Below are 44,477 nucleotides of genomic sequence, written 5' to 3' on the forward strand. Positions count from 1 at the left end.
GGCGGCACCGCGGTGATCCCGGGCCTGGCCGAGAAATGGGACATCTCCCCCGACGGCCTCGGCTACACCTTCCACCTGCGCAAGGGCGTGAAGTTCCACAGCACCGACTACTTCAAGCCGACCCGCGAGTTCAACGCCGACGACGTGCTCTTCACCTTCCAGCGCATGCTCGACAAGGACCACCCCTTCCGCAAGGCCTACCCCACCGAATTCCCCTACTTCACCGACATGGGCATGGACGCCAACATCGCCAAGGTGGAGAAACTCGACGACAGCACCGTCAAGTTCACCCTCAACAGCGTCGACGCGGCCTTCATCCAGAACCTGGCCATGAGCTTCGCCTCGATCCAGTCCGCCGAATACGCCGACCAGCTGCTCAAGGCCGGCAAGGCCGCCGACATCAACCAGAAGCCCATCGGCACCGGCCCCTTCGTCTTCAAGCGCTACCAGAAGGACGCGCAGATCCGCTTCGCCGGCAACAAGGACTACTGGGTGCCCGGGGACGTGAAGATCGACAACCTGATCTTCGCCATCAATACCGACGCCTCGGTGCGCATGCAGAAGCTCAAGGCCGGCGAATGCCAGGTCACCCTCTTCCCGCGCCCGGCCGACCTGGACGCGCTGAAGAAGGACCCGAACCTGAACATGCCGTCGCAGCCGGGCTTCAACCTCGGCTACATCGCCTACAACGTCACCCACAAGCCCTTCGACAAGCTCGAGGTGCGCCAGGCGCTGGACATGGCGGTGAACAAGAAGGCCATCATCGACGCCGTCTACCAGGGCGCCGGCCAGTTGGCGGTCAACGGCATGCCGCCGACCCAGTGGTCCTACGACGAGACCATCAAGGACGCCCCCTACAACCCGGAGAAGGCCAAGGAGCTGCTCAAGGCCGCCGGCGTTGCCGAAGGCACCGAGATCACCCTCTGGGCCATGCCGGTGCAACGCCCGTACAACCCCAACGCCAAGCTGATGGCCGAAATGCTCCAGGCCGACTGGGCCAAGGTAGGCATCAAGGCGAAGATCGTCAGCTACGAATGGGGCGAGTACATCAAGCGTTCCAAGGGCGGCGAGCACGACGCCATGCTGATCGGCTGGAGCGGCGACAACGGCGACCCGGACAACTGGCTGGGCACCCTCTACGGCTGCGACGCGGTCAACGGCAACAACTTCTCCAAGTGGTGCGACGCCGGCTACGACAAGCTGATCAAGCAGGCCAAGGCCACCCCGGACCAGGCCAAGCGCACCGAGCTGTACAAGCAGGCCCAGCACCTCCTGAAAGACGCCGTGCCGATCACCCCGATCGCCCACTCCACCGTCTACCAGCCGATGCGCAAGAACGTGCAGGATTACAAGATCAGCCCGTTCGGCCTCAACTCCTTCTACGGCGTGAGCGTCGGCAAGTAAGCTGGCTAACCGGGGCCTTCGGGCCCCGTTTCTTATTGGGTACAAACTCAACCGGAAATCGCCGTTTCAAGGAAGCCCGATGCGTCGAAGCCTGCTGTCCCTCGCTCTCTGCCTTCCTCTCTACGCCACCGCCAGCCAGTCCCTGGTGGTCTGCACCGAAGCCAGCCCCGAAGGCTTCGATATCGTCCAGTACACCGCCGCCACCACCGCCGACGCCTCGGCCGAAACCCTCTTCGACCGCCTGGTGCGCTTCGCCCCCGGCAGCACCCGGCTGCAACCGGGCCTCGCCGAAAGCTGGAGCATCAGCCCGGACGGCCTGGTCTACGAGTTCCAGCTGCGCAAGGGCGTGAAATTCCACACCAGCGACTACTTCAAGCCGACCCGCGACTTCAATGCCGACGACGTGCTCTGGAGCTTCCAGCGCCAGCTGGACAGCAACCACCCCTGGCACAAGCTGTCACCGCGTGGTTTTCCCTATGCCGAATCCATGGCCTTCGCACAGTTGATCGAGCGTATCGAGAAGCTCGACCCGCACCGCGTGCGCTTCACCCTGAAACACCCCGAAGCGCCCTTCCTCGCCGACATGGCCATGGGCTTCACCTCCATCTACTCGGCCGAGTACGCCGACCAGTTGCTCAAGGCCGGCACGCCGGAACGCATCAACCGCGACCCCATAGGCACCGGCCCCTTCGTCTTCGAGCGCTACCGCAAGGACGCGCAGATCCGCTTCCGTGCCAACCCGGATCACTGGGCGGGCAAACCGGCGATCGACCGCCTGCTGTTCGCCATCACCCCGGATCCCAATGTGCGCGTGCAGCAGCTCAAGGCGGGCGCCTGCCAGGTGGCGGTCTACCCTCGCCCCACCGATATCGCCGCGCTGCGCCAGGACCCGGCACTGGAGATACTCGAACTGGATTCCCTGCTGGTCGCCTATATCGGCATCAACACCCGCCACCCGCCGCTGGACGACGTGCGGGTGCGCCAGGCCATCAACCTCGCCTTCGACAAGCGCGCCTACCTGCGTGCCCAATACGGCGAAGGTAACGCCAGCATGGCCGTGGCGCCCTACCCGGCTACCCTGCCGGGTTTCAACGACAAGCTCGATCCCTGGCCCTTCGATCCCGAGAAAGCCCGCCGCCTGCTGGCCGAAGCGGGACACCAGGACGGTTTCAAGCTGAGCATCTGGACCCGCCCCGGCGGCGGCCCGACCAACCCCAACCCCGGCATCGGCGCACAGATGCTCCAGGCCGACCTGGCCGCCATCGGCATCAAGGCAGAGATTCGCGTCTATGAATGGGGCGAGCTGATCAAGCGCGCCAAGCAGGGCGAACACGACCTGGTGTTCATGGGCTGGGCCGGGGACAACGGCGACCCGGACAACTTCCTCACCCCCAACCTGTCCTGCGCCGCGGCGAAATCAGGCGAGAACCAGGCCGGCTGGTGCAACCGGGCCTTCGACGAGCTGATCCGCCAGGCCCGCGCCATTACCGACCCGGCCCGCCGCGCCGAGCTCTACCGCCAGGCCCTGGCGATCTTCCACGAACAGGCGCCCTGGATTCCCCTGGCGCACCCCAAGCAGTTCGCCGCCCTGCGCAAGGGGGTCGAGGGGTTCCAGCTGAGTCCGCTGGGGTCGAACAACTTCGCGCGGGTGAGGCTGAAGCTGTAGGGGCGAATTCATTCGCCAAGCGGGCCGCAGGTCCGCCCCTCAGGCCTCCAACCCGAACGGATCGTCGATGGAATGGCTCGGCCGGGTAAACCAGCGCGGGCCTTCGGCGGTCATGTAGAAATGATCCTCCAGGCGAATGCCGAACTCTCCCGGCACACAGATCATCGGCTCGTTGGAGAAGCACATGCCTTCGGCCAGCGGCGTCTCGTCACCGCGTACCAGGTACGGCCCTTCGTGGATATCCAGGCCGATGCCGTGGCCGGTGCGGTGCGGCAGGCCCGGCAGCTGGTAGTCCGGGCCCAGGCCGGCGGCCTCCAGGCAACGGCGGGCGGCGGCGTCCACCGAGCCGCAGGGTGCGCCAAGACGGGCCGCCTCGAAAGCCGCCTGCTGCGCCGCCTTTTCGATCTTCCAGAAGGCGCGCTGGCGCTCGCTCGGGGTGCCGAACACATAGCTGCGGGTGATATCCGCCTGGTAGCCATGGAGCTGGCAACCGGTGTCGATCAGCACCATGTCGCCGTCCTTCAGCACCTGCGCGTGCTTCACCCCGTGGGGGAAGGCGCTGGCCTCGCCGAACAGCACGATGCAGAAGGTCGATCCCGGCGCGCCTACCCGGCGGTGCGCCTGGTGGATGAATTCGGCCACCTCCGTGGTGCTGATGCCTTCGCGCAGGATGCTGGCGGCGGCCTTGTGCACCTCCAGGGTCATGTCCTTGGCCCGCTGCATCAGCGAAAGCTCGGTGGCGGACTTGTGGAAACGGCAGGAATCGATCACGCAGGCGGCGCTGACGAAGTCGTAACCCGAAGCTAAGCGGCGGATGCCGTCGAACATGAAGAAAGCCAGGGATGGGCACAGGCCCACCACCGCGTCCGGCGCGATACCCATTGCGCCGAGCATCTCCAGCAGCAGGCGATAAGGGCTCTCGTGTTCCTGCCAGGTGTGGATAACCCCTTCCACCTCACGGAAGTCGCGGATGGTGCCTTCCTCGAAGGCCGGGGCGATATAGGCCAGCGGGCCGTCGGCGGGCAGCACGGCGCCGACCATGCGTTCGCTCGGGCTCCACTTCACCCCGGTGAAGTAGCGCAGGTTGCTCCCGGCATTGACGTAAATGGCCGCGATCCCCTGCTCGCGCATCAGGCCCTGGGCCCTGGCGATACGCGCCTGGTATTCGTCGAGGCCGATGGGCTCGACGCCCGCGGTCATGTTGCCCAGGCCGGCGAGGGCCTGTTCCGGGGTCTTGCCACCCACTCCCACTGTCATCTTGTTCTCCTGAGGGATGTTGCAGTGCGCCAAATTTAAGCACTACTTAAATGCTCGTCCAAGCAATTTTTCAGTGCCACTTAAATTTCAACAATGCGACAAGCCTTTTCTACGATGCGTCGCCCGTTATACTGGCGCCCTTCAGAACAAGAGCCACGCCAATGACCGTAGAACAGATCGGCGAACGGCTGCGCCGCTTTCGCCGCGCCGCCAACAAGACCCTGAACCAGGTAGCCGCCGAATCGGGCCTCACGGCCAGCTTCCTGTCCCAGGCCGAACGCAACCTCACCGGCGTGTCGATCTCGTCCCTGGCCAATATCGCCAAGTCCTTGGGGATTCCCCTCAACGCCCTGTTCGACCAACCCACCCAGCCCCAGCCCGATTCCCACCAGGGCCAGCGCGTGCGCTACACCATCGGCGGCCAGCCGCTGGCCTACGAACGCCTGTCCAGCAACTTCCCGGGCAACCTGATCAACGCGGTGAAGATGAGCATGCCGGTGGGCTACCAGTCCGAACTCATTTCCCACGACGGCGCCGAATTCGCCTACGTGCTGTCCGGGCAGATCGTCTACACCATCGAAGGCCGCAACTACCCCCTGGGTCCGGGGGATTCGGTGCATTTCGACGCCGCCAAGCCGCACTTCCTCGCCAATACCGGCGACGAGGTGGCAGAGGTGCTGACGGTCACCACCATGGGCCTGTTCGACGACCACCCCACGACCTGACCGGCCGGTTTCCGCAAGTAAGCACCACTGAATTTAAGTTGACCTTAATTTCAGCATCACTTAAGTTCGGCCTCGGCCGGCAGCGGTGTAAACATCCCCTTCTCCCCTGCCGCCTTCGCCCGCCCGGGAGCGCCGGCATCCGGCCCCCGGACATGCGATCGACGGGCAACCCGCGGCTCACCAGGCCGCGAGGTCAGGTGTAACGGACAGCAAGCGCCGAGCACCTGGTACGCCGCCCTCAGAACAACAACAACGAGGTTCGCATGCGTCAGAAAACCAAGCTCAAGACCATGATCGCCGCCGGCCTGCTGCTCGGCTCCGGCCTCTCCCACGCCGCCAGCAACCTGGTGTTCTGCTCCGAAGGCAGCCCCGCCGGCTTCGACCCGGGCCAATACACCACCGGCACCGACTTCGATGCCACCGCGGAAACCATCTTCAACCGCCTGACCCAGTTCGAACGGGGCGGCACCGCGGTGATCCCGGGCCTGGCCGAGAAATGGGACATCTCCCCCGACGGCCTCGGCTACACCTTCCACCTGCGCAAGGGCGTGAAGTTCCACAGCACCGACTACTTCAAGCCGACCCGCGAGTTCAACGCCGACGACGTGCTCTTCACCTTCCAGCGCATGCTCGACAAGGACCACCCCTTCCGCAAGGCCTACCCCACCGAATTCCCCTACTTCACCGACATGGGCATGGACGCCAACATCGCCAAGGTGGAGAAACTCGACGACAGCACCGTCAAGTTCACCCTCAACAGCGTCGACGCGGCCTTCATCCAGAACCTGGCCATGAGCTTCGCCTCGATCCAGTCCGCCGAGTACGCCGACCAGCTGCTCAAGGCCGGCAAGGCCGCCGACATCAACCAGAAGCCCATCGGCACCGGCCCCTTCGTCTTCAAGCGCTACCAGAAGGACGCGCAGATCCGCTTCGCCGGCAACAAGGACTACTGGGTGCCCGGGGACGTGAAGATCGACAACCTGATCTTCGCCATCAATACCGACGCCTCGGTGCGCATGCAGAAGCTCAAGGCCGGCGAATGCCAGGTCACCCTCTTCCCGCGCCCGGCCGACCTGGACGCGCTGAAGAAGGACCCGAACCTGAACATGCCGTCGCAGCCGGGCTTCAACCTCGGCTACATCGCCTACAACGTCACCCACAAGCCCTTCGACAAGCTCGAGGTGCGCCAGGCGCTGGACATGGCGGTGAACAAGAAGGCCATCATCGACGCCGTCTACCAGGGCGCCGGCCAACTAGCGGTCAACGGCATGCCGCCGACCCAGTGGTCCTACGACGAGACCATCAAGGACGCCCCCTACAACCCGGAGAAGGCCAAGGAGCTGCTCAAGGCCGCCGGCGTTGCCGAAGGCACCGAGATCACGCTCTGGGCCATGCCGGTGCAACGCCCGTACAACCCCAACGCCAAGCTGATGGCCGAAATGCTCCAGGCCGACTGGGCCAAGGTAGGCATCAAGGCGAAGATCGTCAGCTACGAATGGGGCGAGTACATCAAGCGTTCCAAGGGCGGCGAGCACGACGCCATGCTGATCGGCTGGAGCGGCGACAACGGCGACCCGGACAACTGGCTGGGCACCCTCTACGGCTGCGACGCGGTCAACGGCAACAACTTCTCCAAGTGGTGCGACGCCGGCTACGACAAGCTGATCAAGCAGGCCAAGGCCACCCCGGACCAGGCCAAGCGCACCGAGCTGTACAAGCAGGCCCAGCACCTCCTGAAAGACGCCGTGCCGATCACCCCGATCGCCCACTCCACCGTCTACCAGCCGATGCGCAAGAACGTGCAGGATTACAAGATCAGCCCGTTCGGCCTCAACTCCTTCTACGGCGTCTCCAGCCAGCGCTGAGCCAAAGGGGCCGGGCAACCGGCCTCCTTGCATTCCTCATGACGGCACCAGACCGGACGAGGCTTATCCCGACTGCCACAACGAACGCCAGGCGCCGCGCCCGACACACTCGGGCCGGTGCCTCCGCCCACGCGGCCTAAACTGCTGGGAACGGCCAGCTTCACTGGCCGGTATCAAAAGATGAGGAGTGATTCGCCCAAATGCTGAGTTTCATCGCACGCCGACTGGGGCTGCTGATCCCCACCTTCTTCGGCGTCACCCTGCTCACCTTCGCCCTGATCCGCCTGATCCCCGGCGACCCGGTGGAAGTGATGATGGGTGAGCGCAGGGTCGACCCGGAAATGCATGCCCAGGCCATGGAGCGCCTCGGCCTCAATAAACCGCTGCCGGAACAGTACCTGGACTACATCGGCAAGCTGGCCCAGGGCGACCTGGGCGAATCCCTGCGCACCCGCGACGGTGTCTGGAACGAGTTTCTCACCCTCTTCCCCGCCACTCTGGAACTGGCGCTCGCCGCGCTGATCTTCGCCGGCACCCTCGGCGTGCTGGCCGGTGTGATCGCCGCGCTCAAGCGTGGCTCGCTGTTCGACCACGGGGTGATGGGCATCTCCCTGGCCGGCTACTCCATGCCGATCTTCTGGTGGGGCCTGCTGCTGATCATGTTCTTCTCCGTGGGCCTGGGCTGGACCCCGGTATCCGGGCGCATCGACCTGCTCTACGACATCGAGCCGGTCACCGGCTTCATGCTCATCGACACCCTGCTCAGCGAGGAGGAAGGCGCCTTCGTCGACGCCCTGCGCCACCTGATCCTGCCGGCCATAGTGCTGGGCACCATCCCCCTGGCGGTGATCGCCCGCATGACCCGCTCGGCCATGCTCGAAGTGCTGCGCGAGGACTATGTGCGCACCGCCCGCGCCAAGGGCCTGTCGCCGGCCCGCGTGGTCTTCGTCCACGGCCTGCGCAACGCCCTGATCCCGGTGCTCACCGTATTCGGCCTGCAGGTGGGCACCCTGCTCGCAGGCGCGGTGCTGACCGAAACCATCTTCTCCTGGCCGGGCATCGGCAAATGGCTGATCGAAGCCATAGGCGCCCGTGACTACCCGGTGGTGCAGAACGGCATCCTGCTGATCGCCTGCCTGGTGATCCTGGTGAACTTCGTCGTGGACATCCTCTACGGCCTGGTGAATCCACGCATCCGCCACCAACGCTAAGGAGACCTGAACGTGAACGCCATGCAACCCCAGGTCGACCCGAGCATCCTCTATCCCTCTCCCCTCAAGGAGTTCTGGAAGGCCTTCGCCCATAACAAGGGCGCCGTCGGCGGCCTTGCCTTCATGATCCTGATCGTGATCTGCGCCCTGTTCGCCCCCTGGGTCGCCCCCCACGACCCCAGCGAGCAGTTCCGCGACTTCCTGCTGACCCCGCCGGCCTGGCTGGAAGGCGGCCAGGCGCAGTTCCTGCTCGGTACCGACGAACTCGGCCGCGACGTACTCTCGCGCCTGATCCACGGCGCCCGCCTGTCCCTGCTGATCGGCCTGTCTTCGGTGGTGATGTCGCTGATCCCCGGCATCCTTCTCGGCCTGGTGGCGGGTTTCTTCCCGCGCCTCTTGGGCCCGTCGATCATGCGCCTGATGGATATCATGCTGGCCCTGCCCTCGCTGCTGCTGGCGGTGGCCATCGTCGCCATCCTCGGCCCGGGCCTGATCAACACCGTGATCGCCATCGCCATCGTCTCCCTGCCCTCCTACGTGCGCCTGACCCGCGCCTCGGTGATGGGCGAGCTGAACCGCGACTACGTCACCGCCTCGCGCCTGGCCGGCGCCGGCCTGCTGCGCCTGATGTTCGTCACCGTGCTGCCCAACTGCATGGCGCCCTTGATCGTCCAGGCCACCCTGAGCTTCTCCTCGGCCATCCTCGACGCCGCCGCCCTGGGCTTCCTCGGCCTCGGCGTGCAACCGCCCACTCCCGAGTGGGGCACCATGCTGGCCTCTGCACGCGACTACATCGAACGCGCCTGGTGGGTGGTCTCGCTGCCCGGCCTGACCATCCTGCTCAGCGTGCTGGCGATCAACCTGATGGGCGACGGCCTGCGCGACGCGCTGGACCCGAAACTCAAGAACGCAGTCTGAGGAGCCCGCCATGAACGCCTCCGAATCCATGCCCATCATCGGCGCGGTGCGCACGGCGCACCCTACGGCCGACCTCTGTAGGGTGCGCTGCGCGCACCGCAGCTTCGTAGGATGGGTTGAGCGCAGCGATACCCATCATTTCCGGCCGACCTCTTCGATGGGTATCGCTCTGCTCCACCCATCCTACGACCGCCCTTGCGCCCGCCTGGAGACCGCCGCATGAGCCTCCTTGAAATCAAGAACCTGTCCGTGCGCTTCGGCGACGCCAATGCCGTCCCGGTGGTGGACGGCCTCGATATCTCGGTGAACAAGGGCGAAGTGCTGGCCATAGTCGGCGAGTCCGGCTCCGGCAAGTCGGTGACCATGATGGCGCTGATGGGCCTGATCGACGCCCCCGGCCGCATCACTGCCGACAGCCTGCGCTTCGACGGCCATGACATGCTCAAGCTCAAGGGCAGGCAGCGTCGCCACATCGTCGGCAAGGACCTGGCGATGGTCTTCCAGGACCCGATGACCGCCCTCAACCCCAGCTACACCGTGGGCTTCCAGATCGAGGAAGTGCTGCACCAGCACATGGGCCTCAAGGGCAAGGCCGCGCGCCAGCGTGCCCTGGAGCTGCTGGAACGGGTGGAAATCCCCGGCGCCGCCAGCCGCCTCGACGCCTACCCGCACCAGCTCTCCGGGGGCATGAGCCAGCGCGTCGCCATCGCCATGGCCATCGCCGCCGAACCCAAGCTGCTGATCGCCGACGAACCCACCACCGCCCTGGACGTGACCATCCAGGCGCAGATCATGGACCTGTTGCTGGACCTGCAGCGCGACCAGGGCATGGCCCTGGTGCTGATCACCCACGACCTCGCCGTGGTAGCCGAAACCGCCGACCGCGTCTGCGTGATGTACGCCGGCCAGGCGGTGGAGATCGGTGAAGTGCCGCGCCTGTTCGACGCCCCCACCCACCCCTATACCGAAGCCCTGCTCAAGGCCATTCCCGAGCACAGCCTGGGCGCCCATCGCCTGTCCACCCTGCCCGGCATAGTGCCCGGCCGCTACGACCGGCCCCACGGCTGCCTGCTGTCGCCGCGCTGCCCCTACGGCCAGTCCAATTGCGTGGCCCAGCGCCCGACACTGGACCCGCACGCCCATGGTGCCGTGCGCTGCTTCTACCCCCTGAACCTGATCGAGGTGGCGCGATGAGTGCCGTATTGACCGCCCGCGACCTGCATCGCCATTACGAAATCTCCCGAGGCCTGTTCAAGCCCCATGCCCTGGTGCGTGCGCTCAATGGCGTGTCCTTCGAGCTGGAAGCCGGCCGCACCCTGGCCGTGGTCGGCGAATCCGGCTGCGGCAAGTCCACCCTGGCCCGCGCCCTGACCCTGATCGAGGAACCCTCCTCCGGCTCCCTGCAGATCGCCGGCCGCGAAGTGGCGGGCGCCAGCAAGGAAGAGCGCAAGCAGTTGCGCCGCGATGTGCAGATGGTCTTCCAGAACCCCTACGCCTCGCTCAATCCGCGGCAGAAGGTGGGCGACCAGTTGGCCGAGCCGCTGCTGATCAACACCGGCCTGTCCCGCGCCGAACGCCGCGAGCAGGTGCAGGCGATGATGCAGCAGGTGGGCTTGCGCCCCGAGCACTACCAGCGCTATCCGCACATGTTCTCCGGCGGCCAGCGCCAGCGCATCGCCCTGGCCCGCGCCATGATGCTCAACCCCAAGGTGCTGGTGGCGGACGAGCCCACCTCGGCCCTGGACGTGTCGATCCAGGCCCAGGTGCTCAACCTCTTCATGGACCTGCAGGAGCGCTACAACACCGGCTACGTGTTCATCTCCCACAACCTCGCGGTGGTGCGCCACGTCTCCAACGACGTGCTGGTGATGTACCTCGGCCGCCCGGCGGAAATGGGCCCCAGCGAGCTGATCTACAGCCGTCCGCTGCACCCCTATACCAAGGCCCTGCTCTCGGCCACGCCGGCCATCCACCCGGACCCGAGCAAGCCGAAGATCAAGATCGCCGGCGAACTGCCCAACCCGCTCGACCCGCCGACCGGCTGCGCCTTCCACAAGCGCTGCCCTTACGCCACCGAGCGCTGCAGGGTGGAAGTCCCGGAACTGCGCCTGCTGGATGCCCGCCAGGTGGCCTGCCACCATGCGGAGACCATCAACGCCTGATTCGCCACCGGAGAACCTCTTCCTGTAGGGGCGAATTCATTCGCCCCTACAAGTAATTGGCCAGCCCCTACAGGTCCCGCAACACTGCCAGCCTCACCCCGAACCCCACCAGCACCCCGCCGAACAGCCACTGCTGCACCCGCTGCACCAGCGGCCGCTTGCCCAGCCAATGACCCAGGCCCTCGCCCACCAGGGCATAGCCGGTGTCGAACAACAACCCCACCGCCACCAGCACCGCTCCCAGCAAGGCGAACTGCAGTCCCAGAGGTCCAGCCTCGGGGCTGACGAACTGCGGCAGCAGCACCGAACAGAACACCAGCGCCTTGGGATTCAGCAGGTTGGTCAGCAGCCCCCGGCGCAGCGCCTGCCAATAGGCCCGCGACGGTGTCCGCTCGCCCTCCACCACCAGTGCCGAGCCCTCCGCCTGGAGCAGCTTCAAGCCCAGCCAGAGCAGGTAGGCGGCGCCGGCCAGGCGCACCAGGTCGAAGGTCCAGGGCGCGGTGCGGAACAGCACCGCCAGGCCAAGGCCGGCCAGCGCCACGTGGCAGCTGCGCGCCAGGGCCAGCCCCAGCGCGGTGGCCAGGGCCATGGCGCGGCCCTGGCGGGCGCCGGTCTGCAGCAGGAGGATCATGTCGGGCCCGGGCAGCAGGTAGACCACCGCCAGGGCGATCAGGAAAGCGGTCATCGTCTTCGCTCCAGATCAGCGCTTGGAGAAAAGATTCTAGGGCCGAAGGTCGGGGCAGGTGCTTGCGTATCTGGCTGATAAAGCCATGCTTTCCAGCATTTCCTGCCAATCCAAGCGATCTACACAAGCCATTTATGCCAAACCTTAGACTCGACGCCCTGGACCACCGGATTCTCGTCGCCCTGCAACGCGACGGTCGCCTGTCCAACGTGCAACTGGCCGAGGAAATCGGCCTGTCCGCATCCCCCTGCCTGCGCCGGGTCCGCCTGCTGGAGGAAGCCGGGGTTATCCGTGGCTACCACGCCAGCCTCGATCGCGACGAAGTGGGCCTGGGCCTGACGGTATTCGTCGGGATCAAGGTGGAACGCCACCACCAGGAACAGGCCGATGCCTTCCGCGAGGCGGTGATCAGCCTGCCGGAAGTCATCTCGGTGCACCTGGTGTCGGGGGAGTCGGATTTCCTGCTGCAAGTGGTGGTGCCGGACCTGCGCGCCTACGAACACTTCCTCACCGGCACCCTGCTCAGGCTTCCGGGAGTCAGCGACATCCGCAGCAACTTCGCCATCCAGACGGTGAAGGCGCCGGCGCCGCTGCCGTTGAATCATTTGCCGAAATAAGCAGGGCTCGAACCGCTCTTCTGTAGGGGCGAATTCATTCGCCAAGCAGTCCGAAGGGCTGCCCTCCATGAGCCAAAGGGGGGGCCGCTACGCGGCCCTTGGCGAATGAATTCGCCCCTACATCCCCCAAAACCAGCCCTGCAGGGTGGGGAAATCCTACCGCCCGAAGAAGGCGTAGAACTCCCGCAGCTCATCCTGGGAATCCTCCAGGCTCATGGCGGTGAAGCGCAGCACCTGGTTCGCCGGGCACTGCGCCAGGCGGCCCAGGTCCAGGGGGTGGACCCAGCCGAGGGTGGGATAGCCGCCCATGGTCTGGCGGTCGGCCATGAGGATGATGGGCTGGCCATCCGGCGGCACCTGGATGGTGCCGCTGACCACGCCCTGGGACCATTGCCGCTGCGGCGCGAGCAGGGGCTCGCCCTCCAGGCGGGCGCCCATGCGATCGGACTGCGGGCTGAGCTGCCAGGGCCGATCGAAGAAGGCGCGGGCCTGGGCTTCGTCGAAGCTCGCGGCATCGCCACCGATCACTACCCGCAGCAGCAAGGCCGCCTTGTAGTCGGGCTGCCAGGGCCAGGGCACGTTGGCGCCGCGAGGGAAATCGGCGTTGCCGCCGACGAGCAGATCGCCCGCGGCCAGCCGCGAGCCATTGCCATCCAACCCGCCAAGGCCTTCGCGCAGTTGGCAGGCGACGCTGCCCAGCACCGGTTCGGCGCGGATACCGTCGACCATGGCCAGGTAGGCACGCTGGCCGCTGCGGGCAAAACCTATCTGCAGGCGCTGCCCGGCCTCAAGGCGAAAGCGCGACCAGTTGTTCCGCAACTCGGCGTCCACGTTCAGCGGCATATCAGCGCCGGTCAGCGCCACCCAGAGGCTGCCTTCCGCCTCCAGCTCCACACCGCCCAGGGCGATTTCCAGCACGGCGCTGCCACGGGGATTGCCCAGCAGCCGGTTGGCCCATGCCGCCGCCAGCGGGTCCATCGGGCCGGCCGGCGAAACGCCCAGGTGCTGCCAGCCGAAACGGCCGGCGTCCTGCAGCAGACTCAGGGGGCCGGGCCTGATCACCCGCAGGCCGCTCATGCCTCGCCCCCTTCGGCGCGGTAGCGGGCTTCGTCTATGGCGAAGAAGCGCACCCGATCGCCCAGCGCCAGCGGACAAGGCGGTTCGCGCCGGGCATCGAACAAGGTCCAGGGGCAGAGCCCGAGCAAGTGCCAGCCGCCCGGGGAGGCCTGTGGATAAACGGCTGTCTGCCGCTCGGCGATGGCCAGGCTGCCGGCCGGTACGCGCAGCCGCGGGCGGCTGCGGCGCGGCAGTGCCAGGCGCGGGTCCAGGCCGCCGAGGTAGGCGAAGCCGGGCGAAAAGCCTATGGCGCCGACCCGGTATTCGGCGCTGCTGTGGACATCCACCACCTCGGCCACCGAAAGACCGCAGGATTCCGCGACCCAGGCCAGATCCTCGCCGCAGTACCACACGGGGATTTCGTGCAGCCGACCGGCGTCCATCCGCACCGGTTCCGCCAACCAGGCTTCCAGCACGGGCTGGATGTCCCGGGCCAGGGACTGGTGGTCGGTGCAGGTCAGGTCGTAGTGCAGCAACAGCGTGGTCCAGCCCGGCACCAGGTCCAGCAACTGGTGCCCGAAGCGCTGGCGCAGGGTCTCGGAGAGAGCGGCGATGCGCTGTGGCAGCCGGGCGTCCGGCTCGTCGGCCAGCACCAGCAGCAGGGCTTCGGCGCCGACGGGCTCAAGGCGGATCATAGGGCGTCCAGCTTGCCTCGCAGGCGGCGCAGCACCGCCAGGGATTCAGGATTGTCGCCGTGCACGCAGAGGCTGTCGGCGACCAGCCGCAAGGGCTTGCCGTCGATATCCGGGAAGGGCTCGCCGGCGGCAATGGCCAGGGCCTGGTCGATGATGCGCCCGGCGTCGTGGTGCACGGCACCGGCCATGCGCCGAGGCGCCAGCTGGCCGTCGGAGAGGTAGGCGCGGTCGGCGAAGGCCTCGAATATCAGCGGCACATCGGCGGCGTCGGCCAGTTGCAGTTCGCGGCGGTTGTCCGCCAGGGCCAGCACCATCAGCGGCAGGCCCTTGCGGTAGCTGGCGCAGGCGTCGAGCACGGCGGCGAGCAGGGCGTCGTCCCGCACCAGGTCGTTGTACAGGGCGCCATGGGGCTTCACATAGGCCACCTGGGTACCGACGGCGCGGCAGAAGGCCTCCAGGGCGCCGATCTGGTAGAGCACCTGGGCGCGCACCTCTTCCGGCGTGCAGGCCATGTGACGGCGGCCAAAACCGGCGAGGTCCGGGTAGGCCGGATGGGCGCCGATGCGCACATCGTGGCGCAGCGCCAGTTCGACGGTGCGCTGCATGGTGAGGGGGTCGGCGGCGTGGAATCCGCAGGCGAGGTTCGCCTGGTCCACCAGCGGCATGGCGTGTTCGTCGGCGCCCATGTGCCAGGCGCCGAAGCTTTCGCCCATATCGCAGTTCAGCAGGATTCGTCTGTTCATGGAGGGGATTATGGCTAAAAGCCGCCGCTATTGTAGGAGCGAATGCTTTCGCGATGGCCGCACAGCGGCCCGTAGGGTGGACCACGCTTCACCGGTCCACCTTTCGTGGTTCGCCCGGGCTCCGCTGGTGGATGTGAAAAGCGACATCCACCCTACGCACAGGGACAATTCGTTCAGCCTTCAGCCTCCAGCCCCGTAGGCGCGGCGCCTTCAATACACGTCGCGGCGGTAGCGGCCTTCATCGCTCAGCTGTTGCAGGGCCTCGTCGCCCAGGAGGTCGCGCAGGGTGCGGTCGACGCCTTCGGCCATGCCCTGCAGGCTGCCGCAGACATAGATCACCGCGCCCTCGGCCAGCCAGGCGCGCAACTCGTCGGCGGCTTCGCGCAGGCGGTCCTGCACATAGACCTTTCCGGCCTGGTCGCGGGAGAAGGCGAGGTCCAGGCGCTGCAGATCGCCCCCGGCCAGCCAGCCTTGCAGTTCATCGCGACAGTAGAAGTCGTGGGCCTGGTTGCGCTCGCCGAACAGCAGCCAGTTGCGCTTGCGGCCGGCGGCGATGGCCGCCTTGAGCAGGCTGCGCAGGCCGGCGAGGCCGGTGCCGTTGCCGATGAAGATCAGCGGGCGCTCTTCATCGATCAGGTGGAAGCGGCTGTTGCGGCGCAGGCGCACGGGCACCAGCGCGCCTTGCGGCAGGTAATGGGTCAGCCAGCCCGAGGCGATGCCCAGGCTGCCATCGGCATGCTGTTCCTGGCGCACGATCAGTTCCAGCGCACCGTCGCTGGCCAGCGAAGCGATGGAGTACTGGCGCACCGCGAGGCCGATCAGCGCCTGCACCAGGGCCTGCGGCTGCAGCCCCACCAGATGCTCGAAGGAGCTCGGCAGCAGGCGCCCGGCCAGGGCCTGGCGCAGCGGCTGGCGCACGCCGTCCAGCTCCACCGGGGCGTCGCCATCCAGCTTGTGCTGGTCGAGCCAGGCCTGGATACGCGGCTCGGCCTGGCGCGGGAGGATCTCCACCAGGTCGCCGGCCTGCCAGAGCAGTTGGCTGCCCGCCGGGGCACGCAGGCGCAGCAGCCAGGTGGATTCGCCCTGGCTGCCCGGATTGAGGTGTTCACGGCCTTCCAGGGTCCAGCTCTCGAAGGCCGGGCCACTCCAGGGCGTCAGCGCGGCGCTGCCGGAAACCTCGGCCAGTTGCTGCTGCCAGTGCTGCAGGGCGCCGCTGTCGCCGTTGTCCACTTCCACCGGGTCGAACAGCTGGCTGGCGCCCTGCCCTTTCAACCAGGTCTGGAGGCGGCGGCCGAAACCGCAGAACTGCTCGTACTGGCGGTCGCCCAGGGCCAGCACGGCGAAGCGCAGGCCGGCGAGCTGGGAGGCCTGGCCGAGTACCTTGCGCTCGAAGCCGCGGGCATTGTCCGGGGCCTCGCCGTCACCGAAGGTGCTGACCACGAAGAGTGCGTTGCGCGCCTGGGCCAGGCTGCCGCTGTCCAGCGTCGCCAGGGGCTCGACCCGGACCGGCAGGCCGGCGGCCCGAAGCTGGCCGGCGCTCTGCCAGGCCAGTTGCTCGGCGAAGCCGCTCTGGCTGGCGAAACCGATCAGCCAGGAATCCTTGCCGCCGCTCTCGGCCAAGCCGCTACGGGCGGCCTTGACCGCGCGCTTCTTGCGCCGGCGATCGAGGTAGAGCAGCCAGCCGGTGACGAAGAACAGCGGCATGGTCAGGCTGGCCAGCATCATCAGGATGCGGCCCGGCAGGCCGAAGTATTCGCCCACGTGCAGGGCGTAGACGCTGGTGAGCAACTGGGCCTTGAAGCTCTTGTCGCTGTAGCGTTCGCTGCGCATCACCTTGCCGCTGGCCGGATCGAGGATGATCTGGTTCAGGGCGCGCGGGTGGGCGGCGTCTTCCAGCACGTAGAAGACGGTGGCCGGCTTGCCGCCTACCGGCGGCAGGCGCAGGTTGTAGGCGCTCATGGTCGGGCCGGCGGTCTCGCGAATGCTCTTCCATACGGCGTCATAGTCCACCACCGGCGGCGGGCCGGACGGCGCCTGCATCCCTGGACGACCGCGCCCTTCGCCACGGCGCTCGCCGGGCTTGCCGTGCTGGCCGGCGGGCCCGTCGGCGAGCAGGCGGTTGAGGCCTTCGCGGTACCAGTCGTAGGACCAGAACAGGCCGGTCAGCGCCGCCAGGAGATAGAACAGCAGGCACCAGGTGCCGGCCACGGCGTGCAGGTCCCAGTTGAAGCTGCGGCCCTTGCGCGACCAGTCGAGGGTCAGCCAGGCGCGCCAGCTGCCGGCCTTGCGCGGCCAGCGCAGGTAGAGGCCGGAGAGGCAGAAGAAGACCAGGATCAGGGTACAGGCGGCGGTGATCTGCTTGCCGAACTCGCCCATGGCGAGGTAGCGGTGCAGCTGCAGCATCAGGCCGAAGAATTGCTGGCCCACCGGTTCGCCCAGCAATTCGCCGGTGTAGGGATCGAAATAGCGCATGGGGCCGCGGCGCTCGCCGGGAGCCGGTGCGAAGAAGACTCGGGCGGCATGGCCGGAGCCGGTGTCCACCCTGAGGTCGGCGACCCTCTTGCCCTCGGCGGCTTCTATCCTGCTCACCAGCTCGGCCGGCGGCAGTACGCCAGCCTCACGCACCTGCACGGTGAGGGTGTCGGGATTGAGCAGGCGGAGGATTTCCTCCTGGAAGCTGTAGGCCGCCCCGGTGATGCCCATCAGGGCCAGTACCAGCCCGGCACTGATACCGAACAGCCAGTGCAGCTGGAACAGGGTCTTCTTCAACACGTGATATCCCTCGGACACGCGCCTGGCGGCGCGTCGAATCGCTCGTTCGCGGTCGGCCCCATGCCGAACCGGAAGCGATTTTATTTGAGAACGGGATGCATTAAACCAGGAATCGGAGCTTTTACCTTTTATTTACAGCAAAGCGGGCCCCGCACCAGGCGGGGCCCGCGACTCGTCCGTCAGAACGAGTAGGTGGCGGTCAGGATCGCCGAACGGGCATCGCCGTATTCGATGGCCGAGGAACGCGCGTCGGTGCCGTTCTGCAGACGCACACGCTCGACGTAGTCCTTGTCGAACAGGTTGTTGACGTTCAGCTGCAGGTCGAGGTCTTCGTTGACCCGGTAGCCGACCATGGCGTTGTGCAGCCAGTAGGCGTCCAGCTTGGCGGTGGTGCTGGAGCTGACGTTACGCTCGCTGACGTAGCGCGCGCCGTAGCCCAGGGTCCATCCTTCCGGCAGTTCGTAGGTGGTCCACAGGTTGAAGGAGCGTGGCGGGGTGTTGCCCAGCGCCTGGCCTTCGCGGGCGATACCGGCGGCGGTGTCGGCAGCCTTCAGCGTCTCGCTGGACTGGAAGGTGTAGTTGGCGAAGACGTCCCACTGCTCGGTGATGTGGCCGGTCAGGCCCAGTTCCACACCCTCCACGCGCTGCTTGCCGGCCAGTTGGGTCGAGCCGTCGGCCATGGTTTCACGCGCATTGGTCTTCTCCACACGGAACAGCGCACCGTCCACCTCCAGGCGGCCAGCCAGCAGCTCCCACTTGGTGCCCAGTTCCCAGGTCTCGTTCTTTTCCGGATCCAGGTTCTCGGTCGCCGCGGTCAGGCCGCCACCGTTGGAGGCGATGCCTTCGGCCGTGGGGTTGAAGGAGTTGCCCCAGGCCACATAGAAGCGACCGTTTTCCACCGGCTTGTAGACCAGGGCGGCGCGGCTGCTGAGCTTCTCGTCCTTGGAGGTGAAGCTGCCGGTCGGGGCGTGGGTCGCCGAGAAGGTGTCGCTGTGGCCCTTGAACCAGTCATAGCGCAGGCCGACATTGAGGTCCCATTGCTCGTGCAGGGCGATGGTGTCGAAGACGTACAGCGCCTTGTCGTCCAGCTGGTTCTCGGTGTAGCTGCTGGTGGTCTTGTTGACCGGACCATCCCAGTGACCGGGCGGGTTGCTCAGGTCGAAACCGTTGGACGGGTATACCGCATTGCCCAGGCCATGGTTGTAGCTCTTGAGATCGAAGTCCTCGCGGGAGATCTCGGCACCGGTCACCAGCTCATGGCCGAGGCCGAGGGTGTCGAAGCTCGCGCGCAGGTTGGTCTGGTTGATCCACATCTCGGTGGTGGTGTCACGGCCGGAAGCCTGCGGACCGGCCGGGCGGTAACGGCCCGCCGGCACGCCGGTGAGGTTCACGTGGGATGCCGAGACGATGGTGTTGCGGTCGATGCGGCTGTAGCGCGTCAGGTTCTGCAGGCGCAGGTTCTCGTTGAAATCGTGCTCGAGGTTCGCGGTGAAGGCGTTCTGCTCGATCTCGTCCTTGTCCAGGTTTTCCCAGCCGAAGTAGTCCTCACGGCTGACGCCGCCGAGCTTCTTGCCGTTCAGCGCGGGTACGCCGTAGTCCGGCAGGTTGTCGTCGGTCTGGTGGAAGGCGCTCAGGGTCAGGCGGGTGGAATCGTTGAAGCCCAGGCGCAGGGAGGGCGCCACGCCCCAACGCTCGCGGTCGATCTCGTCGCGGCCGGGCACGTCGTTCTCGTGGGCCATCAGGTTCACGCGGAAGGCGCTGTTGCTGCCCACGCCTTCCAGCGGCTGGTTGGCGTCCAGGGTCAGGCGGTGGTAGTTGTCGGTGCCGAGGCCGCCGCCCAGGCGGGCGAAGGCGCGGTCCATGGGCTGCTTGCTGATGATGTTGATGCTGCCACCGGTGGTGCCGGCGCCGCCGAACACCGAGTTCGGGCCCTTGATGACCTCGACCTGCTCGATGTTGAAGGTGTCGGTACGGCTGGTCTGGGCGCTGTCGCGCAGGCCGTCGATCTGGATGTTGTTGTTCGCGGAGAAGCCGCGGATGTTGATGCTGTCGCCGGAGCCGCCGCCGCCCTCGCCGGCGTTGAAGGTGATGCCGGAAACGTTGGACAGCACCTGGCGCAGGCTCAGGGCCTGCTGCTCCTGGATGACTTCCTTGGGTACCACGGTGATGGTCTGCGGGGTATCCAGCAGCGGCGCGGTGTATTTCGCGGAGGAGGATTGCTCGACCTTGTAGGTCTTTTCATTCGATTTGCCATCGACGTTGACGGTGCCGAGCTCCAGGGCCTTGCCCTCTTCGGCGGCCAGCGCCAGGCCGGTGGAAGACGCCATGGCCAGGCCGACGGCGGAGGCCAGGAGGGCCCGTTGCGGCAGGTTGTTCTTTTTGCTCATAAGAATCACTCCCCAGTGAAGATGGGGCGCGATTCTATTTGCGAATGTTTATCAGTAAATATTCCTACACGGACTTTACACAATCTTTACATTCGTTGCAGACAAACCCTTCAGACAAACGCCTCAGAGAAAAGCGGCAAAAAGCAACGAAAAATCAATTGATAGGCATTAAAAGCGGAAAAACAGACAGGAATCCGCATGCAACGGCAGATCTGCGCCCGGTCGCTGACGCCAATAGTCCACCAGTCTTTTGTCATGTTTCACACATTCCAGGGGCGAGTGGCGGAGGCGGCCCGCTCAGCGCCAGATCAGCGAGGCGTCGATATCGGCGAGGGTCGGGCAACCGGTCAGGGCCATGGCCACCTCAAGCTCGGTGCGCAGCAGATGCAGCACATGGGCGACACCCGTGGCGCCTGCCGTGGCCAGGCCGTGGATGTAGGGGCGGCCGATCATCACGGCGCTGGCCCCCAGTGCCAGGGCCTTGAGCACATCGGTGCCGCGACGGATACCGCCATCCAGCAGCAGCGGCACCCGCCCGGCGACGGCCTGCGCCACGGCAGGCAGCACATCCAGGGTGGCGGGCAACGTGTCCAGGGTGCGGCCACCGTGGTTGGACACCACGATTCCCGCGACGCCCTGCTCCACCGCCCTTGCGGCGTCCCGCGCGCTCATCACCCCCTTCACCAGCACCGGCAGCCGGGTAAGGGATTGCAGCCACTCCAGGTCCTTCCAGGTCGGCGCGTGGGCCAGCAGCGGGCTGCCGAACAGCGGGCTGGCCCCGGGCTGGGCAACGCTGGGCGGCAAGTTGCGCATGCCCCTCAGGTTCACCGCTTCGACGCCATCGGGAAGGGCGAAGCCGGCACGCTGCTCGCGGTTGCGCAGGCCGTTCACCGGCGCATCCACCGTGACCATCAGCGCCCGGTAGCCCGCCGCCTCGGCGCGCCGCACCAGCTCCCGGGTGAACTCGCGGTCAGGCTGGATGTAGAGCTGGAACCAGAGCGGCGTCTGCGCCGCCGCGGCGATGGCCTCCAGGCTGACGCTGGCCTGGGTGCTGACCACCATGGCCGCGCCCATGGCCGAGGCCCCCAGCACGGTTGCCAGTTCACCCTCGGGGTGCGCCAGCTTCTGGAAGGCCACCGGCGCCAGCAGGATGGGATAGCCCAGGTCGAGCCCGCAGAGTTGCAGGCGCGTATGGCCGCCGCCGAGGTCGTCCAGCACCCGGTTGAGCAGGCGCAGGCGCTGGAAGGCCGCCAGGTTGTCGGCCAGGGTCAGCTCGTCCGCCGCGCCGCCGGCCAGGTAGGCCCAGGCCCCGGGCGCCATGCGCTCGCGGGCGAAGGGCTCGTAGTCGGCAACCGCGGCGATTTCCGCGGGAATCTGCTGGAGCTTGGGAAGAGGTGTCATGGCGCGGGTCGCCCTCCATGGCGGCGCCCGCCGGAACAGCCGGCCGACAAGGGTTCGCCAGTAAAAGTGGCGCTCATCTTACTGGGGCGGGAAAGCGCGGGGGAACTGGGACGAAGTGCCGCGCCGGGTGGCGCGGCACAAGGCAAGGCTCAGAACGACAGCGTGGCCGAGAGGATGGCCGAGCGGGCATCGCCATATTCGATGGCCGAGGAACGTGCCGCATCGCCCAGGGTGGTGCGCACGCGCTCCACATAGTCCTTGTCGAACAGGTTGTTGAGGTTCAGCTGCAGGTCCAGGTTCTCGCTGGCCTTGTAACCCAGCATGGCGTTGTGCAGCCAGTATTCGTCCAGCTTGATCCGGTCGTTGGACGAGGTCAGGTTGCGCTCGCTGACGTAGCGCGTGCCATAGCCGACGCGGACATTGCCCGGCAGGTCGTAGGTGGTCCACAGGTTGAAGGAGCGCGGCGGCGTGTTGGCCAGGGCCTGCCCCACGGTGGCGAGGCCCTTCGGGGTGTTGGCGTCCTTGCGGATTTCGCTGTCGAGGAAGGTGAAGTTGGCGAACAGGTTCCACTCGTCGGTGAGCTTGCCGGTCGCCGCAAGCTCTATGCCCTGCACCCGGCGATCACCCGCCAGGGCGGTGGAACCGTCGGTCATGGTGACCCGCGCATTCTTCTTCTCCACCTGGAAGATGGCGGCATCCAGCCCCAGGCGACGATCCAGCAGCTCCCACTTGGTACCCAGCTCCCAGGTCTCGTTCTTCTCCGGACCGAGCTTCTGGGTTGCCTCGCTGAGGCCTGTGCCCGAAGTGGCGAGGTTTTCCGCCGAGGGGTTGAAGGAGTTGCCCCAGGCCACATAGAGGCGGCCGAAGTCAGTGGGCTTGAACACCAGCCCGGCACGGCTGCTCAGGCGCTCGTCGCTGGAGCTGTAGCCCTTGGTGGTCCAGGCGCCCTTGGCCAGGCTGCGGTTCTCGGCGTCGCCATCCACCCAGTCGTAGCGCAGGCCTAGGCTCAGGTCCCACATCTCGTCCAGGGCGATGGTGTCGAAGGCATAGAGTGCCCGGTCGATCAGCCGCGTCTCCACCTTGGAGGAGGTTCCCTTGTCGGTCGGCCCGCTCCAGTAGCCCGGCGGGCTGGCCAGGAAGTAACCGCCATCGGGAAACTTGAGCCCGTAGGAGTAGACGTCGCGATCATAGGTCTCGCGGGACAGCTCGAAGCCACCGACCAAGGTATGGCCGAACCCCAGGGTGTCGAAGTCGGCGGTCAGGCTGGTCTGGTTGATCCACATCTTGCTGGTGACGTCGCGGCCGTAGGCCTGTGGGCCCGCCGGCAAATACTTGCCCGCGGGCAGCTTGTCGATATTGACGTGGGCGGCGGAGATCACCGTGTCGCGGTGGATCTGGCCGTAGCGGGTGAGGTTCTGCAGCGACAGGTCGTCGCTGAGCTGGTGCTCCAGCTTGAGGGTAATGGCGTTCTGGCCGATCTCTTCCTTGTCCAGGTTGCGAAAGCCGAAGTAAGCGTCGCGGCTGACGCCTGCCACCCGCTTGCCGTTGATGATGGGCACGCCATAGTCGGGCAGGTTGTCGTCGGTCTGGTGGAAGTAGCTCAGGGTCAGGCGCGTGTCTTCGCTCAGGCCCAGGGCCAGGGACGGCGCAAGCCCCCAGCGCTGGCGCTCGATCTGCTTGCGATCCGGCACGTCGTTCTCGTGGGCCATCAGGTTGAGGCGGAAGGCGCTGCCGTTGCCGACGCCATCCAGCGTCTGGTTGGTGTCCAGGGTCAGGCGGTGGTAGCTGTCGGTGCCCAGGCCCGCGCCGATGCGGGTGAAGGTTTCGCCCAGCGGTTGCTTGGTGATCTGGTTGACCGTGCCGCCGGTGGTACCCATGCCGCCGAACACCGAGCTGGGGCCCTTGATCACCTCCACCTGCTCGATGTTGAAAGTGTCGGTGCGGTTGTTCTGGGCGCTGTCGCGCAGGCCGTCGATCTGCATGTTGGAGCTGGCCGAGAAGCCACGGATGTTGATGCTGTCGCCGGAACCGCCGCCGCCCTCGCCGGCGTTGAAGGTGATGCCGGAGACGTTGGACAGTACCTCGCGCAGGCTCAACGCCTTCTGGTCCTGGATCACCTCCTGGGGAACCACGGTGATGGTCTGCGGGGTGTCCAGCAGCGGTACCGCGTACTTGACCGAAGACGAGCGCTCGACCTTGTAGGCCTTCTCGCGCTGGCCGTCGACATTCACGTTGTCCAGTTGCAGGGGCTTGCCCGATGCATCGGCCATGGCATGGCTGCCGAGGCCGGCCAGGGCGGTGCCGATGGTGGCGACCAGGAGGTTGCGCTGCGAAAGCTTGAATGGTGCGGCTTGGTGATCCATGAGAGTTCTCCCCGGTTGAATGGAGAGCGACTCTATTTAGGAATGATTCTCACAAAAAGCGGTCCGACGCAGGTTCGGAAATACCCTTGGGGAGAGCGGAAAATCCCTACAGCCAAGGCGACCAGGAGCAGTCGCCGTACCTGTGGGGGCGAATTCATTCGCTGAGGGCAACGCAGTTGCCCCATCGGAATCCTCAGGGCAGTCCTTCGGCCTGCTCAGCGATTGAAATCGCCCCCACAAAAGGAGAACACCGCCCTCCCTGGCGTGCAAAGAACAAGGCCCGCCGTTTGGCGGGCCTCGTTAGAAGCGCATGCAGTCTTACAGGTAGTAGGCCTTCAGCGGCGGGAAGCCGTTGAATTCCACCGCGCTGTAGCTGGTGGTGTAGGCACCGGTCGACAGCCAGTAGAGGCGGTCCTCGGCGGCCAGGTTCAGCGGCAGGCCGTACTTGTAGTTCTCGTACATGATGTCGGCGCTGTCGCAGGTCGGGCCGGCGATCACCACTTCTTCCACCTCGCCCTTCTTCTCCACCCAGATCGGGAACTTGATGGCTTCGTCCATGGTTTCGATCAGGCCGGAGAACTTGCCCACGTCGGTGTAGATCCAGCGCTCCACGGCGGTGCGCGACTTGCGTGCCACCAGCACCACTTCGCTGACCAGGATGCCGGCGTTGGCGATCAGCGAACGGCCCGGCTCGAGGATGATTTCCGGCAGCTCGTCGCCGAAGTCTTCCTTGAGGAAGCGGATGATTTCCTCGGCGTAGGTTTCCAGGCTGTTGGTGCGCTGGATGTAGTTGGCCGGGAAGCCGCCGCCCATGTTGATCATCTGCAGGGTGATGCCGTCCTCTTCCTTCAGGCGCTCGAAGATCACCTTGACCTTGGCGATGGCGGCGTCCCAGACGTCGATGTCGCGCTGCTGGCTGCCCACGTGGAAGGACACGCCGTAGGGCACCAGGCCCAGTTGCTTGGCGAGGATCAGCAGGTCCAGGGCCATGTCCGGGTTGCAGCCGAACTTGCGCGACAGCGGCCAGTCGGCCGAGGTGGAACCTTCGGTGAGGATGCGCACGTAGACCTTGGAGCCCGGCGCGGCCTTGGCGATGTTGCGCAGGTCGGCTTCGGAGTCGGTGGCGAACAGGCGCACGCCCTTCTCATAGAAGTAGCGGATGTCGCGGGCTTTCTTGATGGTGTTGCCGTAGCTGATGCGCTCCGGGCCGACGCCGGTCTTCATCACCTTGTCCAGCTCATAGATGGAGGCGATGTCGAAGTTGGAGCCTTTGTCGCGCAGCAGTTCGGTGATTTCGGTGGCCGGGTTGGCCTTCACCGCGTAGTAGATCTTGGCGAAGGGGAAGCAACTGACCAGCTGGTCGTAGGAATCGGCGATGGTCTGCTTGTCGATCATCACGAAGGGGGTTTCGTGCTTGTCGGCAAACGCCTTCATGCGCTGGAAAGTTTCGGGCAAGAAATAGTCTTCGACCTTGATCGACATGCGAGGGACTCCATATGGCAAAACAAACAAAAGTTGTTAGGGGTGGCCCAGTGTTGCGTTGGACAACGGGCCGGAACGTCTGATCAGTTTCCCCACTTTGGTTCGCCTACTTCCCAAGGCATGTCGCCGAGGATTTTCAGTCGTTGCGGACTGCAAACCTCTCGTCGTCAGTACTTGAGCCGGATGGATCGTTGCCAGCATGGACGTTCGGGCGCGAACTTTAGGACCACAGCCCCCGCAGATCAATCAAAAATTGCCGCTTTGCCGCATCCCTTTGTCGCATCGCCAGTTGACTGTTTCGAATCCTCAACAAAACGTCATGGAATGCTGCACAGATGCGGGTTTCAGGGTGATGACAGGGGGAGACGTGCGTAGGGGGATGTCGCTTTTTACATCCACCAACGGGGCTGAAGGCTGAAGGCTGAAGGCTGAAGGCTGAAGGCTGAAGGCTGAAGGCTGAACGAATTGTCCCTGTGCGTAGGGTGGATGTCGCTTTTCACATCCACCAGCGGAGCCTGGGCGAGCCTCCAATGGTGGACCGGTGAAGCGTGGTCCACCCTACGGGGCCGCTGCGCGGCCCTCCGCGAATGAATTCGCCCCCACATCCCGTTTTTCGTCCAGCCTTCAGCCTTCAGCGCTCTTGTCGGCTTTCCCTACAGTTCGGATGCCCGGCGGCGCTGATCGACCGCCCATTTCCCGCTATAATCCCGCGTTTTTCCGGGCCGTCCGCGCCCCGCCATCGATTCCAACGGGCACCAATCCATGACCATCCAGGCCGCCGAAGTCGCGAAACGCCGCACGTTCGCGATCATCTCCCACCCCGACGCCGGTAAGACCACCATTACCGAAAAGCTGCTGCTGATGGGCAAGGCCATTGCCGTGGCCGGTACCGTGAAGTCGCGTAAATCCGACCGGCACGCCACCTCCGACTGGATGGAGATGGAAAAGCAGCGCGGCATCTCCATCACCACCTCGGTGATGCAGTTCCCCTACCGCGAGCACATGATCAACCTGCTCGACACCCCCGGCCACGAAGACTTCTCCGAAGACACCTACCGCACCCTGACCGCGGTGGACTCGGCGCTGATGGTGCTCGACGGCGGTAAAGGCGTCGAGCCGCGCACCATCGCCCTGATGGACGTCTGCCGCCTGCGCGACACTCCCATCGTCAGCTTCATCAACAAGCTCGACCGCGACATCCGCGACCCCATCGAGCTGCTCGACGAGATCGAGGCGGTGCTGAAGATCAAGGCCGCGCCGATCACCTGGCCGATCGGCTGCTACAAGGACTTCAAGGGCGTCTACCACCTGGCCGAAGACAAGATCATCGTCTACGTTCCGGGCCACGGCCACGAGCGCATCGAGACGAAGGTGATCGACAAGCTCGACTCGGACGAGGCCCGCGCCCACCTGGGCGACCTCTACGACAACTTCGTCGATGAGCTGGAACTGGTGCAGGGCGCCTGCCACGAGTTCGACAAGGACGAGTTCCTCAAGGGCCACATGACCCCGGTGTTCTTCGGTACCGCCCTGGGCAACTTCGGCGTCGACCAGGTGCTCGACTGCATCGTCGACTGGGCACCCAAGCCGCTGTCCCGCGCCACCCACGAGCGCAGCGTGGAGCCCACCGAGGAGAAGTTCTCCGGCTTCGTGTTCAAGATCCAGGCGAACATGGATCCCAAGCACCGCGACCGCATCGCCTTCATGCGCATCTGCTCGGGCAAGTACGAGAAGGGCATGAAGATGCGCCACGTGCGCCTGGGCAAGGACGTGAAGATCGCCGACGCCCTGACCTTCTTCTCCAGCGAGCGTGAGCAGCTGGAAGAAGCCTTCGCCGGCGACATCATCGGCCTGCACAACCACGGCACCATCCAGATCGGCGACACCTTCACCGAAGGCGAGGCCCTGGGCTTCACCGGTATCCCGCACTTTGCCCCGGAACTGTTCCGCCGCGTACGCCTGAAGGACCCGCTGAAGTCCAAGCAGCTGCGCCAGGGCCTGCAGGAACTGGCCGAGGAAGGCGCCACCCAGGTGTTCTTCCCCGAGCGCAACAACGACATCATCCTCGGCGCGGTCGGCGTGCTGCAGTTCGACGTGGTCGCCAGCCGCCTGAAGGAGGAATACAAGGTGGAGTGCGCCTACGAGGCGATCAACGTCTGGTCGGCGCGCTGGATCGAGTGCAAGGACGAGAAGAAGCTCAAGGAGTTCAAGGACAAGGCCTTCGAGAACCTCGCCGTCGATGGCGGTGGCCACCTCACCTACCTGGCCCCCACCCGCGTCAACCTCAGCCTGATGGAAGAGCGCTGGCCGGACGTGAAATTCCGCGCCACCCGCGAACACCACTGAGCCTCTGCCGGCGCGCGCCCCCCCCGCGCCGGCCTCGCTCGACCCACGGACAGTTCAGGCGCTACCATTCCGGCCCCTAGAGCGAAGGAAATCGCCCCTTGGACAGGCCCCGCGAAAGACAGCCCCGCACCAACCCGGACGAACGCCGCGAACATCTGGTGCGTGCCGCCCTGCGCTGCCTGGTCGCCGAGGGCCACGCGGGCATTTCGGTGCGCCGCATCGCCAAGGAGGCGGACGTCGCCGTCGGCCTGATCAACCACTACTTCGGCAGCATCGACGCGCTGGTGGCCCAGGCCTACGAGACCCTCGCCACCGAAGTGAACCAGCTCCTGCAGGCACGTATCGATGAGGCCGGCGACGATCCCGAGGCGCGTCTCGATGCCTTTCTCATCAGCTACTTCTCCCCGGTGACCCTGGACCCCGACCTGCTGAGCCCCTGGGTGGTGTTCTGGAGCCTGATACGCCATTCGCCCCAGGTGAACGAAGCCCACGAACGCACCTACGGCGGCACCCTGCGGATGCTGGAAGTGTTGCTCTCGGACCTGTCGCGCAAGGAAGGCTTCACCATCGCCAAGCCCCGCCTGGCGGCCATCGGCCTCTCCGCCCTGCTGGACGGCCTGTGGCTGGAATGGTGTCTGAACCCGGCCAACATCAGCGCCGAGGATGGGCTGGAAATCAGCCGGCGCTGGGTGGCAAGCCTGCGGCGCGGGGCTTATGCCTGAGCCCGTCGCATAGGTTGAATCGACGACCTTGTGGGGGCGAATTCATTCGCTAAGCAGACCGCAGGTCTGCCCATGAGGCCTTTCGGGGCAGCTGCGCTGCCCTTCGCGAATGAATTCGCCCCCACAGGAAAAGCAGCCCCTGCCCAGGCCGTAGCAGCCTCTTTCAGTTCGCCCTGCGGAACATGCTCCGCCGCTCCACCCGCGCAGCGCCTGCCTCGATCATGAAGGTCAGGCAGATGTAGATGCCCGCCACCAGCAACAGGGGCTGGTAGATCTGGAAGGTCTGCGCGCGCACCACGTTGGCGGCGCCCAGGAGGTCCACCACCGCCACGGTGGAGGCCAGCGCGGTGGACTTCAGCAGCAGCACCATCTCCCCCGCCAGGGTCGGCAGCAGCAGGCGGATCGCCCGGGGCAGCCAGACCCGCATCAGCACCAGGCGATGGCGCATGCCGAAGGCCGCCGCCGCCTCCAGCTCGCCGCGCGGCACCGACTTCATCCCGCCACGGATTACCTCGCCGACATAGGCGCCGACCGAAAGCACCAGCGCCAGCACGATGTACCAGAAGCCATCGCGCAGGTAAGGCCAGAGGAAGCTGCCGCGAATCAGCGGGAACTGGGCGAACAGGCTGCCCACGCCGTAGTAGAAGATGTAGATCTGCACCAGCAGCGGCGTGCCACGGATCACGCTGGTGTAACCCAGGCTGAGGCCGGCGATCAGCGGGTTGCGCGACATCCGCGCCAGCGCCACCCCCAGCGCCAGGACGAAGCCCAGCACGGCGGAGATCAGCAGCAACAGCAAGGTGGTGCCCAGCCCGTTCAGCAGCAGGCCGGCATAGTCGAGGATCCAGCTCGGGGTCATCGGGGACGCCTCCTCACACCGACGGCATCCAGCGACGGAAGCGTCGCTCGAGCCAGCCGGACAACAGGTTGGAGAGCAGCGTCAGCACATAGTAGAAGGCCGCCGCCGTGAGATAGAACATCAGGTACTGGCGCGTGGACCCGGCCGCCTGCTTGGCGGTGAACAGCAGCTCGCTGGTCCCCACCACGCTGATCAGCGCGCTGTCCTTGATCAGGTTGACCCAGAGGTTGGCCATCCCCGCCAGGGCGTTTGGCGCCATCACCGGCAAGGTCACCCGGCGGAACAGGCTGACGCCGCTCATGCCGAAGGCGCGGGCGGCCTCGATCTGGCCGTGGGGAATGGCCTGGATCGCGCCGCGGAAGATCTCCGAGGCATAGGCCCCCTGCACCAGCCCGAGCACCACGATGGCCACCAGGGTGCCGTTGAGCTTGACCTGGGTGTAGCCCAGCCAGCCGAGCACCTCGTTGATGCCCATGGAGCCGGCGTAGAACAGCAGGAGGATCAGCAACAGCTCGGGCACCGCCCGGCACAGGGTGGTGTAGCCACGCATCAGGCGGGCCAGCGGAGGCGGACCGTTGAGCTTGGCGACGGCGACGCAGAGCCCGATCAGGATACCCACCAGGAAGGCGCCAACGGAGATTTCCAGGGTGACCCACAAACCCTTGAGCAAGGCCGGTCCCCAGCCCTGGGGGCCGAAGCCGACCAGATCGAAGTAAGACGACATCAGTACACCTCGACGCGAAGCGGAAACTCGCCGCCCCGGTGGCCCGGGGCGGCAACGGGGATCACTGTTTCGGCGCTACGCTGACGTCGAAGTACTTGGCGGAAATGGTCTTGTAGTCCTCGCTGGCCAGGAGCTTGCCGATGGCGTCGTCGAGGCGGGCCTTCAGTTCCTGGTCCTCCTTGCGCAGGCCGGCGCCCATGCCGCGCCCGAACACCGGGTCGTAGGGGACCTCGCCCTTGACCACCAGACCGGCCGCCTGGGCATCGGCGGATTTGACGAAGTCGGCCACGCCCAGGCCATCGGCCAGCATCAGGTCGATGCGCCCGGCCGCGAGGTCGGCGTTCACCGAGTCCTGGGTGTCGTAGTAGCGGACGTCGGCGATGCCCTCGTAGAACTTCTTCACGTAGTTGGAGTTGTTGGTGGATATCTGCACGCCGATCGCCTTGCCCTTCATGGAGTCCGGCGCGGCGCTCACCTCCAGGGCCTCGGGCGCGACGATCACGGCGGGAGAATCGTAGTAGGGACGGCTGAAGGAGATCTGCTTCTCGCGCTCCTCGGTGATGGACATGGAGTTGAAGATCACGTCCACCTTCTTCGCCAGCAGCGCGGGGATGATGCCGTCCCAGGCCACCTCCTCGATCACGCACTGCGCCTGCATGTCGCTGCAGAGCTTGCGGATCAGGTCCGGCTCGAAACCGGTCCACTGGCCGTCCGGCTGCCTCACCGAGAAGGGCGGATAGGGCTCCGCCGCCAACGCGAACCGGATGGGTTCGGCCTGCGCTCCCGCTATGCCAGCGACGAGCATTGCCGCACCCGCCATCCAACCTGCCAGTTGAGACTTCTTCATCGTGATCCCCTTGCCCTGCTTGGTTTTGTTGTGGTTCGAGCTTATCGAGGCGGGCCGCCGGCGGCGGCCGCGGTCATCGATTCTGGTGAGCGGTGACGAACTGCCGGCAGCGCTCGCTGCGCGGCCTGAGGAAGACTTCCCGGGGTGGCCCCTCCTCTTCGATCCGGCCCTGGTGGAGGAAGGCGACGTGACTGGAGACGTCACGGGCGAAGGCCATTTCGTGGGTCACCAGGATCATGGTGCGGCCCTCTTCGGCCAGGGAGCGGATCACCCGCAGCACTTCGCCCACCAGTTCCGGGTCCAGCGCCGAGGTGGGCTCGTCGAAGAGCATCACCTTGGGCTCCACGGCCAATGCACGGGCGATGGCCACGCGCTGTTGCTGGCCGCCGGAGAGGAAGGACGGGTACTCATGGCGCTTGGCCGCCAGCCCGACCCGCTCCAGCAGGGCCTCGGCGCGCTCGATGGCTTCGGCGCGGCTCTCGCGCAGGACCTGGATGGGCGCTTCGATCAGGTTCTCCAGCACCGTGCGGTGGGGCCAGAGGTTGAAGCCCTGGAACACCATGCCCAGGCGCGAACGGATGCGGGTCAGCTGCTTCTGGTCGGCCACCATCGGCTCGCCGATGCGATTGGTGGACAGCTGGATGCTTTCGCCGTCGACCCTGACCTCGCCCTGGTTGGGAATCTCCAGCATGTTGATGCAGCGCAGCAGGGTGCTCTTGCCCGAACCGCTGGCGCCGATCAGCGACACCACATCGCCTTCGCGGGCGGTGAGGGAAACGCCCTTGAGCACCTCGAACTGGCCGAAGCGCTTGTGGATGGAATCCACCTCCACCATCTTCGGCCGCTCGGCCCTGGCGGGTGCGGCTTCGGCAGCCCGCGTCGGAATCACCTCGATGGTCGGCCGGCCCTTCAGGGTGGCCGCGAAGCGGCGGATGCGCGCGCAGGCCTCGGCCAGCTGCGCCTCGCCCAGGGTGTAGGACAGGCGCACGAACCCGCTCGCGGCCGGCCCGAAGGCCTCGGCATCGAGCACCGCAACGCCGGTTTCGCGGAACAGCCGCCAGGCGAAGTCCAGCGAACCGAGGCCGCTGCCGCGCACATCCAGCAGGACGAACATGCCCGCTTCCGGCTTCAGCACCTTGAGCGGTGCGCAATCCTCCAGGGCGCTCACCACCAGGTCGCGGCGGCGGCGGTAGAGCTCGCGCATCTGGGCGGTCACCTGGTCGTAGGAACGCACCGCGGCCAACGCCGCTTCCTGCACGAATCCGGGCAGGCCGTAGAGCACGTTCAGCGCGAGGTTCTCGATATGCGCCACCAGCTCCGGGCAGGCGACCACCCAGCCCGTGCGCCAGCCGGTCATGGCGTGGGACTTGGACAGGCTGCCGATGCTCACCGTGCGCTCGCGCATCCCCGGCAAGCTGGTGAAGTAGCGATGGGACTCATCGAAGACCAGGCTTTCGTAGACTTCGTCCACCACCACCCAGAGGTCGTGCTGGCGCGCCAGTTCGGCGATGGCCTCGAGCTCCCCGCCGTTCAGCACCACGCCCGTCGGGTTGTTCGGGTTGGCGAAGAAGATCGCGCGGGTGCGCTCGGTGATGGCCGCGCGCAGGGCGCCGAGATCGGGACGGAAGCCGCCCTCCGCCGGGCACGGCACCCGCACCAGGGTCGCGCCCGAGGCCTTGAGGGTGGCTTCGTAGGTGACGTAGACCGGGTCGAAGACGATGACTTCATCGCCCGCTTCGAGCAGGCACATGGCGGCGGCATAGAGACCGTTCTGCGCGCCGGCGACCAGGATCGTGCTGTCCGCCGACACGGCCTGGCCGGTCAGGCGTCCGTGCAGGTCGGCGATGGCCTGGCGCAGCTCGGGGCGACCGGCGACGTCGCAGTAGTGGGTATCGCCGGCGTGCAGCGCCTGGACGGCCGCCTCGGTGATGGATTCGGGGGTGGCGAAGTCCGGATCGCCGATGCTGAGGACAATGACATCCTCGCCCGCCCGCTGGGCCTCGATGGCCGCGTAATGGATATCCCAGGCGGCCGTGCCTGGCCCTGCCATCCTCTCCACAATCGAAGCAAAACGCATGTTCGAGCCCCATATCGAATGGTGGAATCCGGACCGCTTGACTGCATCGACGAACCGGCGAGTGGCCCAACCATAGCCAAGAATGAACGAGTGTTCAATAGCGTTTTTCGCCTCGATTTTCCTGGCCTTCGCAATGCCCCGAGGCAGAGCGGGCGCCCCCGGGAAAGCGCCCGTTCGCCCGGCGATCGGGCATGTCGCAAGGCGCCGCCGGGTATATGCTGGCGGCCATGCTGATCGATACCCACAATCACCTGGACTTCCCCGATTTCGACGCCGACCGCAACGAGGTACTGGCGCGCTGCCGCGCCCTGGGCGTGCGGCGGCAGGTGCTGCTCGGGGTGTTCCAGGGCAACTGGCAGCGGATCTGGGACCTGGCCAACGCCGAAGACGGCTTCTGCACCGCCTTCGGCCTGCACCCGGTCTACCTGGGGCAACACCGCGACGAGCATCTGCTGGAACTGCGCCAGCTGCTGGAACGCCATGCCGGGCACCCCAAGCTCTGCGCGGTAGGCGAGATCGGCCTGGACTATTTCATTGCCGAACTGGATCGCGACCAGCAGCAGCGCCTGTTCGAGGCCCAGCTGGCGCTGGCGGCGGAATTCGAACTGCCGGCCCTGCTGCATGTGCGGCGCAGCCATGCGGCGGTAATCGCCACCTTGAAGCGCTTCCGCCTCAAGCGCGCCGGCATCGTCCACGCCTTCGCCGGCAGCGTCGAAGACGCCAAGGAGTACCGCAAGCTGGGCTTTCGCTTAGGGCTGGGCGGCGCGCCCACCTGGCCGCAGGCCAACCGCCTGCGCAAGGTGGTGGCGCAGCTGCCGCTGGAGTGCCTGGTGCTGGAAACCGACTCCCCGGACATGGCGCCGGCCATGCACCCCTACGGGCGCAACAGCCCGGAGTTCCTGCCGGACATCTGCGCGGCGCTGGCGGAGATTCGCGGCGTCACGCCAGAGGAACTGGCCGAGGCCAGTACGCGCAATGCCTGCGAGGTGTTTGGCTGGGAAGGGCTGTAACTTTTCCCTGTGGGGGCGAATTCATTCGCTAAGCAGACCGCAGGTCTGCCCTTTGGAGTTCCAAGGGGGCAGCTGCGCTGCCCTTGGCGAATGAATTCGCCCCCACAGAAGAGCTCGGCCGAATCAGACCCTGAACGCACCAATCAACTGCTTGAGCTGCGCCACCTGTCCGGACAGCTCGCGGCTGGCCTGTTCGGTCTGGCTGGCGCCCTCGGCGGTGCGCTCGCCCGCGTGGTTGATCTCGACGATGTTCTGGTCGATGTCATGGGCCACGGCGGTCTGCTGCTCGGCGGCGGCGGCGATCTGCTGGTTCTGGTCGACGATCAGGCCCACCGCACCGAGGATATTCTCCAGCGCCGCCTGTACCTTGCCGGACTGGCTGACGGTGCCGTCGGCCATCTGGTGGCTGGTGCTCATCGCCTTCACCGCTGCGCCGACGCCGCCCTGCAGCCGGGCGATCATCTGCTCGATTTCCTCGGTGGACTGCTGGGTACGCTTGGCCAGGGTGCGCACCTCGTCCGCCACCACGGCGAACCCCCTGCCCTGCTCGCCGGCACGGGCCGCCTCGATGGCCGCATTCAGCGCCAGCAGGTTGGTCTGCTCGGCAATGCCCTTGATCACTTCCAGCACCCGGCTGATGGAGGCGCTGTCCGCCGCCAGCTGATTGATCACCGCCACCGACTGGTCGATCTCGCCGGCCAGCCGCTCGATGCTGCCCAACTGGGACTCCACCAGGGCGCGGCCGCTGACAGTTTCCTGGTTGACGCTCTGCGCACTGCCCACCGCTGCGGCGGCGCTGCGCGCCACCTCCTGGGCGGTGGCGGACATCTGGTTCATGGCCGTGGCCACCTGCTCGATCTGGCTGCGCTGGCCGGCCACCGCCTGGTTGCTTTCGCCGGAAACCCGCTCCACCCGGCCGGCCTGGCGCTCCACCTCGGCCACGGTATGGCCGACCAGCTCGATCAGGTCGTGGATCTTCGCCACGGTGCCGTTGAACACCTGGCCCAGCTCGCCCAGTTCGTCGCGGCTTTCGGCGCGGAAGCTGACGGTCATGTCGCCGGATGCCACCTGGTCCATCACCTTGCCCAGGCTCTTCAGGGTGGTGCGCGTGGAGACGTAGAAACCGCTGTAGAGGTAGACAATCGCCAGGAACACCACCAGCAGGGCCACCACCAGCAGCACGGTCTGCATGCGCTTGCCGGCCAGGCGGCTTTCCAGCTCGGCCTTGAGGAAGGCCAGGGAGCCGTCGTTGAGCTGGTAGGTCTTCTCCAGCGTCGCGCTCACCTGGTCGTAGAACTGCCGCCAGGGTGTGCTGAGGGTGTCGGCCATGATGACCTTGTCCTCGAAGAGCGTGGCGCTCTGCTTGATGGTCTCGCGGCTGGCAGCGGCCAGGGCGTCCAGCGCCTGGTGCGCGCGCGGGCTGCCATCGAGGGCGTCGGTGAGCTTCAGGCCGTACTCGGCATTGAGCTTGTCCAGGTCCAGCAGCAGGTCGTCCAGCTTGGTGCTGGCAGCCGAATTGAGGAACCCCTGGCCAAGGGAGTAGGCGCCGATGGCGCGGCCCTTGCCCAGGGCCATGGTGATTTGCGGGGTGGCGCTGGTGACCAGTTCGGTGATCTGCCGGACATCGGCCTGGTCATCCTGGCTGAGGCCGGCCTGGGCGGCGACGAAGCGGATGAAGACCTGGGCGTTGCCCAGCAGCTTCTCGATCATCGCGCTCTTGCTCTGCAGGGAGGTCTCACCCTTGGCGGCCTGCAGCGCAGTGAGCAGTTCGTCGCGCTTGGCGTTGAACGCCTCGACCTGCTCGGGCTCCGACACCACCGGCGCCAGCCCCTGGAGCATGGCCAGCAGCTCCTTCTCCAGACCGACGATACGCTGTTCCAGGTCGCCGGACTGGCCCGACTGGCCGATCATCGAGTTGATCAGCACCAGGTCGTTGAGGCTTTCGAGGTTACGCCGCAGCGTGAGGCTGGTACCCAGCAGGTCGAGGCTCTGCAGCTCGGCGCGGGTACTGACGAATTGCCGGTAGGAGTCGCGCACCAGATAGAAGTTGGTGATCAACATCGGCAGGAAGAACAGAACGCTGATCAGGCTGAACTTCATACCGAAGCTGAGGCGGTTCATCAGCGCGATGGCAGGATACAACAGGGTCTTCACAAGACGCCTCCTGTTCACATTTATTGTTATGGATGCGCACCGATCGCCGACAGCGTGGCTCGACCAATGCGTCGCAACATCCCCACGCTGCGACGCGGCCGCCCGACTCGGTCAGATATCGAGCGAATTCGGATATTTCGGGCGCGAGCACCTGTGTACCTGATATCGGCAGGAGTTTCTGTAATTAAAGGTTAAGCAGGAGGAGGCCGACCGGCGGTGTCGCCGGGCATCGATCCACCGAACGAGGCCCCCGGAACCCTCGAATGGTGGAAATCCGCTTCGTGGATTTCCACCCTACCGCCGGGTCGTGACGCCCGTTCCCGTCAGAACAGCAGGGCCCAGACGGCGAAACCGGCGTACCAGAGCACCGCCGCGCGCACCAGCAGCTGCCAGAGGGCATCCAGGGTCGCCACCCCGGCATCGCCGCTGACGGGCTCCGGCAACTCGGCGGCGGCGCGGCCGGCCAGTTCGATGTAGCGCGAAGCCGGAATCTCCCAGCTCAGCAGCTCGTGCAGCAGCACCCGGCTGACGCCGACGAAATTTCCCACCAGCGAGAAGCTTGCCGCCAGCACCCGCACCGGCAACCAGTCGAAGGCGTGACGGATCACCTCCGCCCGCTCGCGCACGGCCGGCGTCGCGGCATGTTCGGAGGCCAGGGCCAGCAGACGGTAGGCCAGGGCCGCCACCGGCCCCAGCAGCGCGTACCAGAAGATCACCGCGAAGAAGCCCTGGTAGGCCTGCCAGAGCTGGTAACCCTGCACCTGCTGCAGGAGGTCGCTGCTCTCGTCGGCCTCAAGGCCGAGGTCGCGCTCGGCCACATGGTAGGCGCCCTGGGTGTCGCCCCGCCGCCAGGCATCGCGGAAGGGCCCGATATCCTCCAGCACATCGCCGCGGCCCAGGCTGTAGATGATCACCAGCAGGTGCACCGGCAACGCCAGCCAGCCGTAAGCCAGCGGCTCCAGGGCCGTCAGCAGCAGCGCCAGCAATACCAGGGGCAGCAGCACCAGCAACATCAGGATCGCCCAGGGGCGGCCGGCGAACCGGGGGTTGGCCTCGGCCTTGGCCAGTTCGCGGGTCCAGAATCCATCCTGCTGGATATGCCGGCGCCAGGCGGAGAACTTCTCGATCCAGAGCACCAGCAACAGCACCAGAAAATACATGGGTCCCTCCTCTTGATCAGGGTACGAGCGCGGCCCGCAGGCGCGCCCAGTCGAAAGCCGGCCCGGGATCGGTCTTGCGCCCGGGGGCGATATCGCTATGGCCGCAGATGCGCTCCGGCGTGATGGCCGGGTAGACGCGGCGCAGCTGCTCCACCAATGCGATCAGCGCAGCGTACTGGGGTTCCGTGAACGGCTGGTCATCGGTGCCTTCCAGCTCGATCCCCAGGGAAAAGTCGTTGCAGTTGTCCCGCCCCTCGAACAGGGAGACTCCCGCGTGCCACGCGCGCTCGTTGCACGACACGAACTGGGTGATGGCGCCGTCGCGCTCAATGAGGAAATGCGCGGACACCCTGAGATCGCGGATGCCCTCGAAGTACGGATGTTCGGCGGGGTCCAGTCGGTTCTGGAAAAACTCCTGCACCTTGCCCGTGCCGAACTGGCCGGGCGGCAGGCTGATGTTGTGGATCACCAGCAGGGAGACTTCCCCCAGCGGGCGACAGTTGAAGTTGGGCGAGGGGCGGTGGCTGATGCCCAGGCACCAACCGGAAGCGGGGTCCAGCTGCATGTCGGCTCCTTGGTCTGCCGCCACTTTAGGCACAGTGGAGCCATTTTAGCGAGTGGCGCAGACGGGAACGGTGGGAGCGATTCCCATCAGCCACGCGCGATGGGTATCGCAAGCTCGCGGAACGCCGCCCGACCCATCCCACAAAAGCCAGCCCGAGCGCAGTGGCGATCGTAGGATGCGGTGGAGCGGAGCGATACCCATCAGTCGGGATCGATGGGTATCGCAAGCTCAACCCATCCTACAAAGTCAGTCCGAGCGCCGCGTGGGCATCCGTAGGATGGGACGAGCGAAGCGATTCCCATCAGCCGCGCGCAATGGGTTTCGCAAGCTCGCGGAACGCCGCCCGACCCATCCCGCAAAAGCCAGCCCGAGCGCCGTGGCGATCGTAGGATGCGGTGGAGCGGAGCGATACCCATCAGTCGGGATCAATGGGTTTGGCAAGCTCAGCAGGATGTTCGCTGCGCTCAAGCCCCCTTGAGCCGCCGCAGGTTGCCGATCACCGACTCCAGGGCGCGGTCGAACAGCAGGGCATCGTCCAGCAGGCGGATGGCCTTGCGGCGGAACTCCACGGCCAGCCCCATGCGGGTCTTCTCCAGCACCTTCATGCCGGTGCGGTTGACGAAGATGTACTTGCCGGTGGGCTTGATCAGCGCCGCCAGCTTGCAGCGCAGCTTGTGCTCCTCGTCCTCCTGGAACTCGACCCAGCTGCCCACCCGCAGGTTGTCGACGAAGCCCAGGGCCTCGTCGTCGTCCGCCAGGCTGAGCTCGGGCTCCGGCACCGGCTCCTCGCCCGGCGCCGCGAGGACGATTTCCTCCACCACCGCCACCATGGCCGGCGCCCCCTCTCCGGGCTCGTCCGCGGCCGACAAATCCAGCAGCGGAGGTATCGAGTCCAGGCCGGAGCCTTCGACCACGGCCACCGGCTCCGGCTTGCGGAAGCGCTGGAAGGCCTGCACGTGCAGCGCCTCCAGCCGGCTGAAGAACTCACTGGTGGAGAAGGGATCGAAGGCGGCGCTGGCCAGGCCGTCGCGTAGGGACTTGAGCAGGCCCGGCACCCGTTCCAGCAGGCGCGCGCGAGCTTCCGGCGCCTCGAACGGCTCCACGCTCCAGATCAGGTCATCCATGGTCTGCAGGGCGGACTGCCATTCGGCCGACTCCACACCGTGCTTGAGGCAGGTCAGCAGCAGCACCTTGCTCCAGGCTTCCCGCAGCAGGCGCACCACCACTTCCGGCAGGGTGCGGCCGAGCAGGCGCCGGTTGAGGGCTTCCTCCACCTGCTTGCGGGCGAGTTCGGCCTTGGCGCGGCCCTCCTCGGCATCGCGGGTACGCTGCTCCAGCAGTTCGCTGCGGCGGCGTTCGTCGCCGGTGTAGGCGAGGAATTCGGCCAGCAGTTCGGCGAAGATCGCCGGGTCGTCGACAAAATCGTTCAACAGCCGTTGCACCACCTGCTCGATGCGCTGGTAGAGGCTGTCGCGCTGGGCATCGTCCTGCTCCACCCAGCCGAGCGCCGCCGCGGCGATCTCGTTGAGCAGGCGGCGCGCCGGGTGGCTGCCGCGGCTGAAGAAGGTCTTGTCCAGCAGGGCGACCTTGAGCATGGGGATCTGCATGCGCCCGATCAGCGCCTTGAGCGAATCCGGCAGGGTGCGGTCGTCAAGGATGAACTCGAAGAGCATGGACACCAGGTTGATGACATCGTCATCCACCTGCCCGACCACCCGCACGCGGCCGCTGCGGGCACTGGCGCGGGTCAGCAACTGGTCGAGGCTGAGGCGCAGGTCGTAGTCGTCATGGGCCTGCTGCGGCAGGTGCTGCTGCAGGTGGGACAACAGGCGCATCAGGTCGAGGCTGCTGACCGGAATCGCACCGGCGGGATACTCGCGGCGCGGCAGCGCGGTGCCACGTACCTCGGAGAGCAACTCCTGGAGCACGCCGAAGACTTCCTGCACGCCCTCTTCCGTGGCCTGCCCACCTTCGACCGGTGCCCGCGGCTGGGCCGTGCGCGCCGCCGGGGCGGCAGGTTCCGGCTGGCGGCGGGCCGGCGCCGTCGAACGCAGGTCCGGCAGCACCCCGGCGGCGACCAGGGACTGGTTGGCTTCGGCGTAGATCTGGTCCAGCTCGGTGAGGACGTACTTCTCGAACAGCTTGAGGATGATCAGCTTGACCTTGATCTCCACGCCGAGGCTGCGGCAGGCGTCGAGGAAGGACTCGCACAACTGGCGCGGGCCGAGCGGATTGGTGCGGTCCTCGATCTTCTTGCTGACGAGCATATTGAGCCGCGCCGTGAGGTGGCCGAGGGCGATGCCATCGCGACTCATCACCTTGGCGACCATGGCGTCCAGGGCCACGGTTTCCTCGAGTTCGTCGTTCTGCACCAGCGACAGGCTGTCGAAGGACACCGCGCCCAGTTGCGGCGCCTTGCCGACCTCGTACTGCTGAAGGGAGGAGAATGACTCGAACACCTTCTGCAGGAAGGTCCGCTCGATGCTCTTGCGTTTCAGCCGCAGGTCGCGCATCGCCTCGAAAAAGGCGTTCTGCTCGGCATTGCTGGTAGCGCGGTCGGCCATCTCGAACAGGGTGTCGTCCGCATTGTCGAACAGCATCTGCAGCGCCTGCTTCAGCTGCACTGCCATTCTGTCGCGCACCTGGATCAAGGCCACGGGCAGCCTTCCTACCGGTGAGGTTGGCGATTGCTGGGCGGCCCCCTTGTTCAGCGGCACCACCTTCGCGTCGGTCTGCATCACGAGCCTCCCGCTGGCCGTGCCCTTCCGAAGGGCTTGCCGGGCCGCACATCGATCATGGGGAGTCATCCATAACGTCAACTATCTGGCGTCAAAATAGAAAATTCCGATGTCATTATATGGATGATGCCGTGACAACCAAGCGGTGTTTTCCTACAGACATGAATCAATTCACAGATGCAGGGCAACCGACCGACCAACGCACGACATGCAAGACGCACTCCTGACGGTCTAGCAGAAAGCACGGGCCGGCGGTCATCGACACTGCACCGGTCGTCGGCAGCCTTTATAATCGCCGCCATCCTGCCTGCGGAGCCCATCATGCCCAACCTCCTCCTCGCCGACCTCAGCGCCGAAATCGAGGCCAACGTACGCGCCGCCCTCAAGGAAGACGTCGGCAGCGGCGACATCACCGCCCAACTCATCCCCGAAGCGCGCCAGGCCCGCGCCAGCGTGATCACCCGCGAAGCCGCCATCATCAGCGGCACCGCCTGGGTGGACGAAGTGTTCCGCCAGATCGACACGCGGGTGAAGGTGCAATGGCAGGTGCGTGACGGCGAGCGCGCCGAAGCGAACCAGGTGCTCTTCCACCTCGAAGGCCCGGCCCGCGCCCTGCTCACCGGCGAGCGCAGCGCCCTGAACTTCCTCCAGTGCCTGTCCGGCGTCGCCACCCGCGTCGGCCACTATGTGGAGCTGGTGAAAGGCACCCAGGTGAAACTGCTCGACACCCGCAAGACCCTGCCCGGCCTGCGCCTGGCGCAGAAGTACGCGGTGACCTGCGGCGGCGGCCACAACCACCGTATCGGCCTGTACGACGCCTTCCTCATCAAGGAAAACCACATCGCGGCCTCCGGCGGCATCGCCCAGGCCATCGAAGCCGCCCACCGCATCGCCCCCGGCAAGCCGGTGGAAGTGGAAGTGGAAAACCTCGACGAACTCCAGCAAGCCCTGGAGGCCGGCGCCGACATCATCATGCTCGACGAACTCAGCCTCGACGACATGCGCACCGCCGTCACCCTCACCAACGGCCGCGCCAAGCTGGAAGCCTCCGGCGGTGTCAACGAGACCACCCTGCGCACCATTGCCGACACCGGCGTCGACTACATCTCCATCGGCACCCTGACCAAGGACGTCAAGGCCATCGACCTGTCCATGCGCCTCAGTCTCTGAGCGAATAGCAAATGGCCGGCTCCGGGCCTCCACCAGGTACGGCATGTATCCAATGCCGTGCCGTACGCGATCGAGCGGTTACTGGGCAGCCCACACCGACCGACGCCAATGGACGGCGCCCTCGGCCGCCTTCTACTTATCGAAAGGTAATACCTGGCAATAACGGGAGTCCGACATGGCGACTTCGATCAAGATCGACGACGAATTGAAAGGCCGTATCCAGCACCTGGCCACGCTACGAATGCATTGTTTTCACTGTGTTTTTATTTTTTCGAGGATAATCAGACCCATATGATGGGCGCCGCCGCGGCATACTTGGCGATCTCCCAGATGGAGGCGGCGCTGAACAGCGGCTCGACGTTGGGATCGAGCAGCATACCCAGCGCCCTTTCCGGCAGGTGGTCACTCCCCGCGAGCGCCCAAAGCAGAAGGTGGGTGTCGAACAGCAGCTTCATTCGGCGTCCTTACCGTAGAACATTTCCTCAATCTCCGCGGTGAACGGCGTGTCGATGTCATCCGGCACCACGATCACCCCCTTGAGCGCACCCAGGCGCTTAGTGGTGTCGACTGCCTTGGGGCGGATGATCCGCTCTATCTCATTCTTTGTGACGAACAGGTTCTTGGCGATGCGCGACCGCGCCACCCTCGTCCCCCTGACGGGCAGCTTATTGTCGCGGATTTCCGCAGCCAGCTTCTGCAAGAGGGCGATGGTGTCCTCCAGCTTCTGCGCGTCAGGTTCTGGCTTCCGTTTGGCGCTCATGTGCGCACCTCCTTTGTCTCTCCTAGGTAGTTATACAGCGTAGGGCGGCTGACCTGCATCAGCCGGCAGATTTCCGCGACCGTGTAATGCCGCTGGACACCATTGTGGCTATTTGAGGCTAGGGCAGGCAGTGGGTGCAGGGCGGACGCTTACAGATAAAAAGTATTAAAGACAAAGCAATACCGGGGAAGTGAGTGAATTTTCCCCTTATCTCGGCATGGCCCCAACCCCGCGCAATGGCCAATTCCATAATCCAGCCATCGGGAATTGCTGGCGGCCAGGGACAACCCCCTTGTGGGGGCGATTTCAATCGCTGAGCAGACCGCAGGTCTGCCCTCCCGGCCTTCCCAGGACAACTTCGTCGCCCTTGGTGTATGAACTGGCTCTGTCTGCATCAGGTGTCGAGACTGGCTGTAGCCCCTGTAGGATGGGTGGAGCTTGCGATACCCATCAGCCCCGTCCGCATGGGTATCGCAAATCCTACGAACTACGCACCTGGGGTGAAAATCCTGTGCCTCGCTCAACCCTTGGTGCGCACGGCGCACCCTACCTGGTCAGCTCTCAGCGCGATGGTTGAAACCTGGCAACAACCAACCCAGACAGAACCCATGCATTCGCCCCCACAGCAGCCTCGCCAGCATGGGGCCCATACTGGCGAAACAATGGCTGTAAGCCTTTTTCCGCTCGCCGGAAGAAAACAGCCCCCAGAAGGTAATGCCCAACGCCCATACCTGGGATCTGGGCAGCAACTACCACGGAATCTGTAAATGCAGCAAGCCGAACGGTTCCTTTGCTGAGATCAACTACACCTCTAGGACCGACCTTTCCAAAGGCCATTCGGCAATGGTCGATGGCACGGAGATGCAGTTTTACCAGGTCAACCGCAATATCCAGGTGGCGGCTGAGGTGTGGATCGCCGGCAAAAGACAAAAGTTCGTTCCCATTCCCTTTTCATCGATCAGCAATCTGGGGCCATCAGAGGGCAAAGTTTTCTACTGCAGTTCGAATGGAATGGCCGGCATCAACTTCGATACCGGCAAGACCGGTCGCCTGCACCTGATGATCGACAAGCCCTTCATCGGCGAATCGGTCATCCCCAAGACCAAGCTGCTGGAGCTTCGGGGTACCGTCGAAAATACGAGCTCCACCGGCGCAACGCCCCTGGCCGATGTCTGGATGAGCGGCAGCGTCGTCGTGCCCCAGAGCTGCGAACTCGCTCCCGGCCAGGTCACCACCATCGATTTCGGCAACCTCAACCCCTGGGAGGTGGCCGGGCCGGGCGAAACGCCCCAGCGCACGGTCTCCCGGACCTTCCAGATCCAGTGCAAGAACATCTCCGAGATGGTCGCCGTCAACCTGTCGCTGGAAGGGGCTCCTCACGCGAAACAGACCAACGCCCTGGCGGTGAACGACCGCAGCGACCTGGCCATCATCCTCAAGAACAACGGCCGCATCGTCCCGCCCCTGCGCGAGTTCGCCACCCCGAAACCGGAGAACCTCATCCCGCTCACCTTCAACCAGGCCGAGCAGAAGGGCGAGTTCGACCTGGAGACCTATCCCATCAAGGCGGAAAAATACGTCGACCCCGGCGAGTTCAAGAGCCAGGTCACGCTGAAGTTCGAATTCGAGTGAGCCCAGAGACGCCATGCGCAAATGCAATCGGGTGGATGACGCTCTTTTCATCCACCTTCAGCGCCACGGGAAATACCCTCTGGTGGACAGAAAAGCGCTGTCCACCCTACAGGGAGCGCCGGGCTACGAGGTGCTGATCGTGGCGGCAACCCCCTGTAGGGGCGAATTCATTCGCCAAGCAGACCGCAGGTCTGCCCTGCCGGCCCTCCCGGGGCAACTCCGTCGCCCCTGGCGAATGAATTCGCTCTGCCTGCATCTAGTGTCGAGACTGGCTGTATCCCTGTAGGAGCGAGCTCTGCTCGCG

Annotated in this window: 35 protein-coding genes and 1 pseudogene; 15 read left to right on the forward strand and 21 right to left on the reverse strand. The window is 65.7% G+C overall.

Going from position 1 to position 44,477, the window contains the following annotated elements; genetic code table 11:
- The coding region (locus tag ACFPU0_RS25215) for an ABC transporter substrate-binding protein (protein ID WP_377696031.1) at nucleotides 1-1,404 on the forward strand (1,404 nt) is incomplete at its 5' end.
- 79 nt (nucleotides 1,405-1,483) lie between these two features.
- Nucleotides 1,484-3,070 carry an ABC transporter substrate-binding protein gene (locus ACFPU0_RS25220; protein ID WP_377696032.1) on the forward strand — a complete coding sequence of 529 codons (1,587 nt, stop codon included), beginning with the start codon at nucleotides 1,484-1,486 and terminating at the stop codon, nucleotides 3,068-3,070.
- A gap of 39 nt (nucleotides 3,071-3,109) precedes the next feature.
- On the opposite strand, the gene ACFPU0_RS25225 is transcribed toward ACFPU0_RS25220, so the two are convergent.
- Nucleotides 3,110-4,327, reverse strand: a complete 1,218-nt coding sequence (locus ACFPU0_RS25225; protein WP_377696033.1) for a M24 family metallopeptidase — start codon at nucleotides 4,325-4,327, stop codon at nucleotides 3,110-3,112.
- Between the two features lie 161 nt (nucleotides 4,328-4,488).
- On the opposite strand from ACFPU0_RS25225, the gene ACFPU0_RS25230 reads away from it, so the two are divergent.
- The 7 genes from ACFPU0_RS25230 (at nucleotide 4,489) to ACFPU0_RS25260 (ending at nucleotide 11,208) form a co-directional block, all read left to right on the forward strand.
- Nucleotides 4,489-5,052 carry a cupin domain-containing protein gene (locus ACFPU0_RS25230; RefSeq protein ID WP_377696034.1) on the forward strand — a complete coding sequence of 188 codons (564 nt, stop codon included), beginning with the start codon at nucleotides 4,489-4,491 and terminating at the stop codon, nucleotides 5,050-5,052.
- Between the two features lie 290 nt (nucleotides 5,053-5,342).
- Entirely contained in the window at nucleotides 5,343-6,917 is a 1,575-nt protein-coding gene (locus tag ACFPU0_RS25235; protein WP_377696062.1) for an ABC transporter substrate-binding protein, read from the forward strand.
- Nucleotides 6,918-7,117: 200 nt separating this feature from the next.
- Nucleotides 7,118-8,128 (forward strand): ABC transporter permease subunit, encoded by a 1,011-nt coding sequence (locus ACFPU0_RS25240; protein ID WP_377696035.1) that lies wholly within the window; start codon nucleotides 7,118-7,120, stop codon nucleotides 8,126-8,128.
- Nucleotides 8,129-8,149: 21 nt separating this feature from the next.
- Nucleotides 8,150-9,046 (forward strand): ABC transporter permease subunit, encoded by an 897-nt coding sequence (locus ACFPU0_RS25245; RefSeq protein WP_377696063.1) that lies wholly within the window; start codon nucleotides 8,150-8,152, stop codon nucleotides 9,044-9,046.
- 10 nt (nucleotides 9,047-9,056) lie between these two features.
- The gene (locus tag ACFPU0_RS25250; protein WP_377696036.1) at nucleotides 9,057-9,269 is read left to right on the forward strand and encodes a hypothetical protein; all 213 of its coding nucleotides are present in this window, start codon (nucleotides 9,057-9,059) and stop codon (nucleotides 9,267-9,269) included.
- Entirely contained in the window at nucleotides 9,266-10,240 is a 975-nt protein-coding gene (locus ACFPU0_RS25255) for an ABC transporter ATP-binding protein (RefSeq protein WP_377696037.1), read from the forward strand. Before ACFPU0_RS25250 ends, ACFPU0_RS25255 begins: the two co-directional genes overlap by 4 nt.
- Nucleotides 10,237-11,208 carry a peptide ABC transporter ATP-binding protein gene (locus ACFPU0_RS25260; protein ID WP_377696038.1) on the forward strand — a complete coding sequence of 324 codons (972 nt, stop codon included), beginning with the start codon at nucleotides 10,237-10,239 and terminating at the stop codon, nucleotides 11,206-11,208. Before ACFPU0_RS25255 ends, ACFPU0_RS25260 begins: the two co-directional genes overlap by 4 nt.
- 67 nt (nucleotides 11,209-11,275) lie before the next feature.
- Here ACFPU0_RS25260 and ACFPU0_RS25265 read toward each other — a convergent pair whose 3' ends face one another.
- Nucleotides 11,276-11,893, reverse strand: coding sequence for a LysE family translocator (locus ACFPU0_RS25265; protein ID WP_377696039.1), 618 nt, complete (start codon nucleotides 11,891-11,893; stop codon nucleotides 11,276-11,278).
- 134 nt (nucleotides 11,894-12,027) lie between these two features.
- Between ACFPU0_RS25265 and ACFPU0_RS25270 the strand changes: the two genes are divergently transcribed.
- Entirely contained in the window at nucleotides 12,028-12,510 is a 483-nt protein-coding gene (locus ACFPU0_RS25270) for an Lrp/AsnC family transcriptional regulator (RefSeq protein WP_377696040.1), read from the forward strand.
- 156 nt (nucleotides 12,511-12,666) lie between these two features.
- On the opposite strand, the gene ACFPU0_RS25275 is transcribed toward ACFPU0_RS25270, so the two are convergent.
- The 8 genes from ACFPU0_RS25275 to ACFPU0_RS25310 form a co-directional block, all read right to left on the reverse strand.
- Nucleotides 12,667-13,587 carry a biotin-dependent carboxyltransferase family protein gene (locus ACFPU0_RS25275; protein ID WP_377696041.1) on the reverse strand — a complete coding sequence of 307 codons (921 nt, stop codon included), beginning with the start codon at nucleotides 13,585-13,587 and terminating at the stop codon, nucleotides 12,667-12,669.
- Nucleotides 13,584-14,261 carry a 5-oxoprolinase subunit PxpB gene (gene pxpB, locus ACFPU0_RS25280; protein ID WP_377696042.1) on the reverse strand — a complete coding sequence of 226 codons (678 nt, stop codon included), beginning with the start codon at nucleotides 14,259-14,261 and terminating at the stop codon, nucleotides 13,584-13,586. Before pxpB ends, ACFPU0_RS25275 begins: the two co-directional genes overlap by 4 nt.
- Nucleotides 14,258-15,004: a 5-oxoprolinase subunit PxpA gene (locus ACFPU0_RS25285; RefSeq protein ID WP_377696043.1), complete on the reverse strand. Its 747-nt coding sequence runs from the start codon at nucleotides 15,002-15,004 to the stop codon at nucleotides 14,258-14,260. Before ACFPU0_RS25285 ends, pxpB begins: the two co-directional genes overlap by 4 nt.
- Before the next feature lie 210 nt (nucleotides 15,005-15,214).
- The gene (locus ACFPU0_RS25290; RefSeq protein WP_377696064.1) at nucleotides 15,215-17,773 is read right to left on the reverse strand and encodes a PepSY domain-containing protein; all 2,559 of its coding nucleotides are present in this window, start codon (nucleotides 17,771-17,773) and stop codon (nucleotides 15,215-15,217) included.
- Between the two features lie 182 nt (nucleotides 17,774-17,955).
- Nucleotides 17,956-20,163, reverse strand: a complete 2,208-nt coding sequence (locus ACFPU0_RS25295; RefSeq protein ID WP_377696044.1) for a TonB-dependent receptor — start codon at nucleotides 20,161-20,163, stop codon at nucleotides 17,956-17,958.
- A 297-nt stretch (nucleotides 20,164-20,460) separates the two neighbouring features.
- A complete protein-coding gene (locus ACFPU0_RS25300; RefSeq protein WP_377696045.1) occupies nucleotides 20,461-21,564 on the reverse strand; it encodes an alpha-hydroxy acid oxidase in 1,104 nt (367 codons plus the stop codon).
- A gap of 149 nt (nucleotides 21,565-21,713) precedes the next feature.
- Nucleotides 21,714-23,927 (reverse strand): TonB-dependent receptor, encoded by a 2,214-nt coding sequence (locus ACFPU0_RS25305; RefSeq protein ID WP_377696046.1) that lies wholly within the window; start codon nucleotides 23,925-23,927, stop codon nucleotides 21,714-21,716.
- A gap of 318 nt (nucleotides 23,928-24,245) precedes the next feature.
- Nucleotides 24,246-25,409: a type III PLP-dependent enzyme gene (locus ACFPU0_RS25310; protein ID WP_377696047.1), complete on the reverse strand. Its 1,164-nt coding sequence runs from the start codon at nucleotides 25,407-25,409 to the stop codon at nucleotides 24,246-24,248.
- A gap of 762 nt (nucleotides 25,410-26,171) precedes the next feature.
- Here ACFPU0_RS25310 and ACFPU0_RS25315 point away from each other — a divergent pair.
- Nucleotides 26,172-27,755, forward strand: coding sequence for a peptide chain release factor 3 (locus ACFPU0_RS25315; protein ID WP_377696048.1), 1,584 nt, complete (start codon nucleotides 26,172-26,174; stop codon nucleotides 27,753-27,755).
- Nucleotides 27,756-27,853: 98 nt separating this feature from the next.
- A complete protein-coding gene (locus ACFPU0_RS25320; RefSeq protein ID WP_377696049.1) occupies nucleotides 27,854-28,477 on the forward strand; it encodes a TetR/AcrR family transcriptional regulator in 624 nt (207 codons plus the stop codon).
- A 163-nt stretch (nucleotides 28,478-28,640) separates the two neighbouring features.
- Here the strand turns inward: ACFPU0_RS25320 and ACFPU0_RS25325 are convergent, their stop codons facing one another.
- The 4 genes from ACFPU0_RS25325 to ACFPU0_RS25340 all read right to left on the reverse strand — a co-directional run bounded on the left by ACFPU0_RS25325 (nucleotide 28,641) and on the right by ACFPU0_RS25340 (nucleotide 32,984).
- Nucleotides 28,641-29,336 carry an ABC transporter permease gene (locus tag ACFPU0_RS25325; RefSeq protein WP_377696050.1) on the reverse strand — a complete coding sequence of 232 codons (696 nt, stop codon included), beginning with the start codon at nucleotides 29,334-29,336 and terminating at the stop codon, nucleotides 28,641-28,643.
- A gap of 13 nt (nucleotides 29,337-29,349) precedes the next feature.
- Nucleotides 29,350-30,060, reverse strand: a complete 711-nt coding sequence (locus ACFPU0_RS25330; RefSeq protein WP_377696051.1) for an ABC transporter permease — start codon at nucleotides 30,058-30,060, stop codon at nucleotides 29,350-29,352.
- 61 nt (nucleotides 30,061-30,121) lie between these two features.
- Complete coding sequence (locus ACFPU0_RS25335; protein ID WP_377696052.1) at nucleotides 30,122-30,907, reverse strand: transporter substrate-binding domain-containing protein; 786 nt, start codon at nucleotides 30,905-30,907, stop codon at nucleotides 30,122-30,124.
- Nucleotides 30,908-30,980: 73 nt separating this feature from the next.
- Nucleotides 30,981-32,984 (reverse strand): aminotransferase class I/II-fold pyridoxal phosphate-dependent enzyme, encoded by a 2,004-nt coding sequence (locus ACFPU0_RS25340; RefSeq protein ID WP_377696053.1) that lies wholly within the window; start codon nucleotides 32,982-32,984, stop codon nucleotides 30,981-30,983.
- Nucleotides 32,985-33,175: 191 nt separating this feature from the next.
- On the opposite strand from ACFPU0_RS25340, the gene ACFPU0_RS25345 reads away from it, so the two are divergent.
- Nucleotides 33,176-33,994 (forward strand): TatD family hydrolase, encoded by an 819-nt coding sequence (locus ACFPU0_RS25345; protein ID WP_377696054.1) that lies wholly within the window; start codon nucleotides 33,176-33,178, stop codon nucleotides 33,992-33,994.
- 123 nt (nucleotides 33,995-34,117) lie between these two features.
- Here the strand turns inward: ACFPU0_RS25345 and ACFPU0_RS25350 are convergent, their stop codons facing one another.
- The 5 genes and pseudogenes from ACFPU0_RS25350 to ACFPU0_RS25370 all read right to left on the reverse strand — a co-directional run bounded on the left by ACFPU0_RS25350 (nucleotide 34,118) and on the right by ACFPU0_RS25370 (nucleotide 40,611).
- Nucleotides 34,118-34,831, reverse strand: coding sequence for a methyl-accepting chemotaxis protein (locus ACFPU0_RS25350; protein WP_377696065.1), 714 nt, complete (start codon nucleotides 34,829-34,831; stop codon nucleotides 34,118-34,120).
- Nucleotides 34,832-34,975: 144 nt separating this feature from the next.
- A pseudogene (locus ACFPU0_RS25355) lies at nucleotides 34,976-36,115 on the reverse strand (HAMP domain-containing protein); the annotation flags it as partial.
- 356 nt (nucleotides 36,116-36,471) lie between these two features.
- Entirely contained in the window at nucleotides 36,472-37,308 is an 837-nt protein-coding gene (ampE, locus tag ACFPU0_RS25360) for a regulatory signaling modulator protein AmpE (protein WP_377696055.1), read from the reverse strand.
- A 16-nt stretch (nucleotides 37,309-37,324) separates the two neighbouring features.
- Complete coding sequence (gene ampD, locus ACFPU0_RS25365; protein ID WP_377696056.1) at nucleotides 37,325-37,873, reverse strand: 1,6-anhydro-N-acetylmuramyl-L-alanine amidase AmpD; 549 nt, start codon at nucleotides 37,871-37,873, stop codon at nucleotides 37,325-37,327.
- A gap of 464 nt (nucleotides 37,874-38,337) precedes the next feature.
- Nucleotides 38,338-40,611: a DUF1631 domain-containing protein gene (locus tag ACFPU0_RS25370; protein WP_377696057.1), complete on the reverse strand. Its 2,274-nt coding sequence runs from the start codon at nucleotides 40,609-40,611 to the stop codon at nucleotides 38,338-38,340.
- Nucleotides 40,612-40,932: 321 nt separating this feature from the next.
- On the opposite strand from ACFPU0_RS25370, the gene nadC reads away from it, so the two are divergent.
- Nucleotides 40,933-41,781 (forward strand): carboxylating nicotinate-nucleotide diphosphorylase, encoded by an 849-nt coding sequence (nadC, locus tag ACFPU0_RS25375; RefSeq protein WP_377696058.1) that lies wholly within the window; start codon nucleotides 40,933-40,935, stop codon nucleotides 41,779-41,781.
- A gap of 281 nt (nucleotides 41,782-42,062) precedes the next feature.
- Here the strand turns inward: nadC and ACFPU0_RS25380 are convergent, their stop codons facing one another.
- Both ACFPU0_RS25380 and ACFPU0_RS25385 read right to left on the reverse strand, forming a co-directional pair.
- On the reverse strand, nucleotides 42,063-42,236 hold the full coding sequence (locus ACFPU0_RS25380; protein WP_377696059.1) for a hypothetical protein: 174 nt from the start codon (nucleotides 42,234-42,236) through the stop codon (nucleotides 42,063-42,065).
- Nucleotides 42,233-42,541: a hypothetical protein gene (locus ACFPU0_RS25385; protein ID WP_377696060.1), complete on the reverse strand. Its 309-nt coding sequence runs from the start codon at nucleotides 42,539-42,541 to the stop codon at nucleotides 42,233-42,235. The genes ACFPU0_RS25380 and ACFPU0_RS25385 overlap by 4 nt, the downstream gene beginning before the upstream one ends.
- A 1,011-nt stretch (nucleotides 42,542-43,552) precedes the next feature.
- Here ACFPU0_RS25385 and ACFPU0_RS25390 point away from each other — a divergent pair.
- Nucleotides 43,553-44,173 (forward strand): fimbrial protein, encoded by a 621-nt coding sequence (locus ACFPU0_RS25390; protein ID WP_377696061.1) that lies wholly within the window; start codon nucleotides 43,553-43,555, stop codon nucleotides 44,171-44,173.
- The last annotated feature ends 304 nt before the right edge of the window (nucleotides 44,174-44,477 follow it).

This window comes from Pseudomonas sp. GCM10022186 (assembly GCF_042656385.1).
Lineage (GTDB): Bacteria > Pseudomonadota > Gammaproteobacteria > Pseudomonadales > Pseudomonadaceae > Metapseudomonas.

Bases quoted from the DNA above. Each gene is read 5' to 3' on its own strand.
- ACFPU0_RS25240 (WP_377696035.1), top strand. From the start codon at position 7,118: ATGCTGAGTTTCATCGCACGCCGACTGGGGCTGCTGATCCCCACCTTC.
- ACFPU0_RS25295 (WP_377696044.1), bottom strand. From the start codon at position 20,163: ATGAGCAAAAAGAACAACCTGCCGCAACGGGCCCTCCTGGCCTCCGCC.
- pxpB (WP_377696042.1), bottom strand. From the start codon at position 14,261: ATGATCCGCCTTGAGCCCGTCGGCGCCGAAGCCCTGCTGCTGGTGCTG.
- ACFPU0_RS25275 (WP_377696041.1), bottom strand. From the start codon at position 13,587: ATGAGCGGCCTGCGGGTGATCAGGCCCGGCCCCCTGAGTCTGCTGCAG.
- ACFPU0_RS25330 (WP_377696051.1), bottom strand. From the start codon at position 30,060: ATGTCGTCTTACTTCGATCTGGTCGGCTTCGGCCCCCAGGGCTGGGGA.
- ACFPU0_RS25380 (WP_377696059.1), bottom strand. From the start codon at position 42,236: ATGAAGCTGCTGTTCGACACCCACCTTCTGCTTTGGGCGCTCGCGGGG.
- ACFPU0_RS25310 (WP_377696047.1), bottom strand. From the start codon at position 25,409: ATGTCGATCAAGGTCGAAGACTATTTCTTGCCCGAAACTTTCCAGCGC.
- ACFPU0_RS25250 (WP_377696036.1), top strand. From the start codon at position 9,057: ATGAACGCCTCCGAATCCATGCCCATCATCGGCGCGGTGCGCACGGCG.
- ACFPU0_RS25265 (WP_377696039.1), bottom strand. From the start codon at position 11,893: ATGACCGCTTTCCTGATCGCCCTGGCGGTGGTCTACCTGCTGCCCGGG.
- ACFPU0_RS25270 (WP_377696040.1), top strand. From the start codon at position 12,028: ATGCCAAACCTTAGACTCGACGCCCTGGACCACCGGATTCTCGTCGCC.
- ACFPU0_RS25335 (WP_377696052.1), bottom strand. From the start codon at position 30,907: ATGAAGAAGTCTCAACTGGCAGGTTGGATGGCGGGTGCGGCAATGCTC.
- ACFPU0_RS25285 (WP_377696043.1), bottom strand. From the start codon at position 15,004: ATGAACAGACGAATCCTGCTGAACTGCGATATGGGCGAAAGCTTCGGC.
- ACFPU0_RS25235 (WP_377696062.1), top strand. From the start codon at position 5,343: ATGATCGCCGCCGGCCTGCTGCTCGGCTCCGGCCTCTCCCACGCCGCC.
- ACFPU0_RS25325 (WP_377696050.1), bottom strand. From the start codon at position 29,336: ATGACCCCGAGCTGGATCCTCGACTATGCCGGCCTGCTGCTGAACGGG.
- ACFPU0_RS25370 (WP_377696057.1), bottom strand. From the start codon at position 40,611: ATGCAGACCGACGCGAAGGTGGTGCCGCTGAACAAGGGGGCCGCCCAG.
- ACFPU0_RS25300 (WP_377696045.1), bottom strand. From the start codon at position 21,564: ATGACACCTCTTCCCAAGCTCCAGCAGATTCCCGCGGAAATCGCCGCG.
- ACFPU0_RS25225 (WP_377696033.1), bottom strand. From the start codon at position 4,327: ATGACAGTGGGAGTGGGTGGCAAGACCCCGGAACAGGCCCTCGCCGGC.
- nadC (WP_377696058.1), top strand. From the start codon at position 40,933: ATGCCCAACCTCCTCCTCGCCGACCTCAGCGCCGAAATCGAGGCCAAC.
- ACFPU0_RS25220 (WP_377696032.1), top strand. From the start codon at position 1,484: ATGCGTCGAAGCCTGCTGTCCCTCGCTCTCTGCCTTCCTCTCTACGCC.
- ACFPU0_RS25350 (WP_377696065.1), bottom strand. From the start codon at position 34,831: ATGAACCAGATGTCCGCCACCGCCCAGGAGGTGGCGCGCAGCGCCGCC.
- ACFPU0_RS25390 (WP_377696061.1), top strand. From the start codon at position 43,553: ATGGCCGGCATCAACTTCGATACCGGCAAGACCGGTCGCCTGCACCTG.
- ACFPU0_RS25260 (WP_377696038.1), top strand. From the start codon at position 10,237: ATGAGTGCCGTATTGACCGCCCGCGACCTGCATCGCCATTACGAAATC.
- ACFPU0_RS25315 (WP_377696048.1), top strand. From the start codon at position 26,172: ATGACCATCCAGGCCGCCGAAGTCGCGAAACGCCGCACGTTCGCGATC.
- ACFPU0_RS25305 (WP_377696046.1), bottom strand. From the start codon at position 23,927: ATGGATCACCAAGCCGCACCATTCAAGCTTTCGCAGCGCAACCTCCTG.
- ACFPU0_RS25245 (WP_377696063.1), top strand. From the start codon at position 8,150: ATGCAACCCCAGGTCGACCCGAGCATCCTCTATCCCTCTCCCCTCAAG.
- ACFPU0_RS25340 (WP_377696053.1), bottom strand. From the start codon at position 32,984: ATGCGTTTTGCTTCGATTGTGGAGAGGATGGCAGGGCCAGGCACGGCC.
- ampD (WP_377696056.1), bottom strand. From the start codon at position 37,873: ATGCAGCTGGACCCCGCTTCCGGTTGGTGCCTGGGCATCAGCCACCGC.
- ACFPU0_RS25345 (WP_377696054.1), top strand. From the start codon at position 33,176: ATGTCGCAAGGCGCCGCCGGGTATATGCTGGCGGCCATGCTGATCGAT.
- ACFPU0_RS25385 (WP_377696060.1), bottom strand. From the start codon at position 42,541: ATGAGCGCCAAACGGAAGCCAGAACCTGACGCGCAGAAGCTGGAGGAC.
- ampE (WP_377696055.1), bottom strand. From the start codon at position 37,308: ATGTATTTTCTGGTGCTGTTGCTGGTGCTCTGGATCGAGAAGTTCTCC.
- ACFPU0_RS25230 (WP_377696034.1), top strand. From the start codon at position 4,489: ATGACCGTAGAACAGATCGGCGAACGGCTGCGCCGCTTTCGCCGCGCC.
- ACFPU0_RS25255 (WP_377696037.1), top strand. From the start codon at position 9,266: ATGAGCCTCCTTGAAATCAAGAACCTGTCCGTGCGCTTCGGCGACGCC.